The organism is Micromonospora sp. NPDC005710 (assembly GCF_040630995.1).
Classification (GTDB): Bacteria; Actinomycetota; Actinomycetes; order Mycobacteriales; family Micromonosporaceae; genus Micromonospora.
This window is the reverse complement of sequence record NZ_JBEXYP010000004.1, coordinates 57672-115342: the sequence shown is the minus strand read 5'-3', so window position 1 is coordinate 115342 and position 57671 is coordinate 57672. Positions and strand designations below refer to the sequence as shown.

Here is a 57671-nt window from a genome sequence, read left to right as displayed (position 1 = left end):
CGGGCGCAGCGTGCGGGGCGACGACCCGGACGCACTACGGCAGCGGGTCGGCATGGTGTTCCAGCAGTTCAATCTCTTCCCGCACATGAGCGTGCTGCGTAATGTCACGCTGGCGCTGCGGCGGCTGCACCGGCTCGGTGCGGACGAGGCGGAGGCCGTGGCCCGGGCGCAGTTGGAACTGGTGGGGCTGGCCGGCAAGGCGGACTCTCGGCCGGCGCAGCTCTCCGGCGGTCAACAGCAGCGGGTGGCGATCGCCCGCGCGCTGGCGCTGCGGCCCGAGGTGATGCTCTTCGACGAGGCGACCTCGGCGCTCGACCCGGAGTTGGTCAAGGGCGTCCTCGGGGTGATGGCCGACCTGTCCGCCGCGGGGATGACCATGGTGGTGGTGACCCACGAGATGGGCTTCGCCCGGCAGGTCGCCGACACCGTCGCCTTCATGGACCGGGGCGTGGTGCTGGAGGCCGGCCCACCCGAGGCGATCTTCGAGCGGGCCGAGCATCCGCGGCTGCGCCGTTTCCTCGATCAGGTGCTCTGAGCCGCGAGCCGACGGGTTGCCGCCTGTCACTCGTTGGGCCCGCGCCCCAGCAGCCGGATCTCCTCGTTGTCAAGCGCGGCCTGAAGTTCCTGAAGCACCAGGTCGTCGATCTCCCGGTTGTCACGCAACCGGGTGACCTCACGCCTCTTGTGGGCGAGGACGCCGAGACGCAGTCGGCGTTCCAGCCGGCGCTCCTCGGCGGTGTTCCCACCGCTCTCGTCGAGGTCCTCCAGGTGCCGCCGGTACTCGGCCTCCAGCCGCCGCACCGAGTCAGCCTGCGCGCCGACCTCGGTGGCGACCTGCGGAAGAGCGGCCAGGCCCACCTCGGTGGCCCGCCGACGGGCGTTGCGGGCCTCGTCGACGCGCTCCGGGTCGCCACTGAGCCCGGCCCAGCGCACGACAAAAGGCAGTGTGGTGCCCTGCAGCAGCATGATCAGCACGATCACCAGCGCGGTGACGAAGATGATCAGATCGCGTTCGACGACGGGTCGACCGTTGACCATCACCGTCGGGACGGCGAGGGCGGCGGCGAGTGAGACAGCGCCCCTGAACCCGGACCAACCCGCGACGGTACCCACCCGCCAGCCGGAGGGACCTCGACCGTCGTCGTCCGCCATCCGGCGGCGACGCAGCCGCGCCGACTGCGCGGTGAGGTAGATGAAGAGCAGCCGGGTGCCGATGACGACCACCGTGACCACGAGCACGATCAGCAGAGCCCGCTCGGGCGAGGTGCTGGTGATGCTCCGCACCGAGCGGGGAATCTGCGTGCCGAGCAGAACGAACAACCCGCCGTTGATCAGGAACGTGGAGAGATCCCAGAACGCGTACGCCAGCACCCGGGACCGGGCGCGGATCACCCGTGGGCCGGCGTAGGCGAGCACCAGCCCGGCGACCACCACCGCCAGCACACCGCTGGCGTGTACCGAGTCGGCGAGCAGGAAGGCGCCGAACGGGGTCAGCACGCTGAGCGCTCCCTCGCGCAGCGGATCGTCGAGCCGCTTGCGGATCAACACCACAGCGGCCCCCACCAGCAGGCCAGCGACCAGACCACCGACGCTGGCACCGACGAACTCCTCGCTGACGCCCAGCACGCCCGGCTTGGCGCTCTCGGTCAGCAGACCCACTGCCACCGCGAAGACCACGAGCGCCGTGCCGTCGTTGATCAGGCTCTCCGCGTGCAGTGTGGTGAGCAGCTTCCGGGGCAGCCGCTTGGCCAGGCCGGTGACCGCGGCGGCGTCGGTCGGCGCGAGCACCGCGCCGAGCACCCAGGCGGCGGCGGGGTTCACCCCGAACGCCTGCGCGGCGAACGACACGGTGACCATGGTGAGCACCACGAGCACCACGGCGAGCAGCCCGATCACCGGCAGGTTGGCCCGGATCTCCCGCAGGCTGATGGTGAGGCTCTCCCGGTACAGGATCGCCGGCAGGAAGATCAGCAGGACAAGATCGGGTTCCAGGGTGACCTCGGACAGCGGCGGCGCGAGCCCGAGCAGCACTCCCAACGCGATGAGCAGGACCGGCGGGGCGACCCGGTACCGGCCGCCGAGAGTGGTGCCGACGAGGACCGTGACGCCGAGCGCCACGATCAGGATGAGCGCCTCCACGCGTACTCCCTCGGGCCATGGCCGACGGTGGACACGCCGGTGGTTCCATCTGACCGCACCGGCCGGTGGGTTCCGGCGGAAACCGGCAAGTCGCCAGGTAGCCCGAGCAGGGGCGTGTCGTCTGGCACGAGACCGGGCACCGGCATGAGGCGTGAGCTGCGAGAGAAGAGCTACCGGCTGCTTCTCCGCATGGATAGTGGTTCCGCCATGCTCCTTGATGAGCCAACAGACACGATCAGTGGCTGCGCTAGTCGCGTGCCGTGACGTAGACCCCTCGGCCGGGCTGGCCGTAAACCAAGCCCCGAGCCTTAAGTTGGATCATGACGAAGCGGATGACTGTCTCACTCACTTCGTAGAGCGCGCAAAGCTGGGAACGAGCTGCCCTGTCGAGCCAGATACAGGATTCCGATCACCCGCGGTCACTGGCCGGGTGAGAGCCCGGGCAAAGCGCCAATCGGCTCGTACGTCATTCGCCGTCGAGATGGGGCGCCACGATCTCGCGGGTGTCGGCGCTGCTCACCACCGGAACGATCTCGAATGTGACGCCCGCGCCGCGCCACCCGAGCACCCACTGCTGAAGCAGTCGCAGGTCGTCGCATCGCATGAGCTGGAAGCAGCGGCCGAAGGTGGGCTCGACCCAACTGTCCACGTACTCCAACCCGTCCGGAAGCTGACGGCCGCGGTCGCGGACCGCCCGGTACACCGGCACCATGTCGTTGTCGCGGAACCGCTCGATCACCATGAAGAGCATCGGGCATGGTAACCGGCGCTCAGGTCGGGTCGTCGGCGCGGACGCGCGCGGTGAGCATCCGCGCGGTGCGGCGGTGCCCGGCGGCTTCCTCGTCGCGGCCCAGCGCAGCGGCCAGATCGGCGAGGTGCGCGGCCACCGGGCCGACGGTGACCACTCCGCTGCCGGCGGCCAGCTCGCCGGCGGCCGGCAGCAGCTCGGCGTGTATTCGGGTCATCGTGGCCCGGTCGTCGAGGGCGTACGCCGCCCGACCGACGAGGCAGAGGCGTACCTCGCGCAGCAGATCATGCGGCCCCTCGGGAAGAGCCCGCAGGGCGGCCGCGGCGGCCTTCCGGTCGTCGGCGGCGAGCAGCAGCAACGGTCGGACCCACGGCTCGTGCGGACCCCAGTCCAGTGCCACCCAGTCGTCCACGCCGGGGCCGGTGATCGCCTGGGGGGCAGCGCCGGGGCCGGTGGCCGACAGGTCGGCGCCGATGGAGTCGGCCAGCCGCAGACCGAGCAGTGCCAGCGGGAGCAGCCCTCGGGTCAGCCCCGGCATCCCGTCGGCGCTCAGGAGGTCGGCAGCCGAGCGGTACGCCTGCGCCGCCGCGTCCGACTCGCCGTCGAGTGCCAGCCGCAGCGCGGCGTACCAGCGGGTGAAGACGTCGACCAGCGGCAGCTCGTACCGTTCGGCGAGTCGGTCGGCGGCGCGTGCGTGCGCGTCGGCGGCGGGCCGGTCGGCCAGGGCGCAGTTGGCCTGGACCAGGACGAGGTGACCGAGCACCTCGGAGGTCACCAGGTGGTGCCGGGCGGCCAGGTCGACCAGGTCGGCGCCGACCCGGGCCCGCGCGTCGGCCAGACCGACGCGGTGGAAGGAGTGCATGAAGCGGGCGTTGAGCGCGAACGCCAGCAGCGCGGGATCGCCGACGTCGCGGGCGATCGTCTCGGCCTCGCCGGCGGCACGGCGGCCGCGATCGGTGCTGGTGCCGCGCAACTCCAGCGCGAGGGTGCTCAGCAGCCGGCTGCGCTGCGCGGTGCGGGTCGGGCCGAGCGCGGCCAGGGCGTGCTCGGCGGCTCGGACGATGTGCCCGGAGAGCAGGTCGTCGTCGTTGCGCGTCCAGATGGCCGGCACGTCGAAGCCGGCCAGCGCCTCCTGGATCAGCAGGGCGTCGCCGGTGGACTCGGCGGTGGTGATCGCCTCGGCGCGCCGACGCCGCGCCTCGACCAGCCGGCCCGTCACGGCAAGCGCCCGCCCCAGACCGAGCAGCGCTGTCACCCGTCCGCGCGGTTCGACCCCGCCGGCGCTGTCGTACGCGTCGATCGTCTGACCCCACAGCCGGGCCGCCTCGTGCGGGGTGCCGCCCCGTTCGGCCCGCTCGGCCGCCACCCGGGCGTACGTCGACGCCTCGGCGGCGGCGACCGGCCCACCGGCGTGCAGCAGGTGGTACGCGAGGGCCGCCGGCTCGACGGGTTCCCGCTGTCGCAGCACCTCGGCGACTGCCGCGTGCCAGACCGCACGGCGCGGCGCGGACAGGTCGGCGTAGAGCGTGTCGCGGACCAGGATGTGGGTGAAGCGCAGCCGCCCGTCGGACTCCCGTTCGGTGAGGAACCCGGCCGTCAGGGCACGGTCCACGGCGTCCAGCACTGCCGTCGGGTCACCTGTCAGCGCGCCCAGCACGTCCGGGTCGAGGTCCCGGCCGAGCACGGCAGCCTGCCGGAGCACGGCACGGGTGGGGGCGGGAAGCTGCGCCAACCGGTGCCGGATCACGTCGCGTACGCCGGGCGGCACGGCGGCGAGACCCACCTCCCCCGCACTGGCGTAGAGCTGCGCCAGCTCACGGACGAAGAACGGGTTGCCGCCGCTGCGCCGGTGGATCGACCGGGCGGTGGCCGGGTCCAGGTCCGCGCCGGCGACGGCGACGGCCAGTTCCCCTGTCGCGGACGCGGGCAGGCCGCCGAGGTACTCCCGGACGGGTTCCAGCCCGGCGGCGCGGCCGAGGGTGGCGGTCAGCTCCGGGCTGATCTCGGTGGCCCGGTAGGTGCCGAGGACCAGCACCGGCCCGCTGGCCGGCTGTGGGCCGGTGAGTAGTGCGGTCAGCAGGTCCAGGGTGTCGCCGTCGGCGCGGTGCAGGTCGTCGAGGACCAGCAGGACCGGCCCCCGGTCGGCGACCGCCGAGAGCAGTGACGCCACCGCACGGTGTCGACGAAAACGGACCGTGGCGGGGTCGGCGGAGCCGTCGGCCGGGTCGGCGAGTGCGACGGGGGCCACCGGGTCGGCGAGCGCGTCGGTGATCTGGGTCCACGGCCAGGCTGGTGGCGCGCCCTCGTACTCCGGGCTGCGCCCCCACGCGGTGGCCCACCCCTCGGCGGCGAGTTGCCGGGTCAGGGTCTCGGCCAACGCTGTCTTGCCGGCACCGGGGTCGCCGCTGAGCAGGGCGAGCGTCGGCTGTCGGCGTCGGGCGGCGGCCTCGGCGGCGTGCCGCAGCCGGGCCAGCTCCGCGTCGCGGCCGACGAACGGTCGCTGCGCCTCCTCGGCCTGCCGCACGGGCTCCCCCGGAGCGGGGGCGGCGGCCGGTTCGGGGGGCGGGCTGAGGTGTGGTGCCTGGGCCAGGATGTCGGCTTCCAGCCGCCGCAGCTCGGGCCCCGGGTCCACACCCAGCTCGGTCACCAGGACGTGGCGGGCCTCCCGCAGCGCGGCCAGCGCGTCACCCTGCCGGCCGGCACGGTACCGGGCCACCGCGAGCAGCCGCCAGGCGTCCTCCCGCAGCGGACGGCTGGCCAGGTGTGCCGGCAGGTCCGCGGCGGCCTCGTCGGGTCGACCCAGCGCGAGGAGCGCCTCGGCCCGGCGTTCGACGGCGAGCATCCGCAGCTCGTCCAGCCGGTTGATCTCGGCGACCGCCCATGCCTCGGTGGCGCAGTCGGCGTAAGCGGGCCCGCGCCAGAGCCCGAGCGCGGCGTCCAGGGCGGCCAGGGCCGGCGCGGGGCGTTCCGCTGTCAACAGCCGGCCCGCCTCCCCGACGGCCGACTCGAACTGTCCCGCGTCCACCGCCTCCGGGGCGGCCTTCAGCACGTACCCGGGTGGTTCGGTGACCAGGATCCGGGGCGGCTGCCGGGGTGGTCGGTCGGGTTCCAGGGCGCGGCGCAGGTCGGCGACGAAGGTCCGGATCGCGCCCACCGCGCCGTCCGGTGCGACCTCCCACAGGTCGTCGACGAGACGATCCACCGGCACCACCCGACCGTGGGCGATCAACAGCCGGCCCAGCACCAGGCGCTGCCGGTGCCCCCGCAGGGCGACCGGGCCGTGCTCGGTCGCGGCGGTCACCGGCCCGAGCACGCCGAAGGTCACCGCGACGGGTGCCGTCAGCTGCCTGGTCATGGCACCAATCTAGGCGGGTGGCCCGGCCGGCACTGATCCGATGCTGACCGGCTGCTGATCACCGCCGGGCAGGCTCGTTGAGGTACGAAGGCGGCGGGCGACCGCGCCCGCCGGCACTGCTCACCAGGAAGGTTCCCCGTGGACCCCAGGATCAACGGATTCGACTACCGACGCGTCACCGTCGCCGACGGGGTGACGCTCAACGCCGCAGTGGGTGGTTCCGGGCCTGCGGTCGTGCTGCTGCACGGCTTTCCGCAGACCCACCTCATGTGGCGGCACGTCGCGGCCGACCTGGCCGCCGACCACACTGTCATCTGCCCGGACCTGCGCGGCTACGGCGACAGCGACAAGCCCCTCGACACCGACGGCGCCCGGTACGCCAAGCGCACCATGGCCGCCGACGTGGTGGCGCTGGCCGGTGCGCTCGGTCACAACCGGTTCGCGTTGGCGGGGCACGACCGCGGGGCCCTTGTCGCGTTCCGCGCCGGCCTCGACCATCCGGCGGCGATCAGTCAACTGGCCCTGCTCGACGTGCTACCCACGCTGGACATGTGGGACGTGCTGCACGGCGTCAACGCCGCTGTGGCGTTCCACCTGTATCTGATGGCGCAGCCGCCCGGTCTGCCGGAGGAGCTGATCGCGGGCAGTCCGGACGCCTTCTTCGGTCACTTCCTGGACGTCTGGACCCGTGATCCGGAGGCCCTGCCGGCGGAGGTGCGGGCCGCGTACCTGCGCGCGTCCCGCGCCGCCGTTCCCTCGATCGTCGCGGACTACCGGGCATCGGCCGGGATCGACGTGACCCACGACGCCGTCGACCGGGCGGCCGGCAACCAGCTGCGGATGCCGGTCACGGTGCTCCAGCAGGACTGGGGCGCGGCGCTGGGCTACGACGCGGCGGCGGTGTGGCGGGCCTGGGCGCCGGATCTGGACCACCAGACGGTCAGCTGCGGGCACTTCATGGCGGAGGAGGCCCCGGCCGAGGTGGTTCGGGCGCTGCGCGCCCTGCTCACCCGTTGATCGATAGGCGACCCGGCCCACGACCGTCACCATGAGGAAGAAATCCGACACTCTTCGTCACGGACGGCAGTGCGGCCGGGGCGCCGCGTCGCATCCCCTCCAGGGCCCCGAAACCGGCCGGCAATGGGCTCTGACCTGCGGGAATGCGACGTGACACCAGGTGGACGCCAACCGGTCATCGGTGATACACAGGCAGATACCGGCAGCCAACGACGTCGAGTCGCTCCAGCTTCTCGCCCACCGACCGTCCACAGGCACCGGCCCACGGGGCGTTGCCGGACGCCGGTCCTCGACCAGGGAGTTGCCGTGGGAAACCTTCGTATCCGAGCCCGCCACCAGCCGTACGAGGTCGCTGTACTGACCGCAGCACCCCTCTGCGGCATTCTGATGATGACCCTCAACGTCCGGCCGGCGTCGGTTCAGACGTCGATGCCGGAGCCCATCCAGGTTGCCTGGGAGCTGGGTCTGGTCGCGGTGGGTGTGGGCGGACTACTGGGCATCCTGTGGCCCGGCCGGCTCTCCACAGGGCTCGGCCTCGAACTCGCGTCGGTGCTTGTGCTCGGCACGATAACCGGCATGTACGCGGTGGCCCTGGTGGTCATGTCGGGCCGAAATTCCATAGTCGCCACCTCGTTCGTGATGGCGGTGACGGTCGGGTCGCTCTGGCGGGCCGCGCAGCTCACCATCGACCTCCGTCGCCTGGCGCGAGCATGCGAGTACGTGACCTACGAACAGTTGCAGGCAGGTGTCACGTGATTACCGCACCCGCGCCAGCCGCCCCGCACTGGGTGCAGGTGGCGCTCAGCGTGCTCGGCATCCTCGGCGGAGGCACCGGCCTGGCCGCGATCGCCACAGTGGTGGTGCAGCGGGGCAAGTTCAAGGCCGATGCCGCCGACACGCTCACCGAGGCCGCCCTCACGCTCGTCCAGCCGTTGCAGACGCGAATCACCCAGTTGGAGAGTGAGGCGTTCAGCGCCCGGTCCGAGCTGGGGGTGCTCCGCGAGCAGGTCAACCAACTGCAGTTCGTGGTCCGGGTCCTCACCCGGACGCTGGACCGCTGGCGGATCGCGATCCGGGCCCCCGACGCCACGCTGCGGAAGGTCCGCGCGACGGTGGCGGAGTCCGACCGGATCCCCGAAATGGATCGTTGACAAGCGTCGCCTCCCTGCCGCCGGCACTCAACCGGCGTTTCGGAGGCGTTCGGTGAGTTCGCGCACCGCCGCCCGGAACGCGCTGTCGTTCTCGCCCGGATGGTGCCCCCGGATCGGCGGCGCGGACCGCTCCCCCGGCGCCGGCAGCAGGTGTGCCGGGTCCCGTAACCGCCTGTCGACCTGGCCGGCCGGATCGGCCGGGTCCGGGGTCGGATCGCCGGGGCGGTGCGCGGCGAAGATCCAGCCGCCGACCGGGTCGGTGTCCCGCCAGAGGTTGAGCCACCGCCACTCGACCCGCTCCCCCACCTCTCGCAGCACCTCCTCGTTGAGGTAGGCCGGGAAGAGCCGGGCATAAAGACGATCGAGCGGTGACCCGTAGGTGAGCAGCGCGACCCGTTGCCGTACGCGCGGGGGCAGCCGCAGCACCGCGAGCGCGAGCAACGCGGATCCGTGGCTGTGGCCGCAGAGCAACACCCCGACGTGCCGCTCGGTCAGTTGGCTGATCCGGTCGGCCAACTCCGGCACCGCCCGGTCGGCGTAGCTCGGCGGTGCGAACGGGTGGGCGGCTCGGGGCCAGAAGGTGCCCAGGTCCCACAGGATGCCGACGTGCCGGCGAAACCACGCGGTCCGATAGGCGAACACGCCCCCGGCGAACAGCGTGAGAAGCACCGCGGCCAGGAGGTAGCTGCCTCCGCTGAGCCCCATCCCGACGGCTACCGCCGGTAGACCGAGCAGCCGCCGCGCCACCTCCTCAGGGTCGCGCCCGGTACGCCCCACCAGGCTCGCGAGCAGTCCGATCACCACGAGCGCCGCGTACGTCGCGGCCAGCAGACCCAGCCACTCGGTGAACCGCGCCCGGGCGATGGTCCTCGTCGTCAGCCGTAGCCGACCGACGGCCTCCGGTGGCACGACCGGGAAGTCACTGGCGGTGATCGCCGCCGCCGCACGCCGTCGCCCCCGCCGCGACACGACGCTCATCGCACCGCACAGCAGGACCGCCGCGACCACGTGCAGGAAGAAGGACAGCAGTGTCCAGCGGTATGGCAACGGGGGCCCACCGTCACCGCGGTAGCCGCCGAGCCACTCCCCCGTCTGGTAGACGAGGCCGGCGGAGAGCGCGCCGGTCAGGCCGACCGCGAGGGCGGCGAGGACCGCCGCGCCCAGACCGCCCGGCAGCGCCAATCGGCCGCCCACCCGACCACGCCGCCACAGCACCACCCCGCTGAGCAGCACCAGCAACATCATCTGGCCGAACAGTGCCCCCGCCGCGATCCCGCCGTAGCCGGGGAGCCCGGTCGCCGATGACCAGTCGCGCTGGTCGCTGGCCACCGTGGCGAGAGTCGCCACGGTCAGGACTACCGCGCCCGCGCCCGCCGTGCGGGCGGCCCAGGTGGCCGTCCGCGCGGTCGCCGCCCGGTCGATCGCCCCCGGGACGGCGAGCAGACCGACGCAGGCCAGTAACACCGCCACACTGAGCGCCAGCAGCAGCGTCGTGGCGACCGTCGCGCCGCTGGCGCGACGGGCCGTGAGCAGCACGACATCGAGTACGGCGAAAGCGGCCGCCACGTGGATCGCGCGCAGCCGGTGCACCAGCGGCTCCACAGCCCACAGTGGGTTGTCCGCCGGGCCGGGTCGACGGGTGCCGAGGAGACGCAGAACCGCTACGGCGGCGATCGGCACGAACGCCAGCACGGCCAGCCGCTGCCCGACGTGCCGGCCGTCGAGCCCTGCCATGCTGTCGAAGGGCGGGCGGCAGCGGGCCTCGCCGAGACACTGCCAGGCGAGCAGGTCGAGGGCGACTCCGGCGATGGACACCACGTACAGCACTGTGAGGTTGAGCGCGAGGAGCCGACACAGCACGCTCACCCAGGCGGCGCGGCGGCGGCCTGTCGGACGCATCCACACCGCCACGTTGCTGAGCATGAACGGCAGCAGGAAGACCATGGCGAGGGTCCGGCCGACGGTGCCGGTGGGCAGGTCACCCCAGCGGTACGCCTCCAGTGTCACCCCGTCCGGGCCGACGTCCTCCGGCCGGGCAAGCCGGTGGAAACCCCCGCTGGCGTCGCCGGCAACCTGCCGGACCTGCGGCTGGTCGAGGATGACGAAGGGATCCCCCCCGGACACGCCGTGCACCCGCAACTCCACCACGTCGAGTCGTCGCGGTTCGTCACAGTGCTGCGATGTTCCCTCAGGCATCGGGCTGCTGTCCGGGTCGCCGCGGGTCGGGTGGGTCGTTCTCCCCGGACCTGCGAAAGAACCGCCGCAGTCCGGGCATGCCGTCGACCAGGACGACCAGCAGCAGCACCCCGACGACGACGGCGCTGTTGGCGAGTTGCGGAAGCCGCAGCGTGGCCACCCCGAGCACGACGATGGCGGGCACGCCGATCAGGCGCGCCCAGGGCAGGCTGCCACCGACCACCGCCGCGAGCAGGACCCGGGCGGTCAGGAACAGCGCCGGTCCGATGACGCCGACGGCCAACTGCCCGACGTGGTGGTCTCCCGGATCCTCGATCGTCATCTCCAGGGCGACGGAGGTGCACAGCACCCCGGCGATCATGACGAGATGCAGGTAGCCGGCCCGGAGCGCCAACCTGCTGCCGGGCGGGCCCTCCGCCACGATGCTCGCGCCCAGCCGCGAGCCGGCGGGCACCAGGTAGAGCCGGGCCAGGGCCACCGCGGTCGCGAACGACAGCGCGAACGCCATGGTGCTCCCCCGGTCGAGCCCGGAGCCGCTGTAGGCGACGCCGGAGATCAGGATCAGCTCACCCAACGCGATGATGAAGATCTGTTGGTAGCGCTCGGAGAGGTGTTCACCGTTCACCTGTAGCTCCGGCCAGGAGCTGCGCCCCAGCCGGGGAAACGGCCAGCGCAGCTGGGCGAGGAGATACTCCAACAGCAGTGCCAGCGCCCAGAGCACCTCCCGGGCCGGGGCGACGAACGCACCGACCACCCACAACACGCCGGAGATCGCGAACCAGACCGCCACCCGCAGGCTCCGCACCTGTAGCGGGTGCCCCCGCAGGGCGGGGATCAGGATCGCCCCTCGACCGAGGTGGATGGCCACGTAGGCGATGGCGAACACCTCGGCGTGTTCGTCGAACGCGGTGGGCACGGCGGCCGCCATCAGCAGGCCGCCGAACATCACCCAGAGCAGCAACACGACGATGAGCGGGGCGCGCGGGTCGAACCAGTCCGCCGACCAGGCGGTAACGAACCACACCCACCAGAGCGCCGCCAACATCAGCAACACCTGGAAGCCGCCGTTGAGGCTGGCATCGTCGAGCAGCGCCCGGGACAGCCGGGTCAGCGCGAAGATGAACGCCAGGTCGAAGAACAGCTCCAGGAACGACGCCCTGCGGGGGTGCTCCCGCCGTTGCAGCAGCCGTACCGGAAGCCCGCTCGCCATCGCCATCCTTCCGCGGCCGCAACTGCCACCGCCGTCCCAGTCGTACCACCCGGGCCTCCGGGTCGGGTGGGTTCCGCCGAGCCCGCCCGTCGTGGTCGGCCAGTGGTGACGCCGGGCTAGGCGATCAGGTTGGACGCCACAGCCCAGAGCCGCTCGGCGTTGCCCGGGTCGACCGCGTACGCGGCCACGCCCCGGTAGTCGGCGGGCCGTTCGGTGACGACCGGAGCTTCGGCGCAGTCCTCGAAGTAGCGACCACCGACGCCGTCGAGCAACGGGGACGCCGCGAGCAACACCGAGGTGGCGGCCCCCTGCTGCGGGGTCTTGTGCACCTCCTTGGGCGACTTGAGCCCACCGGTGTGCTTCTGCAGGCCGGTCGCGATGGCGCCCGGGTTCAGCGCGTTGGAGTAGATGCCCTCGCCGGCCCAGCGGCGGGTGGCCTCCACGGCGAGCAGTGCCTCGGCGCTCTTGGACTGCCCATAGGCCAGCAGCGGGTCGTACGGCCGGAACGCGAAGTGCAGGTCGTCGAAGATCACCGGAGAGAAGAGGTTGCCGCTGGAGCTGACCGACACCACCCGGGCGCCGCCGGCGGCGGCGAGGGCGTCGTGCAGGCCGACTGTCAGGGCGAAGTGGCCCATGAAGTTGGTGGCAAACTGCATCTCCCAGCCTTCGGCGGTGCGCTCCAACTCGGGCAGCGCCATGATTCCCGCGTTGTTGACCAGGATGTGCAGCGGCTGGTCCCAGCCGGCGACGAACTGGCGTACCGAATCCTGGTCGGCGAGGTCCAGCGCGCGGACGGTGACCCGCTGCGCGCCGATGCTCGCCGTGATGTCGGCGGCGGCCTGCTCACCGGCCGCGACCCGGCGGACCCCGAGCACTACCTCGGCGCCGGCGGCGGCGAGCGACCGGGCGGTCTCCACGCCGATACCGGCGGCGCCGCCGGTGATGACGGCCCGCTTGCCGGTCAGGTCCACACCGGCGACTACCTCGTCGGCGGTCGAGGCGAAACCGAAGGGGGTGGTGATGCGCTCTGTCATTGCTGTCCCGTCTCTCGAAGACGCTTACCCCTGACACTGTCACCCCGGCGGCAGGGGTTAGCCGGTTCCCTGTTTCTCCTGGTAGTGGCAGGGCCAGGCTGGAGGGGCGGCGAGGGCTCCTACGATGGGCGGGTGAGCACTGCCGGCCCACTCGGCGAATACCTGCGTGCCCGGCGCGAGCTGATCGGGCCGGGTGACGTCGGGTTGCCCGCGCACGGCCGGCGGCGGGTGCCCGGCCTGCGCCGCGAGGAGGCCGCCCTTCTCGCCGGCATCAGCGCCGACTACTACCTGCGGTTGGAGCAGGGGCGCGACCGGCACCCGTCGACGCAGGTGGTCGAGGCCCTGGCCCGCGCACTGATGCTGGACGAGGACGCGGCGACCCACCTGCACGGCCTGGCCCGGCCGGTGCCGACCCGACGCGCGCCGCGACCGTCGGAGCGGGTGCCGGTGGGCATCCGGCAGTTGGTCGGCTCGTGGGCCGAAACGCCTGCCTTCGTGCACGGTCGACACCTCGACGTGCTCTTCGCCAACCCCGCCGCGACAGCGCTGGCACCGATCTTCACCGCCGGGGTGAACCTGCTGCGCGCCGTCTTCCTGGACCCGAGCGTGCCGGCCCTCTACCCGGGTCTGACGGCGGTCGCCGCCAACGCGGTGGCCGGGTTACGTGCGCAGGTCGGCCGCGAGGTGGACGACCCCCGCCTCGTCGAGCTGGTGGAGGAGCTGACGGCCGGCAGCGAGCGGTTCCGGCGCCTGTGGGCCCGGCACGACGTCACCGTACGCGCGGGCGGTGGGGTGCGGGTGTTCCATCACCCCGAGGTGGGCGAGTTGGCGCTGCGCTACGAGAAGCTCGGAGTCAGCGGCACCACCCAGTCGCTCGTCGTCTACCACGCCGAGCCGGGCAGCCCGTCCGCGCGCTCGCTGGCCCGGCTGGCCCGACGGGCAGCGCCGCGCTAGCCCGTCGCCGGCTGTCGGCTGGCCGCCCGCTCGGCGACCACCACCGAGATCCCGTCGAGGACGCGTTGCAGGCCGAACTCGAAGGCGTACTCCGGGCCGTACGCGGCGCCGTGCTGCTGGCCGGCCGCGGAGCCGACCCGCGAGGCGATCGGGTAGGCGCCGGACGTCATGAACGTCTCCAGCCAGGGGGCGTGCGACTGCCACCACTGGCCGTCGGTCAGGCCGGTCTCGCGCTCCAGGTCGACCACTTCGGAGGCGGCCCGGGCGGCGCTCTTCACGTGACCCAGCACGAGGGTGAGCACCGCGTCGACCTCGACGTCGGTGAGACCGATGTCGACGATCACGCCGAGCTCGTGGTCGTACTTGGCCATCAGGTGTGGGCCGAGCACCGGTCGGGTGGTCTCGGCCCGCAGCATCCAGGGATGCCGCTGGTAGAGCGCCAGATTGTCGCGGGCGACCCGTTCCAGCCGGGTGCGCCAGTCACCCTCGACGGCGGGGCGCGGCATCTCGCCGTACGCGGTGTCGATCATGACGGCGACGAGTTCGGCCTTGCCCGGCACGTAGGTGTAGACCGACATCGTGCCGACCCCCAGCGCCTCGGCGACCCGGCGCATGGTCAGCGCGTCCAGCCCCTCGGCGTCGGCGATGTCGATCGCGGCCCGGACGATCCGGTCGACGGTGAGCGCCGGACCGGAGCTGCGGCTGGTCGGCTCCCGGGTGCGCCAGAGCAGGGCCAGGCTGCGGGCCGGGTCCGCTGTCGCCTTGCGCTCACTCGCCATGGTGCGGCAATCCTAACAACGCGGCCGTACGCGGTACGCCCGCCTCGGGCCGGGCCGGGGGTCAGAGCGCCTCGCTCTCGTCCGACAGCGCCGGGCCGGCGGCGGCGGGCACCAGATGCCTGACCTCCGGCTCCCCGTCGGTCAGCTCCCGCGCCCGTTGCTCGGCCGCGCGATCCTCCCCGGTCAACCGGCCACCGTGCTGGCGCAGGTGCTCGTCCCAGGACGGCACCAGATACACCTCGACGAACCGGTCCACCGTCTCGGCTGGGCGGAACAGCCCCCAGCGCATCGCACCGGTTCGCTGCCGCGCGCCCCGCACCAGGTCCATCGCCTCCAGGAACCGTCGGGCCCGCTCCGGCCGGACGATGTACTGCACGGTCACCAGCACCGGCCCCACCCCCGGGTCCGGTTCGCGCGCCAGGTGCAGTTGCGGCCAGTAGGCCGCCGGTTCCCGGTTCACCGACCGTAGGTCCGGCAACGGCCAGATCCGACTCGTCAGGGTGCCGACGAGCATCAGCACCGCCGCCGCCAGGTACGCGGCGACCAGCCCGGCCATCTCGGCCACCAACCCCCAGAGCAGCGCGCCGGCCGCCTGCCCACCGGCGAAGCACACCTGGTAGACGGCCAGGCCCCGGGCCCGTACCCAACTGGGCAGGAAGAGCTGCATCTCGGCGTTGACGTTGGCCAGCACCGTCACCCAGGCCATCCCGGCCGGCAGCAGGGCGAGCAGCACCAACGGCACCACCCGGACCGTGCCGACCACAGTCAGCGCCACTGTGAACAACGCACCGGCGATGAGGAGAAGCTGATTGGCCGACAGTCGGGTGCGGATCACGGCCAGCAGCACGCCACCGGCGATCGCGCCCACACCGAGGGCGGCCAGCAGCACCCCGTACCCGCCGGAACCCAGGCCCAGCCGCCGGTTCGCGACCAACGGCAGCAACGCCCAGAGCGCGCTGGCCGGGACCACGAACACCAACGCCCGGCGCAACAACCGACGGACGGTCGGCGAGTGGCGTACGTAGCGGCTGCCGGCGCGCAACGCGGCGGTGAACCGCTCCGGCACCTCGACCGCGCGGGCGTTGCCGGGCCGCCAGCGCCACAACGCGTACGCGAAGATCCCGAAGGCGACGGCGTTGACGCCGAAGACCGGGGCGACGCCGGTACGGGCGATGAGCACGCCGGCCACCGCGGGGCCGACAGCCCTCGCCACGTTCACGCTTATCGAACCGAGCGCGGACGCCGACCGCAGTTGGTCCTGCGGCACCAGCTCCGGGATCACCGCCGCCCAGGCCGGCAGGGTCAGCGCCTGCCCCACCCCGAACGCGAAGGTGAGGGTGAGCAGCAGCGCGGGCGGCATCCGTCCGGCCAGTGTGAGCAGCGTCAACGCCACCGCCACCGCCACCAGGAACAGCTGCACGGCGATCAGCAGGTGCCGGCGGTCGAAGCTGTCGGCCAGCACCCCGGCCGGCAGCGCCAGCAGCAGCACCGGCAGCAGACTTGCGGTCTGCACCAACGCGACGAGCGTGGACGCGTTGGAGTGGTTGATCAGCAGCCACTGCGCGCCGACGGTCTGCATCCAGGTGCCGACGTTGGCGGCGAGCAGGGCCAGCCACAGGTTGCGGTAGACCGCCGTACGCAGTGGCGCCCACGCCGAGGTCGGGCGGTCGGCGGGTCCGGCTGCGGCAGTCACCACCGCCCGTCCGCGCGCAGCACGCGCTCACCGGAGACGTAGAGGTCGTCGGGTTCGAGCAGCAGCAGCCGGACGACCTCGGTGGCGACCTGTTCGGGCATGGCGTACACCTCGTCCAGGAACTCGGCGCCCACCCGTTCCTGTAGCCGCGTCGGCATCGGCCCGGGATGAAGCTGCATCACCTTGACCCGGTTGCTGTGCTGGGCCTCGGCCAGCGAGTCGACAAGGCTGTTGCCGTAGCTTTTGGTGGCCCGGTAGACGGGGATGCCCGGCCGGGGGGCCGCCAGCGCCAGCGCGCCGACGTACACGACGTTCCCGTGGCCCTGCCGGTGCAGGTGCCCCACCGCCTCCCGCAGCAGGTAGGTGACGCCCAGGACGTTGATCTCCACCGCCCGCCGGATGTGCTCCACCGACAGGTCCCCCAGCTCGCCGCCCGCCCACATCGAGGCGCAGGCCGCCACCCCGTCGATGGTGCCGTACCGCTCGACCACCTCGGCGAAGGAGTCACGGACCTGCTCGTAGGAGGAGATGTCGCAGACCGCGCCGTCGCACCCCAGCTCGTCGGTCGCGGCGGCGACCTCGGCCGGCACGTCGCCGCACACCACGACCCGATGCTCGTCGACGAGCAGTCGGGCCACCGCGAGGCCGAGGCCGCTGGTCCCGCCGACCACCACGAAGGTTCTGGCACCCATGTCTCTCCAGCCGCCGCCAGCACAGGTCACGCGGACCGCGCGACGGCCCGTTCTTCCCGTTTCCCGACCCCGCACACCCGATCGCCGGTAGTGCTGGGCATACCCCGAAGAGTGGATCTGGACGGCTGGGGCACCCGGCCGCTCCCGATTAGCGTCTGCCGCATGACCACGGAACACCCTGCACACCTGGCCGAGGCGCTGCGCCGCCGCCGCTGGCTGCTGACCGCGTGGCCCTGGCGGGCGCTCGCGTACCTGGCGACCACGGTGCCGATCGCCGGCGTGCTCGCCGTCGGGCTGCTCATCATCGGCGGCCCCCTGCTGCCCGTCCTCAACACACTGCGGCAGGACGGCCGACCGCCGGGCGTCGCGCTGATGCTGTTCCTGATCACCGGAAGCACAGTCCTGGTCGTGTTGGCACCGCTGCTCAGCTTCGCGGTGGCCGCCCTCGAGCGGTGGCGGGTCCGGCTCGTCGACAACCGTCCGCTGGCGCCGTCGCCGTGGCCGGGCCTGGTCGCCCGCTACCGCAACGCCGCGACCTGGCGGGAGGTGGCGTACCTGTTCTGGCTGGGCGGGTTCACACCTGTCGCGTACTGGGTTTTCCTGGTGCTGGTGCTGCTCGACATCGGGATGATCACCAGTCCCTGGCTGGCCGGTGACCCCGATCAGCCGGTGGTGATCTGGCAGCCGATCGACAGCACCGGCGAAGCCATTCCGTACGCGATAGTGGGGGTGCTGCTCATTCCGGTGTTCGTGTACGCCGTCGGTGTGCTCGCCGCGCTCCAGGCGACGGTGGCCCGGTGGGTGCTGGCCCGCCCGGTGGAGGCGGCGGCGCTGCGCGAGGTCGCCCGCTCCCGCACCCGACTCGTCGGCGCGTACGAGGCCGAACGCCGTCGCATCGAGCGCGACCTGCACGACGGCGCACAGCCCCGGCTGACCAGCCTCACCCTCCAGTTGGGGCTGGCCCAACTGGACGTACCCGAGGACTCCCCCGCGTCCCGACCCCTCGCCGTGGCACACGAACAGGCCCGGGGCCTGATGGTGATGTTGCGGCAGTTGGTGCACGGCATCCGCCCGCAGAGCCTCACCGACCTGGGCCTGGCCGGGGCCGTACGCGAGCTGGCGGACGCCGCCACCATCCCGGTCACCGTGCACGCCGACCCGCACGACGAGTTGCCGGAGATCGTGGAGACCACCGCCTACTTCGTGGTCTCCGAGGCGCTGGGCAACGTGGCCCGGCACGCTCACGCGACCCGCGCCGACGTCCGCCTCACCCGGGCCGGCGGTGATCTCGTCGTCGAGGTGACCGACGACGGCCACGGCGGCGCCGAGCCATCCCGGGGCACCGGCCTGACGGGGCTCGCCGACCGGGTCGCCGCAGTGGACGGCCGGCTGCTGCTGTCCAGCCCGCCCGGCGGGCCTACAGTGGTCCGGGTGGAGTTGCCATGTCGTCGGTGACCCGGGTGGTGCTCGCCGACGACGAGGTGCTGCTGCGAGAGGGCCTTGTCGCCCTGTTGACCCGCTTCGACTTCACCGTCTGCGCGGCCGTCGGCTCCGCGCCGGACCTGCTGACGGCGGCCCGCGAACACCGACCGGACCTGGTGCTCACCGACATCCGGATGCCGCCGGGCCGCCGCGACGACGGGCTGCGCGCGGCAGTCGCGCTGCGCGCCGAGCGACCGGACCTCCCGGTCGTGGTGCTCAGCCAGTACGTGCAGACCGGGTACGCGGCGGCGCTGCTGGACAGCGGTGACGGCCAGCGGGTGGGCTACCTGCTCAAGGACCGGGTCGCCGAGGTCACCGAGTTCGTCGACACGCTGCGCCGGGTCGCCGACGGTGGCACCGCCATCGACCCGGACGTGGTCCGGCAGCTTCTGCACCGCCCCCGCGACCCGCTCGCCGCGCTGTCCGCCCGGGAACGCGAGGTGCTGGCGTTGCTCGCCGAGGGGCGGTCCAACGCGTCGATCGCCGGGCGGCTGCACGTCAGTGAGGCGGCGGTCGGCAAGCACGTCGGCAACATCCTGCTGAAGCTCGACCTGCCGCCGAGCGACGACACCAACCGTCGGGTGCTCGCGGTCCTCACCTTCCTGCGCGCCGACCCGGTGGGCTGACGGGCCAAGGTGGGGCCCGACCGCCCCGGGCGTAGATTCTTCTCAGCGGTACGGCGCCAGCTCAGGGCGCCGACCAGGGAGACGGGGGCACGACATGGCGGAGGCGCTGCGGGTTGGTCTGCTGGGGTACGGGCTGGCGGGCCGGGTGTTCCACGCGCCGCTGATCGCCGCGACTCCCGGGCTGCGGCTCGACGCCATCGTGACCCGCGATCCGCAGCGGCGCGAGCAGGCCCGACAGCACTTCCCGGACGCCCGCCTGGTCGACGACGCCGACGAGCTGTGGCGTTCCCCGGACGCCCTGGACCTGGTCGTGGTGGCGACGCCGAACCGGCAGCACGTGCCGATGGCGCGCGCGGCGCTCGCCGCCGGCCTGCCGGTCGTGGTGGACAAGCCCCTCTCCCCGACCGCCGCCGAAGGCCGCGTGCTGATCGACGAGGCGACCGAGCGGGGGGTGCCGCTGACGGTGTTCCAGAACCGGCGCTGGGACGGCGACTTCCTGACCGTCCGCCGCCTGGTCGAGCAGGGCGAGTTGGGGCGGGTGCTGCGTTTCGAGTCCCGGTTCGAGCGGTTCCGTCCGACGATCAAGCCGGGCTGGCGGGAGCTGGCCGGCCCGGAGGAGGCCGGCGGTGCTCTCTTCGACCTCGGCGCCCACCTCGTCGACCAGGCGGTGCAGCTGTTCGGCAGTGTCGACCGGGTCTACGCGGAGGTGGACCGTCGCCGCGCGGGCGCGGCAGTCGACGACGACGCCTTCGTGGCGTTGACCCACGCCAACGGGGTCCACTCGCACCTGTGGATGGGCGCGGTGACCGCCCAACTCGGGCCGCGCCTGCGGGTGCTGGGCGACCGGGCCGGCTACACCAGCTACGGGCTCGACGTGCAGGAGGCGGCACTGCACGACGGCGGCCGCCCGGGCCAGGCGGGTTGGGGCGAGGTCCCACCGGATCGCTACGGCCTGCTCGGCGTCGACGGTGACCTGCGGCCGGTGCCGACCGAGCCCGGCGCGTACCAGAGCTTCTACGGGCAGGTGGCTGCTGCGCTGCGCGACGGCACCCCGATGCCGGTGGACCCACGGGACTCGGTGCACACCGTCGAGTTGATCGAGCTGGCGCACCGGTCGGCGGCCGAGGGCGTGACGCTATCGGTCCCGACAGCCTGAGCGGGGCCTGAACCCCGACCGGTAGGCACCTCCCGCCTCCCGGACTGTCGGCGCATGTCCCGTCGTGCGGGCTGTCGGCGCACGTCCACGCCGTGAGGGCTGCGGGGTCGCGGCGTGCGCGAAAACCAGTGGAGCGGCGCCCTGGTGCGCCGCTAGCGTGCTGGGCAACGTGGTCGCCTAGGCAAGGACGTGCCGTTGTACACCCTGTGAGACCTCCCGAGAGCTGATCTGTCGCGCGTCGCGCAGCTGCGCCGCGCTCCTTTTTGCTGCGGACTTCTCACTGAAACCGGTGTACCTCTGTGCTCATCAATTGGGCCGTCGTGCCCACCTGCCTGCCGATAGTCACCCGCCGCTGCCACGCGTGCGCGTCCCGATGCCTCCGGGCGAGCGGCAAGTTCCGCGTCAACGCCAACCACAAGCTCATCGACACCTGGCTTCTCGCGCTCTGCACCGAGTGTGGAGAGACGGTGAAGCTGACCGTCCTGGAACGGATGACAGTTCGCACCATCCCACCCGAACTGCTGGACCGCCTCCATGCCAACGATCCCGGCCTGATCGCCGAACTGCTCCAGGATCCGGGCGTCCAGCACCGCAACCGATTCACACTGGACTGGACCGACGCCTGGCGTCTCGACACCAGCGGATCGAACCACCTGGACGCGGACCGGGACGTGATCGACGTCGCGGTCCGTTTCGCGGCCCGGATCCCGGTCCGGCCGGCCCGACTGATCGCTGACGGTTTCGGTCTGTCGCGGGGCGAGGTCCATCGACTGATCTCGGAGGGGAGGGTCGTCTCGGGGGTGCGGTTGGGGGGCAAGCTCTCCGGCGACTTCACGTTCACCCTGAAACGCTGACCGCGGCTCGGGCCTGTCCGGCGTACGCGCCGGGCAGGCCCGGGTCGGCAGCTGTTCGAGAGTTGATCGACTCGGTTCCCGGAAAGTCGCTGTGTCAGACCGCCTTCAACACCGCGATGTCACGGAAGTCGAGTGGATCACGCCCTGCGGTCCGACGTACCGAGCGCCGGGCCGGTCGGCGGGCGCGCCGGGCTGGAGGAGCCCGGGCGCGTTGCCGACCCGGCCCGGTGCCGGATCAGCGCTGCTTCAGCTCGCGCCAGGATGGGTGCGTGCCGCGCCACGCATCGGCGAGGATGGCCGCCGAGGCCCGGCTTGGGCACTGCTGCACCCGCTCACGACCCGACGCCCCACCGATCTGGGCGCGGACCTCCCAACCCTGCCCGTCAGTACGGATGTACACGTCCCGCCGTCCGCGCGGGGTCGTGTCTCCGTTCCACCAATGCTCCTCGACCTTCATTCGCCGACCGTATAGCAATTTTTGCGTCGAGGGTACGGCGCACCAGGGTCGATAGTAGGGCGATAGTCGTAAATCCGGCGCACCTCAACCTGACCGTTACCGGGGAGGAACCGCAAAGGCGGTTCCTCCCCGGCCTGAGTGATGAATCAGGGGACGAATCACATGCCGTTGAGCACTCCGGCCAGGGTGTTGGCCAAGGCGTCCTGGCCCGAGGGACTGGGGTGCGGCGAGCCGCCCTCGGCGGTGATCTGAATGTCTCCGGGAGTGAACGGCGGCGGCATCGCCACCCGGACGGCGGGGTCGAACGGGACGCCGAGTTGGATGGCCCAGTTGAGATCGCTGATCACGCCTCGCACGCTGCCCACCCAGAGGGGGTCGATGAGCGGTTGCAGTGTCGACACCGGCGCCGCCGGCAGGTACGAGTGCGTCGCGGTCGGCAGGAGCGACCTGAGCTTCGCCCAGGCGTACTGGCCGACGTCGACGTTGGCCGGGGTGATGTCGTAGTACAGCATCCACACCACCTTGTCCGCGCCGGCACCGAGCAGGGAGTTGACGATCGTGGTGGCGTCGGCGGTGATACCGGCGTACTGGGCCGGGCCGTCGTAGCGCGGCACCCCGATGTTGATGTAGTAGTCCTCACCGACCGGCAGGTCCAGCCAGAAGTTGCAGCCGCCGCCGTTGGTGACGATGCCGGCCTTCCCGCCCACCGCCGCCCATTCGAACCGGAAGACGCCGTACGGGTCGAGGGTCTCCGCCGCGAACTCGAGACCGCGGCACATGGCCAGCCGGGTCAGGACCGTGGTCCAGTTGGTGTTGTTCACGCCGCCGGTGGTGGCGTGGTACGCGTTGTGCCCGTCCGCCTTGGCCTTGGCGATCCGCGCGGTGGCGAGGCCGAGCGGGCTGGCCACCCGTCCCCAGGCGTTGCCGCAGGCGTCGGGGCCGGCGCGGCCGGCGATGATGTCACCGGTGCCGTAGCCGGTCCGGGCGTAGTTGTCGTAGTCGACGATGCTGTTGTCCATGTCGAAGTAGCGCCGGCCGTAGCTGTAGACGCCGTTGTTGCCGGGCATGCCGCGGCCGTCGAACGAGGTCGACGGGCATCCGGGGCCGATGCCGAAGCCGAACTGGTGGTGCGACGAGCTGATCGAGTCGCCGGTGAGGGTGAGGACTGTGTCGTCGGAGACGGTCTGCACCTCGCGGCACCGGATCCGGTCCTTGTTCGCGTCCACCAGGGTGGGGTTGCCGCTCACGTTCGGGCAGCCGGTCGGCGGCGGGGGTGGCGGCGGAGGCGGGCCCCCGGTGGGCCCCGTGGGCGGGTCGGTCGGGTCGGTCGGCTCGGTGGGTGAGGCCGATTCGCTGGGGGACGCGGAGTCGGAGGGCGAGGCACTGCCGGACGGCGACGTGCTCTCCGACGGTGAGGCGCTGCCGGACGGCGACGCGCTGTCCGACGGGGACGCACTGTCCGAGGGAGACGCACTGTCCGACGGGGAGGCGCTGTCCGACGGCGACGCGCTGTCGGACGGCGAGGCACTGTCCGAGGGAGACGCGCTGTCGGACGGCGACGCACTGTCGGACGGCGAGGCGCTGTCCGAGGGCGAGGCGGTCCCGGACGGTGACGCCGTACCCGAGGGAGAGCTGGAACCCGACGGCGAGGCACTGTCGGAGGGGCAGGGTGACCCCGTGGCGGTGGGCGACGCCGTCGTCGTGGGCGACGCCGTCGTCGTGGGGGCCGTAGCGGTCGCGCCAGGTGCCCGCTGCCCGACCGGCTCGGCTGTCACCGGCGGTCGGGTCTCCCGGGTCGGCGAGGTCGAGGGCGACGGCGAGTCGGTCGGGTCGGGGCAGTCGTCGGCGACGGCGGCGTCGTGGGTACGGATCTGCGCGAGCCGAGCCTCGACGGCGGCCGGCAGTTTTCCGCCCGGCTTGACGCACGGGTCGAGGAGCCAGGTGGTGCCCTCCAGTTGGCGGGTGCACGGCGGCGCCTCGTACGACACGAGTTCCGACTTGGCCTCGACGGGTGCGGCCGGGGCACCGTCGGCGGCCGGGGCGACCACCGCACCGACCACGGCGACCACCACCGCCACCCCGGCGGCGAAGAAAGCATTGTGGATATGGGCTGACCTGGTGGGTCGCGGTCCTGGTGGATCCAGTTGGCTCATGCCGTCCTCCTGGGACTGAGAGGCACCGGTAGGTGTTACCGCACGGTAGGCAGGCGTGCGGTAACCCGATAGATCAGTCGCCCTTACCTAATGTGGAGGATGGATCGCAGCCGGTTATCTGTCCCGTGCCGCCGGCTGGCCGTGACCGAGCACCACCGCCAGCTCCTGACGGTTGCGGACACCCAGCTTGGTGAAGACGCGAGCCAGGTTGTTGTTGACGGTGTTGACCGACAACCCCAACCGGTCGGCGATGCTGCGGCTGGGCAGCGTCACCGCGAGCATCGCCACGTCCCGCTCCCGGCGGGTGAGCGTCGCCTGCTCCGCACCCGCAGCCGTCGCGGCGAGCAGCGGCGTGCGGACCGACCGGCAGCCCCGGGTCAGCGTCGCGGCCCGTTGTGCCACCGCCAACCGGGGTCGGCCACGCCGGGCGTACGCGCGGGCGGCGGCGCCGAGCACCTCGGCCGCGAGCAGGGTGTGGCCCCGGGTGACAAGGTCGTCCGCGGCCGTCTCCAGCGTCGGCCCGTCGTCACGGGCCAGACCCTCGGCAGCGGTGGCGAGCGTGACAGCGACTCCGCCGAGCTGATCGGCGAGGTCGGTCAACCGGTCCCGGACCGGCTCCGGTGCGCCGAGCCGAGCGCACTCGTAGAGGGCCACCGCCTCGATCGTGGGCTGCTCGCTGCCCCGGGCCAGGCCGGCGGCGTGCCGGGCGGTACGGATCGCGGCGGTGAGATCACCCTCGGCCGCCTCCACCCAGGCGCGGTTCAGCTCGACCCAGGGGTGGAACAGCCGGTTGGCGGCCCGCTCCCGGGCGTCGGCGGCGGCCAACCAGCGACGGGCACCGGGGACGTCACCGGCCAGGGCACACACACCCGCCAGCTCGGCCCAGTACGTGCGCACCAGGTGGTACTGGTCGTTCTCCTCCACCAGCGCGATGGCCTCGCGCAGGTCGGCCTCGGCGGCGTCGAGCCGGCCCTGGGTCCTGCCGATGATCCCCCGGAACCCCGCCCAGACGGCGACCATCCCCCGCGCGTCGCTGGCCACCGCGTCGCGGTAGCCCTGGTCGGCCAGTTCGAGCGCGCCCGTCAGCTCCCCGGCGGCGTAGCGCGCGTAGCACAGCCCGAGGCCGACCTGGGCCTCGTTCCACGGCAGGCGCTCCGGTTCCGCGGCGAGCACCGCCCGGCCCCGCTCGGCCAGTTCGGCAGCGAGCCCGAGTCGGCCGAGCATTCCGGCTGCCGAGGCGGCACCCATCGTCGCCCAACTGGCGGCGCGTACGCCGATGTCGGGCCGGTTCAAGACGGCCTGACCGACCTCCAGCGCCGCCTCGCACCGCCCGTCGTAGAACAGCACCCACGACCGGGTGGCCTCGGTCAGGTCGTGGCCCGGCGCACCAGCCGGCACCATCCGCAGGGTGTCGTGCGCCTCGTCGATCCGATCCAGGCCCCAGTACAGCAGCCCGGCCCGGGTGATCGCCCAGATCGCCAGGCGCTTGCTGCCCGCCGGCGGGGCGGGCGGAAGCATGTCGAACGCCTCCTGGCTGCGCGCCTGATACTGCAACACCCGGGCCAGCAGCCACTGCGCCTCCCACCCCTGCCCGGCGTCGTACGCGGTGCGGGCCAACCGCTCGGCCAGGTCGATGTCGAACCGGTCGATCGCCTGCCGGGCGGCTGCGAGCGCGATGCCCGGGTGTCGAACGCTGCCCGAGCGTAGTTGCCACACCCCGGCCACCAGCGCGTCGTCGCGGCGGCGCAGCGGCATGCTGGCCAACACGTCGGCGAGCTGCCCGAAGACGGTCCGGGATCGACTGGCCGGCATGCTGGCTCGCAGCGCCTCGCCGTAGAGCGGGTGGGCCATCCGCAGGGCCGTTCGGGCACCGGACCGTTCCGCGACGGCCATCCCGCTGCGTTCGGCTGCTTCGATGGCGGCCGGGTCGATGAATCGTTCCAGCAGCGCCAGGGACAGGGGTTCGCCGCAGGCCACCACTTCGAGGACCTGGCGCGCGGCGGGTTCCATGGCCCGCAGCCGGGCACTGACCAGTTCGGCGAGCCGAGGGCTGCCCGAGGCCGTGCCACGCCAGCGCCAGACCCCCCGCGACTCGCGCAGCCCACCGGTGTCCATCGCGTCGGCCAACAACTCCCGCAGCAGCAGTGGGTTGCCGTCGGCGAGGTGGGTCAGCCGGCGACGGCTGATCGCGTCGAGTGGGCCCGGAGCCGCCTCGTCGAGCAGGTGGTCGACGGCGGTGGCCGGCAGTGGGCGGACGTCCAGCCTCCGACCCGACCCGGCCCACAGGGAGGTGAGGGCGTCGGACCGGGGTTCACCGGCCCGAACCGTCGCCACCGCCACCACCAGCCCGTGCACGGCGAGCTGGTGCAGCAACCCGGCCGACGGCTCGTCCAGCAGGTGCGCGTCGTCGATGCCGATCACCACGGCCCGGTCGCCGGCCCGGCTGGCGAAGGCCCGCTCCACGCTCACCACGAGGCCCACCGGGTCGGCGCGGGATCGGGTCGGCGCGGGGATCAGGTGGGAGACGGCACCGAACGGAATGGACCGCGCCGCGCCGGTGGCCGAGACCCAGTGGCACTCCGCGCCGTCCTCGGTGGCGCGGGCCAACGCCTCGCGCAGTAGTCGCGTCTTGCCCACCCCGGCGTCGCCGACCAGCACCAGCCCGGGCAGCCGCGCCGACACCACGTCCTCGATGGTCTTCAGCTCGTCGTCGCGGCCGACGAGTGTCCATTCGCCACGTAGTGACATGCCGACCCTCACCTCGCCCTCGGGACAGCCCTACCGCCCACCCTATGGGCAGCGTCGGCACTCCCGCTCGGTCACGGACGACGGTGGGTGCGGGCTACCGGGGTACGGCGGTCACCCGTTGGTGGTGAGCAGGTAGTCGTCGGCCTCCGGGCTCCACCGCAGGTCCAGTACGCCGGCGGTGGCGGCGGCCTTGCAGAACTGCAGGAAGCTGCGGTAGCCGAGCTTCTTCTCGCTGAAGTCCGGGCGGGCCCGGCGTACCTGGTTCTTCAAGCCGGACAACGCCACCGGGTTGCCGCCGCTGCCCAGGTCCGCCACGACGCCGCGGAGCAGGCCGAACGCCACCTCCCGGTCGCCGTGCTCGGGGAGGGAGACCTCCGGGTCGCCCTTCGCCGGGCCCTCGGCCAACTCGATCACGTTGCGCTCGGCGAGGTGGCGCAGCAGTTCGCCGAAGGTGCGGAAGCCGTAGTCGGACTCGCTGAAGGTCGGGTCCTTGCGCAGCAGGGTGCGCTTGAGCCGGGAGGCGGTGACCTCACCGTTCGCGCTGCCCTGCAACCCGGCGACCGACTGGGCCACGAGCACGGCGAGGGCGTCCACGTCGCGGCCGGGCTCCTCCCCCGCCGGCCGGCGGTCCACCTCCGGCTCCTGCTCCCGTTCCGGCTCGGGTGCGCGCTGCTCGGCACCGGTCTGCCGGGTGGCGGAACGGGCCCGCCGACCCCGGGCCGGCGGGATGTCCACGCCCTCCAGCCGGTCGTAGTAGAGAAACTCGTCGCACGCCGGGGGGAGCAGCCCCGAGGTGGATCCCTCGACCCCGACGCCGATGACCCGCTTGTTCAGCTCGCGCAGTTTGTGCACCAACGGGGTGAAGTCGCTGTCACCGCTACAGATGACGAAGGTGGAGATGTAGTCGCGTTCGAACGCCAACTCGATCGCGTCGACTGCCATCTTGATGTCTGCGGCGTTCTTCCGCGACGCGCCCATCCGCTGCGGGATCTCGATCAGCTCGACGTGGGAACGGGTGAGCATCCGACGGTCCTCGTCGAAGTAGGACCAGTCGGCGTACGCCCGGCGGACGACCACCCGACCGCGTTCGGCGAGCGCGTCGGCGATGGGTCGGAAGTCGAAGGCCGCGCCGCCGCGGTGGTCGCGCGCGCCCAACGCGAGGTTCTCGTAGTCGAGGAAGAGGGCGATCCGGTCTTCTTGATCCACGAGATTCAGCCTACGCCCGGTGTGAGCTGCTCGGGTGCGGCGACGCGCGACACCTCAACTCGACAACCGTCCATTTCTTGCGGCCCGATAGTCGTTTATTTTCGTTGTTCGATAGGCGTCTTGCAGTGCCATGTCTGGTGCTGCATCATGGCGATCAATGTCGGGCGTCGGGGGAACGCCGGGCGGACCTCCACCACCACCCACCCAGGAGGGTCACCGATGTTTCGCAGCCTCACGCCGGCGCGGGGACGCCCCGGTCGGACCGGCGGCGCCACCGTCGCGCTCGCGGCCGGTCTCGCCGTGCTCGTCGCCGGGCCCACCGTCGCCGCCGCCAGTCCACCGACGTCCGCCGGCGCGCAGCCGGTGGTCACCCGGGCCGCCCTCGATCCGGCGCTCGTCGCCGGGCGCGGCGCCGACGTCGACTTCCTCGAGCAGGAAGCCGAGAACGCCCACACCAACGGGGAGATCATCGGACCCGACCGTTCCGCCTACACCCTGCCCGCGGAGGCCTCCGGCCGCCGGGCGGTCCGGCTCACCCCCGGGGAGTACGTGGAGTTCGTCCTGCCCAAGGCTGCCAACGGGATCACCGTGCGGTACAGCATCCCGGACGCGCCGCAGGGTGGTGGGATCACCGCGCCGCTGCGGGTCGCCGTCAACGGCAAGCACCTGCGGACCATGACGCTCACCTCGCAGTACTCGTGGCTCTACAACCAGTACCCGTTCACCAACGACCCGCAGGCCGGGCTGCTGCACCCGGACTGGTGGATCACCGAGTGCCAGTGCGTGCCGTCGGCCACCACGCCGTTCCCGAGCATCGACAAGCCGTTCCGGCCCACCCACTTCTACGACGAGCAGCGGCTGTTGCTCGGGCGCACCTACCGGGCCGGCGACACGGTCCGGCTCACCGCCCCGCCCGGCAGCGCCGCCGCCTGGACCGTCATCGACCTGCTCGACTCCGAGTTGGTGGCACCGCCGCACGTCCGGCTGCTCGCCGCGAACGTGCTCGCCTTCGGCGCCGACCCCACCGGGCGGCGGGACTCCGCCGACTCGATCGACCGGGCCATCGCCTTCGCCCGGCGCGCCCACCTGAAGGTGTACGTCCCGCCGGGCACCTACCAGGTCAACAGGCACATCATCGTCGACGACGTGACGATCGAGGGCGCCGGCAACTGGTACACCACCATCAAGGGCCGTGAGGTCGCCCTGCCGACCCCCGCGCCGGACGGCTCGGTGCACACCGGCGTCGGGTTCTACGGTCGGGACGCCGCCGACGGCGGCAGCCGCAACGTGCACCTCTCCGGCTTCGCCATCGAGGGTGACGTGCGCGAGCGCATCGACACCGACCAGGTGAACGCGATCGGTGGGGCGATGAGCGACTCCACCATCGACGGGCTCTACCTGCACCACACCAAGGCGGGGCTGTGGTTCGACGGGCCGATGCGCAACGTCCGCGTCACCAACAACATCATCGTCGACCAGATCGCCGACGCGCTCAACTTCCACACCGGCGTGACCGACTCCCTCGTGTCGCACAACTTCGTCCGCAACACCGGCGACGACGGTCTGGCCATGTGGTCGGAGAAGACGGCGAACGCGCGGAACACGTTCGACCACAACACCGTGCAGTCACCCACGCTGGCCAACGGCATCGCCATCTACGGCGGCACCGACACCACCGTCTCGCACAACCTGGTCGCCGACCCGGTACGCGAGGGCAGTGGCCTGCACGCCGGGGCCCGTTTCGGCGCGGAGCCGTTCACCGGGTACCTGCGGTTCACCAACAACACCACCGCCCGAGCCGGCACCTACGAACTGAACTGGAACATCGGGCTGGGCGCGATCTGGGTCTTCGCCCTGGACCGCAGCATCGAGGCACCCATCGAGGTGACCGGCGACGCGTACCTGGACAACACGTACAACGCGATCATGCTGGTCAGCGACTGGCCGGTGAAGGATCTCTACTCGATCTCCGACGTGCGGGTCTCCGACGTCCGGGTCGACGGCACCGGCACCTCGGTGGTCAGCGCCCGCGCCGCCGGGTCCGCCTCGTTCACCAACGTGGACGCCCGCAACGTGGGGGCCGTCGGCGTCAACAACTGCGGGTCGTTCCACTTCACGCCGGCCGGTTCGGAGTTCACACTGACCGACCTCGGCGGTAACGACGGCGGGTGGCTCGCGCCGTGGCTGCTGCCCAACACCATCACCTGTGACGACCGGCCCGCCGTGTCGCCGCCTCCGCCTCCGGCGCAGTGGTGAGAGCGGTGGGCGGCCCGACGTTCTCGGGCCGCCCACCGCACACACAGGTCAGCGCGTACTGACGTACGCCAGCGGCACTGTCGCCTGCTGACCGTCCCACCGGCCGCTCAGCGTGGCACCGGCGGCCACCGCGGACCCGGCCCCCGGTCGGCGCACGACGACCAGTTCGACGGTGTCGGTGGCGATGAGGGTGCGGTCCTCGTCGACCACCCGTCGGACCGCGCCGACGATCGGCACCTGGGCGTCGGCGGTCCCGTCGCCCACGACGGTCACCGACGGCTCGCGCACCTCCCGCCGGCCGTCGACCTCGAAGTACTCCTCGGCCTGGCCGCTGCCGGTGAGGATGGCGTGGGCCAGCGCGGCGGCGTACACCGGGTCGACGCACCCGTCGTACACCCAGCGCGTGCCGAGCACCGAGTGCTCGGTGGTGCCGACCAGCCAGCCGTCCGCCCCGTCGAGGGGCGCGGCGCGGTAGGTGAGCGGAACGTGGTGGACCGGCCCGTCGGCGGTGCCGACGAGCATCGTCTCGATGCCGACCTCGCCGGCCGGGTCGTCGAAGCGGTAGGAGCCTCGGCTCACCACCTCGACGCCGGCCGGCCCGGCGAACCACTGCCGGTCCGGCAGCCAGGTTGTCAGCAGGTCCAGCTTCGTGGGGTGCAGGGTCGCCCTGTGCAGCAGTGCCATGACGGCAGCCTAGTCAGAGGCCCGCGCACTGTTGCCCGCCGATCGTGCAGCTCTCCGGTTCCCGGGCCTTCGGCCGGCTGTCGCGCACGTCGAAGCTGATCGTCCGGGATCCCCCGGCCACGACGGCGTCGCCGGTGAAGGTGATCGTCAGCCCGTCCTGTCGCCAGTTCGCGCCGTCGACGTCGTCGACGGTGGTGCCTTCGGCCAGGGTGACCACCACCGCCCAGTCCGCCACCGGCGCGCTGCCGGGGTTGCCGACCACGATCTCACCGGTGTAGCCGAACAGCCGGCTGGAGTCGGTCTCGTAGCGGGCCGCCACGGGCGTCGGTGGTGAGGGGGGTGCGACCGACGCGGCTGTCCGCGAGGGCTTCGCCGACGGGGTCCGGGTCGGGCGGGTGGTCGCCGACGCGGTGGTGGTCCGCGACGGGCGCGCCGAGGAGGTCGCCGTGGAGGCGACGGCGGGCCGGCCGGTCGTCACTGTCGGTGTCGCGGTGGCTTCCGGTGCGGGCGCGGCGACGGGCGTCGTGTCGGGTGGCAACGTCACCCACGCCGCGGTGCCGGCCACCAGCACGGCACCGGCTGCGGCGGCGACGATCGTGCGACGCCGACGGGGGTTGCGGCCGGCTCTGCCGCGTACGCCGACCAGCGGCAGTTCCGCTGTCATCCCACCGTCGGCGCGGCGCAGGTCGACCTGCTGGAAGGCGAGCCAGTCGAGGATGGCCGGCAGCCGCACCGTCAACGCCTGCCGGAACTGTTGCTCACGGGGGTCGTGCTGCTCGGCGGACCACGCGCCGTGCGTGCTGACCTCCCGTAGCTCCAGCCGGCAGCCCTGCTTCGTGGCGGTGACCGCGCAGGTCAGCTCGCTGAGCCGGCCGGCCTCGTCGCAGGCCAGGACGAGCAGGTGCGGCTCCTGCCGCTCGGTCACCTCGACCTCGACGTCGGCCTCGAAGCCGGGCAGGTCGGCGGTGTGCAGCAGCAGCCGGTCCGCCACGCCCTCGACCGTCTCGGCCTCGGCGAACCACCGGCCGAGCAACTCCCGATCGGTCAGGGCACGCCAGACCCGCTCCGCCGGGTGGGACAGGTCGACCTGCGCACCGATCTCGATCACGGCGGAACTCTAACGGGTTGCCGGCCTCCTATTGTCCCGCCCGCCCGAGGCGGTCACCGGCGTCCTGGTCAACCCCAGCGGCGGGACCGCTCGACCACTGTGGCCAGTGCGGCCCGGGCGTCGGCGCTCACCCCGGCCACCACCTGCGCCGCCGGCAGGTCCCGGGCCAGCGGGTGCGCCTGCCCGGCCCACAGGTTGGCCACCGACGCGTCCCCGTCGCGCCGGGCGGCGGCGAGCAGCGGACGGGTCAGGTGCAGCACCTGGGGGTAGCCGCGCGGTGCCACCGCGTCATGCTGGCGGAGGAAGTCGTTGGCCACACCACGGGCCCGCTTACCGGTGTACGACCGGGTCAACCCGGTCGGCGTGGCACTGGCCACCGCCGCCCGGTGCATCGGCGAACTACCGGCCTCCGGGCAGCGCAGAAACGCCGTGCCGAGTTGCGCGGCGGCGGCACCGGCGGCCAGCACGGCGGCCACCGAGGGGCCGTCGACGAGGCCACCCGCGGCGACCAGCGGCCGGTCACAGCGGGCGGCGGTCAGCCGGAGCAGCGGCAGCAACCCGTAGTCGTCGTCGTCCGGCAGGCCGCCACGGTGTCCGCCGGCCTCGGTGCCCTGCACCACCACCGCGTCCACACCCAGGTCGGCGGCGGCAGCAGCGGCGTCCGGGCGGGTCACGGTGGCCCACACCTCGGTGCCCCGTTCGCGCAGGGCGGTCACCGCCGCCCGGTCGGGCAGCCCGAACACGAAGGACACGACCGGGACCGGGTCCGCGAGAAGCACTGCCAGCTTTTCCGGGTACGCGTCGTCGCCGCCCACCGGATCGCCCAGGCTCACCCCGCGCTGCGCGGCCAGCGGAGCGAGCCGTTCGGCGTAGGCCCGGACGGCGGCCTCGTCGACGCCACCGGGGTCGGGCAGGAAGACGTTGACGCCGAACGGCCGATTGGTGCGCGCGCGGACCTCCGCGACGTCGGCGACCAGCCGGCCGGTGTCGATCATCCCGGCGGCGAGGAACCCCAGCCCACCCGCTGCGGAGACGGCGGCCACCAGCGCGGGCGTGGACGGGCCGCCGGCCATCGGAGCGGCGACGATCGGGTGGCGCAACGTGGACAGGACAGACATTCCCCCATCCTGCCGCAGGCCCGGTCCGCTCACCGGCGGGCGGTGTGCCGCCATCGCAGGAGGCCGGCCAGCCCGAGCAGGACCAGCAGCGTTCCCGCGCCGACCGCCAACGGCCAGGCCCGCCCACCCCCGCCGCTCACCTCTCCGGCGGCCGGACGCGCCGCGGTGGGCGCCACCGGGTCGACGGACTCCGTGGGCGGCGCGGCGGTGGCCGGGCCGGCGGTGGCCGGGTAGCGCAGGACCGTCGAGCGGGTGCCTGCTGGTTGACCTGCGGACTCGGAGACGGTGAGCAACGACCGGCCGTCCCGGCTGTAGGTGATCGACTCGCCCTGGGGCTCGTCCGGCAACGGGGTGATCCGCGGTGTGCCGGTGGTCAGCGCCTTGACCACGTCGCCGTCGGGCACGTCGTACTCGAAGGCGTCGGCGTAGGTGCGCAGCACCACCCGCCGCCCGCCCGGCGCGGTCGCCGCGCCGGTGACGACACCCCGCCCGAGGAACGAGAACGGGTTGCTGGTGGTCGTCGTCGGGAGGGTCACCTGGCCGGCCGAGGCCAGCGGCGTCGTCGCTCCCGGTCGTAGCGGGGTGCTCGGGCGGTACAGGAAGACGGTGCCGCTGCCCCCCTTGGTGATGATCATCGGTTGGCCGTCGGCGTCGAGCACCAACGCCTCGGCGTCGTGCGGGCGGTCCGGGTAGGTCATCCGGTGCAGCACGGGCTTTTTAGCCCCCGGTGCGAGCCGCCACACGCCGACGGTCGTCCGCGAACGGTCGTTGTCACCGATGTCAGCGACCCAGACGGTGCCGTCCCGGCCGACGGCCAGGTCCTCGGTGTCCCTGGGCCGGGACGGGTAGGCGACCGCCCGGACCACGGCACACCGCTGGTCGAGGAAGAAGATCCGACGACGGGCCTCGTCGTCGGAGCCGTCGTTGACGACCACGTACCCGTCGTCGGTGGCGACCATCCCGGAGAGTTCGGGGAGCCGGTCGTCGCGGATCTGGCACACCGGCTTGCCGACCGCCACCGCGACCGCCGCCTTCGGCGTCAGCACAGTCGGTACGACAACGCCAGCGAGCAGGGCCGCCAGCGCCACCCCCACCCGGGCCCGCCGTTCGCCGCTCACCCGCCCGCGTACCCGCATCGCTCTCCTCCTCGTCGCGGCCATGCCCCGGCCACCCGCCTATCTTGTCCGATGCCGACCACCGACGGCGGCAGTCACGGGTACGCGTCCACACCCCTGGTCGGCTGACCAGTTCCACGGGTCGGAGACCGCCGGCCCTGCCGCGGACCGCCACCGGATCTGTCGTACCCGTGGTCCATGATCGTGTCGTCGCAGCGCCGCCGGCCACCGGCGGGCGTGCGCATCACTCTGGGTTTGTCGATGGTGGGAGGGCGTGACGTGACGGACGCCGACGGAGCCGGATGGCGACGGCGCAGCGTGCTGGCGGTGGTGCCGCCGGCACGACCCCGCAAACTGGCCAAGGTGCCCTTCGTCGAGCTGGCTGACGGGCGGTTGCAGGGCGTCGTCTCCAGCGGCTCGGACATCGAGCGGGTCTACGTCTCGTCGGTCTCCGCCGGCACCCACGCCTACCACTGCAGCACCAACAACAACCGGCCGTGCGGGGGCCTGCGCGGCGCCCCGTGCAAGCACCTGCACGCGCTCGCCGACGAGGCGATCCTCCAGTACGGCGCTGCCCGCGTCGCCCGCTACCTGAGGGTCGACGTCGGTGACGGGGTGTCCGACGGTGCGGCGCTGTTGGCGCGGATGGACGCCCGGCACGAGCCGACATCGGCGGCGATGGTGTTCAGCCGCTTCCTGCGCCACCTGTCCTACCTGGAGCAGCCGGGCAGCACTGTCGCGCTGCCCGAGCTGCAGTGGTTCCCGGCGACCCGGGCGGCCCGCTGATGCGCGGCGCCCAGGTCACGCAGCTTCGCGAGGCTCCGGTCGGGCTGACCGACGCGCTCGACGTGGTCGCCGGTTTCGACGACGCCCTCGCCAACGGCTTCGGCCGGGTCGGCGAGCGGGACGCGGCGGCGCTGGCCGCGTTCGCCGACGCCTTCGCCGGCACTCCACTGGCCGACCCGGTCGCCACAGCGGTCCGCGCGGCCACCGCCGGGTCGGTCGGCCCCGAGCACCTCGCCGCACTGGCCGGGGCACGCTCGGCGCTGCTGGGCGCGGCGCACGACGCTCTCCTCGGGCAGTGCGACGCCGTGCTGGGGCGGCAGCGCTCGCCGTGGGCGACTGCCGTCTGCGGGCCCGCCGAGGCGCTGCCAGCCCTCGCGGGTGCCCGGGCGTGGTGGCACGAGGTGGCCGTCACCGGCTGGCGCGGTGTCGACCACGAGCGGCTCTCCGCCGGGGCGACGGTGGTGGAGGCGGCAATGGCAGTGCCGGGGCTACGCCGACTCGCGGTGCTGCTCGACGGTCTCACCGCCGAACTGCGGGCCTGCGTCCCGATCGCCACAGTGGTGGAGGTGCCCGCCCGACGCTGGGCCGATCTCTGGGCCCGGGGCGTGCTGCTCAGCGAGGGCATCCAGCCGACCGACGAGGCGTCACAGGTCTCCGGACGACTGCTGCCGCTCGGTGTGGATGTGCACACCCACGACACGGCCGTGCAGGTTCAGGTGCACGCCGTCCTGGAGCCGGTCGACGGCGGGCCGGCGCGGCTGGTCCGCACGGCGGTTGCCGCCGCGAAAGTGGACACCATCGTCGGGCCGGCGGTCTGGCGGCTACTCTCGGCACACCCGATGCTGCTCACCGCGCTGGCCGAGCAGCGGGCGTTGACAGTCACCGATCTGCCACTGCACGGTGGCGACCTGGGGTGGGTCGACGAGCGGGCCCGCCTCGACGAGCCCGCCGACCCGTTCGCCACCGCTCGGGTGCTGCTGCCGCCGGCAGTCGCGGCCTCGACCGCCCCACTGGACCGACACCCGACGCTCATCGGTGAACCGGTGCTCGTCGAGGGCAACCCGGTCCACGAGGAGGACGGCGCCCTCGCCGTCGAGGTGGACGGCGAACGGGTGGTGCTGGCCGTCGACCGACTGCCGGCCGTCGGCCCCCTCACCACCGAGCTGGTCGCCGCCGCGTCGGCCTTTCTGGGCCTGCTGCGCTGGGACGACGGTCGGTGGCAGCTCCAGCCCCTGGCCGTACACGCCACAGTGAAACGACGTGCGGTGCAGGCTCACAACGGCGACTGGGCGTGCGGTGTCACCGACCCGAAGATCGCCAAGGAGGAGGCCCGGGCAGGCGATGCCGTGGCCGTGCTGCGCGAGCGAGCGGGACGGTTGCTGCGCCGATGACCGAACCCAACCCCAACGGCGGGTCCGCCGACGCCAACCGCCGTCAGGTCCTCTACTGGAGGCTGCTGTCGCGCCTGTTCGACCGCGACGAGCAGCCCAGCCTGGAGTCCGCGAGCGTCGCCGTGGTCGACGACCTCGGGCTGCCCACCGCCCTGTTGGACCCGGCGGTCTCGGTGGACACCGTCGTGCAGCGCTTTCCGGCGCTCGCGGCAGAGCTGCGCGGTCTGCTCAGCCCCGGTGACGACGACCCCGGTGACAGCGACGCCGAAGCCCACCGGCCCGGCGAGGCCGAGGTCCGCCGCGCCGCGCTGGTGTCGAAGGTGCTGCTCAACGTCTTCGCCACCGGCTCCGGTCCGGTCAGCGCCAACCAACTGGCCCGCTGGCAGTCGGACGCCGGCTGGTTCGAGCAGGCGCTCGGGGGCGAGCCCGGCGACCTGCGCCGGCAGGGCACCGGGCTGGGGGCCACCCTCGCCGGCCTGGAGGGTGACCTGGTCCGGCGCATGCACCTGCGGGAGGTGCTCGCCGACCCGGCGCTGGCCAGGGCGTTGACCCCCAGCATGTCCCTCATCGAGCAGTTGCTGCGGGACAAGGCCAACCTGTCCGGGGTGGCACTGGCCAACGCCAAGGCGTTGATCCGGCGCTTCGTCGACGAGGTCGCCGAGGTGCTGCGTACGCAGGTGCAACAGACCAGCGCCGGGGCACTGGACCGGTCGGTGCCACCCAAGCGGGTGTTCCGCAACCTGGACCTCGACCGGACCATCTGGCAGAACCTGACCAACTGGAGCCCGGAGGACGAGCGGCTCTACGTCGACCGGCTCTACTACCGGCAGACCGCCCGGCGCACCACCCCGGCCCGTCTCATCGTCGTGGTGGACCAGTCCGGTTCCATGGTCGACTCGATGGTCAACTGCACCATCCTCGCGTCGATCTTCGCCGGCCTGCCGAAGGTCGACGTGCACCTGATCGCTTACGACACGCGAGCCCTGGACCTCACCCCGTGGGTGCACGACCCGTTCGAGGTGCTGCTCCGCACCCAGCTCGGTGGTGGCAACGACGGGCCGGTGGCCCTGGCGCTGGCCCGGCCGAAGATCGTCGAGCCGAAGAACACGGTGCTGGTGTGGATCTCGGACTTCTACGAGTTCGACAGGTCCCAGCCGCTCTTCGACGGCCTCGTCGCGGTGCACCGCTCCGGCGTACGGGTCATCCCGGTCGGCTCGGTCAGCAGTTCCGGCCAGCAGAGCGTCAACCCCTGGTTCCGTCAACGTTTCAAGGACCTCGGCACCCCGGTCGTCTCGGGGCACATCCGCAAACTCGTCGTCGAGCTCAAGAACTTCCTCACCTAGGAGAACAACCCCTCATGTCCGAGATGCTGCGCGCCCCCGCCGAGGTCACGTACGCCGACGAGCTCGACTTCCTCGAATCGGTCGACACCGGCCCGAAGCCGTTCTCCTGGCGGCTGAGCCCTCGTGTGGTCCGTCTGTTCATCCTCGGCTCGGAGCGGGCCGACGGCCTGTCCCGGGAGATCCCGCAGAAGTGGTTCGGCGACCGCAGCTTCGTCGAGCGGGCCATCGTCACCCTCGCCTCGGATCGCGGCCTGCTGCTGATCGGTGACCCCGGCACCGGCAAGAGCTGGTTGGCCGAGCTGCTGGCCGCGGCGATCTGCCGCAACTCGACGCTGGTCGTCCAGGGCACCGCCGGCACCACCGAGGACCACATCAAGTACTCGTGGAACGTGTCGATGGTCATCGCCAAGGGGCAGTCCCGGGCGTCGATGATCCCGTCTCCGATCATGACGGCGATGGAGCAGGGCGTGGTCGGTCGCTTCGAGGAGTTGACCCGCTCCACGAGCGACGTACAGGACGCGTTGATCTCGATTCTGTCCGAGAAGTACGTCGCCATCCCCGAACTGGACCACGACAACATCGTCTTCGCCCAGCCCGGCTTCTCGATCATCGCCACCGCGAACAGCCGCGACCGGGGCGTCAACGACCTCTCCTCGGCGCTCAAGCGGCGGTTCAACTTCGTCCGGATCCCGGTGGTGACCAACAGGCGCAGCGAGGCCGAGATCGTCCGCTTCCGCACCGAGGAGTTGCTGCGCCGGCACCGCATCGAGCTGGACGTGCCACCCACGCTGCTGGACATCCTGCTGCAGAGCTTCGCCGACCTGCGGGCTGGTGCCGCCGCCGCGACCAGCGACGACGAGAAGCTGGAGTCGGCGCTGTCCACCGCCGAGCAGATCGGCGTCCTCGAGGACGCCATCCTGCACAGCCAGTTCTTCGGCGACCGCACACTGCGGGCGGCCACGATCGCCGGGTCGCTGGTCGGGTCGCTGGCCCGACGCAGTCCGGAGGACCTGGCGATCCTCAACAAGTACCTGCACGGCGTGGTGGAGCCGCGCGCGCGTAAGGACGACGACGGGTGGGCCGGCTTCCTCGACGGCGGTCGCCAGGCGATCGCGTCCCTGTCGTGACCGCGCCCACCGTCACCGGCCCCTTCGACGCGCTGCGCGAGCAGCTCACTGACGCGGCCTCCACGTTCGCCGGGTCCCCCGACGTGCTCGGTGCGATCCTCGCCGGCATCGTCGACGACGTCGACCGCGCGCTCTCCGAGCGGCTGGAGATCTTTCCGGTCTGCCATCACTCGCCGGCCTCCGCCTTGGCGATGGTGCGCCGGCTACGGGCCAAGCAGCCCAGGGTGATCTACCTGGAGCTGTGTGAGGATCTTCAGCCGCTGCTCGGGGAGCTTCGCAACTGCCGCCTGCCGGTCGCGGTGCAGGCGTTCGCGTCGGAGTTGTCAGGCTTCCCCGCCGCCTGGGGCCCGCTCAGCGTCGTCGCGCCGGTCACTGAGGCGTCGGCGGAATACCAGGCCATCGCGTACGCGCTGGAGACCCCCGGGGTCGAACTGGTGCTGGTGGACCGCTCCACCGACCACGTCTTCCAATGGTCACCCCGCGAGGATCCGACCGCCCCGGGCGGCGACGCCGGGCCGCCCACCGACCCGACCGACGAGTCCGGGCTGCACGGCGACGCCGTCGGGTTGGAGATCGGTGACCTGCGGCCCCGGTTCGCGGAGCTGGAGGCCTATCTGCTGCACCACGGCAAGGTCCGGCACTGGTCGGAGTGGTGGGACCAGTACGTCGAACGCCCGCTGACCGACGCCGACCACGACACCTACCGACAGGTGATGGTGCTCATCGGCAGCTTGTTCCGACGGCTGCGCCCGGCCGACTCCGACCGACTGGACCGTGACGAGGACCGCGAACGGTACATGTGGACGCGGATGCGTCAGCACCTCGCCACCTCCGGCGTCGATCCCGCCGAATGCCTCTACGTCTGCGGCGCGTTCCACGCTGCCAGCCGGGTGGAACAGTTCGGCCTCAGCTCCACCGCCGCCGACTTCGACATCACGCCGCGCACCGACACCCGGTGGCGGTACGGGCTGATCCCGTCGAGTCACTCGGCCATCGAGGCGCAGTTCCACCTGGCGCCCGGCTCGGTGTCGATCGCCGCCGCGACCTGGACGAAGGCGGTGAGCCGCCACCGGCTGTCCCCGTACCGGCTGGACAGTCAACGCAGCGCGGCGACCCGGGGACGGCGGGGCCGTGCCACGGCGGCGCCACCCCCCGCCGCCGGCCCGGTCGTCGACGACGCACTCACCGGGTTCCTCGCCGCACCGCCCGAGCTGGACGGCCTCGACGAGGCGGAGCTGCGCGGCTGGTGCGTCGACATCGTCCGGCTGGCCCGCCGCAACGGTTACCTGGCGAGCACTGCCGACGCGATCGCCGTCTACGAGACCTCGGTCCTGCTGGCCGCCCTCCGCAATCGGGTGCGACCAACTCCGTACGACTTCGCCGACGCGGCGGTCACCTGCATCGAGAAGGACGTGGTGCCCGGCCGGCGGGACGTACGGCGGCTCTGCGAGATCCTGCTCGGCGGCGACCGGATCGGTCAGGTCGGTTACGACTCCCTTCCACCGCTGGCCCGCGACGTCCTCGACCGGCTCCAGCCGCTCGGTCTCGCCCTGGAGAAGCGGCAGGTCCAGCGGGCGCTGCTGGATCTGGGCGGCCATCCCGAGCTGGCCCCCTGCTCCGACCTGCTGTGGATCCTGCGGCACCTGCTGCCACCGGACGCGGCACGTCCGATCATGGGTGAGCGCCGGCTCGGGCACCGTTCGATCCAGGAGAGCTGGGACCTGGCGCTCGGCCGCAACCAACGCGCGCTGATCGAGCTGGGCTACGAAGGGGTGACCGTCGAGCAGGTCCTGGAGCAACGACTGCGCCGGTCCGTCCGCGGCCCCGACGCCACCGCCTCCAGCGCGCTCGCCGCGGTGGAGGACGCCATTCGACTGCTCGACAGTCCGCGCCTGGTGGAGGATCTGGGCGCGCGGGCGGTGGACCTGCTCGCCGCCGAGCGCACCGTCGACGACGCCCCGGACGTGCTGCGCCGCATCCGGGGCCTGCTGGGCCACTACCGGACCACCGCGCCGAGCCTGCCGGCCTGGTGCGAGGCGTTCGTGACGACCGGGTACGCGCACTACTGCACCCTGCTGCCGACCGCCGTCAGCGCGGAGGAGACGGAGGTCCGGCAGGTCGCCGCGATGCTCGGCTTCCTGTTCTCCGTGGAGGGCCTGGCGCTGTCGCTGGGCTGCGACCGGACCCAGTTGGAGCTGGCCGTCGCGCAGTCGCACCCGACAGCGCCGGCGAAGGTCGCCCTGCTCTGGGCGGGCCGACACCAGCTCGGCCTGTTACCGCTGGCCGAGCTGCGGGCCCGGTGCGCCGAGTTGCTGGCCAATCCGTTGGTGGTGCCCGCCTTCCCGCAGTATCTCGCCGGCCTCGTGCATGCGCTGGAGCCGGTGCCCGGGTTGGCGCCGTTCGTGGTCGAGACGATGTCCACCGCCTTCGCGCGGCTGCCCGACCCGGTGCTGCTGCCCTGGCTGCCCACCCTCATCACGACACTGCGGGACCAGGGGCCGGAGTTGGTTCCGTTGCTGGTCCGCGAGGCGGGGCGCACCTTCCCGGGGGCGCTGCCCGAGCTGGATTCCTGGGTGCCGCCATGGCTGACGCCCCCGTCCGCACCGCAGGCGGTCGCCGTCCCCGCGCCGCAGCGGCGGGTGGGCGTGCTGCTCGCCGCCCACCCGGAGGCAGTCGATGCCGTCGCCAGCCTGCTCGGTCACGACTGCGGGTGGCCGTCGTCGGCCGACTCACCTGACGACCGGGGTGGCGTGAACGCACTGCTGGCCGCCCATCCGGAGACCACTGACGCAGTGGTGCGGTACCTCGGTGCGTGACGGCGGTGGTGGCGGGTAGGCAGCGGCCCGGCGGCATGTCGAGACACGCCGGACAGGAGGCTCCGATGAGCACGTACCGGGATGATCAGGGCGAAACGTTCCCTCCTCCGGAGGCGGATGCCCAGGAGCAACGGCAGAGCGCCGTGGACTACGGGCCGCCGGACCGGGTGTCGGGTGACGTCGACGCCGAGGCGTCCGAGGCGGACCTGGCCGAGCAGGGCGCCCTGCCGGCGGGCGCGCTCGAAGACGTGACGTCGCTGCCGGCCGACGCCAACCCGGCCGACGCCCTCGAACAGCGCCAGGAGATCCCGACCCGCGACGAGGGCCGTCGGACGTAGCGCGTGAGGGTCGCGGAACTGGCGCTCAGCGGGCCCGAATTCCGTTCAGTACGACGTCGAGGTAGTGGCGGCCGGCTGCGGCTTGCTGTTCCCTGTCGGCGGCCGGGTGCATCCTGGCCGCGAAGGCGACTCCACACATCAGTGGTGTCATGTCGGCGAGCGTGATGCCGGGCGCCAGCAGCCCTGCGGCCCGGACCCGTACGAACAGGTTCTCGAACAACGAGGACAACTGGTCGAGCAGGTGTGCCGTGCCCGGCAGGGTGGCCGTGGGCGTGGACAACACCGAGGACAGAGCCGCGTCGAGTAGTTGCGCGTCCACGACCCGGACCAGGAGATCACGGAAAGCCGTCCAGGAATCGTCCTGCTGCACGGCCCGTTCGGCGGCCTGGATCAGCGTCTCGAGCCCGTCCACCGACACCGCCTCGACCAGCGCCTGGGGCGTCGGGAAGTGCCGGTAGACAGTGGCGACGCCGACGCCTGCGGAGCGGGCCACCTCGTTCAGCTGAATCGGGGTGCCGTCCGCTACCAGCGTCCGGCCGATCTCGATGATTCGCTGGCGGTTGCGTGCGGCGTCCCTACGGAGCGGCGAGGCGGTCACTTCCCCAGCATAAGCGGATAACAGCTCCATTTGCCTCCGCCTGGATTCCGCAGCCCCCGCACGGGCGGGCCAGGACGACGAAGCGGATGACCCATCCGTTTCGTGCTACGGTTTGGCAAGCGGATGACCCATCCGTTTTATCGTCAGCTCAGCTCGGGAGAGACCATGCAGATCCTCATCACCGGCGGCACCGGCTACCTGGGCTCGGTGCTCGTCGAACACCTCGTCGCGGCGGGCCACGAGGTGGTAGCGCTGACCCGGTCCCCGCAATCAGCAGCCAAGGCGACCGAGGCGGGTGCGATTCCGCTGCTCGGTGACCTGACCGACACCGCGCTCCTGGAGAAGGCGGCGGCGGAAGCCGACGCGGTGGTGCACACCGCTGTCGACTATTTCGGTGGCGAGGACGCGATCAGGGCAGAGGCCGCTGCCGTGGAGGCGCTGACCCGTGGGGCGGGTAGCGCGGGCACCGGCAAGCCGTTCCTCTACACCAGCACGAACCTGGTCTACGGGCTCGACCCCACCCATTCCCGAGACGAGGACGCAGAGCTGCCGGAGCCCGGCCTGCAGCCATTCAAGCTCGTCGGCGAGCGACTGGTGCGTGAGGCGGCGGGCCTGACCAGCATCGTCATCCGCGCTGGCCTGGTCTACGGTCGAGGCGGTTCCCTGCTGCTGACCAGTCTGATCAGCGCCGCGACCAGCTCGGGCGCGGCCACCTACGTCGACGCCGGCGACAACGAGTGGACCCCGGTCCACGTGGACGATCTCGCCCAGCTGTACCTGACGGCCCTGGAGCGCCCGGTGGCGGGCACCTACAACGCGGCCGGACCGCAACAGTTCACCTTCCGCGAACTCGCCGAGGCGATCGCGGACCTGACCGGAACCACAGCGACCTCGATCACCGCCGAACAGGCCGAGAGCGCCATGGGGCCGATGGCCGCGCTGCTCCGATCCTCGGCGCGCATCACCTCCCGGAAGGCGCGCGACACGTTCGGCTGGAGCACCAGCGGCCCCGCCCTGCCGGACGACGTGCGCTCCGGCTCCTACCGGGTCGTGAACCTGTGAGCCCCAGCCTGACCAGCCGAGCCGTTGTCGGTCTGCTGCGCGTGGCGGGAGTGAAGAAGCGACAGTTCAAGCCCGACCGGTTCCTCGCCGAGTTGCCCAACCCGACCCCGCCGCGCCTGCCGGGTGTCACGGTCCTGCGGGAAGAGTTCGAAGGCTGGACCGTCTATCGACTGACGCCCGCCAACCCCACACGGCACTACGCCGTCTACATCCACGGCGGCGCCTGGGCCGCCCCCATCACCAGGCAGCACTGGAGACTGGCCGCCCGGATCGCCGGTGAAACCGGCCGCGAGGTCGTCCTGCCCCTGTATCCGCGCCTGCCCACCGCCACCCACGCCGACGTCCTTCCGGTCATGCTGCGCCTGTCCCAGCACGTCCAGGAACAGGGACCGACCGCCCTGATCGGTGATTCGGCCGGCGGGACCATCGCCTTGTCAGTGCTCCAGGCACTGACCCCGCAGCACCGGCGGCCGGATGTCACGATTCTGATCTCACCGGCGCTCGACCTGACCTTCACCAACCCGGAGATCGCCGACATCGCGGCTCACGACCCGTTGCTGAATCTCGAGCACATCCGGGTCCTCGCGGCCCGCTGGGCGGCGCCAGCCGATCCGTCACACCCGCGGACCAGTCCGCTGGGTGGCCACCTGGACGATCTCGGACCCGTCCACGTGTACGCCGGCACCCGCGATGCCCTCTTCCCCGATGCCGTCCTGCTCCGGGACCGGGCCGAGAACGTGGCCGGGACCGATCTCCACCTGCACGTGGGCGACGGGATGATCCATGACTGGCCGATCATGCCGACCCCTGAGGGCCGTCGGACGGCCGGAGAGATCATCACCCTTCTGCGAGGCGCAGGCGACCACCTGACCTGAACCGCGCGGTCGACGGGTGGGCTCGGTCCGGTCGGGTGGTCCGATCTGGTGGACCGGTTGGGCACGCGATCGGCCGACTCACCCGGCGACGACCTGCCAGAGCAGGAAGGCGTTCAGCGCGACCACCAGGATCGCCACCAGGGACGCGGCGGCAGTGGTGAGCGGATGGTTGACCAGGTTGCCCATCAGGTCGCGTCGGCGGGTGAAGGCGACCACCGGAATAAGCGCGAACGGAATGCCGAAGCTGAGGATGACCTGGGACAGCACGAGTGCCCTGGTGGGGTCGAGGCCGATGGCGAGCACGGCCAGCGCGGGCAGCAGGGTGATCAGCCGACGCAGCAGCAGTGGCACCCGCCGCCGCAGGAAGCCCTGCATGATCACCTCTCCGGCGTAGGTGCCCACGCTCGTGGAGGCGAGCCCGGAGACCAGCAACGCGACGGCGAAACCGAACGCCGCGGCGGTGCCGATGGTCTGGCCGAGCCCGGCGTGCACACCCTCCAGGCTGTCCGCGCCACCCGGGCCGCCTCCCCGGAAGCTGGCCGCGGCGATGAGCAGCATGGCGAGGTTGACCGCTCCGGCCGCGCTCAGGGCGAGCAGTACGTCGGTGCGCTGGCCACGGAACAGGATCCGGCGCTCGGTGTCGTCGGTGGCGGGGATGCGGTCCCGGGTCAGCGCGGAGTGCACGTAGATGACGTGCGGCATGACTGTCGCGCCGAGGATGCCGGCGGCCAACAGCACGCTGTCAGTGCCCTGCAGACGCGGCACGAGACCGGCCATGGCCGAGGCGGGGTCGGAGCCGGCGGCGAGCAGATTCGCCGCGAAGGCCAGGACGATGACGCCGAGCCCCACGGCGATGGCGATCTCGAAGGCGCGGAAGCCCCGCGAGCGCAGCGCGAGCACCGCGAACGCGGTGGTGCCGATGATGATCCCGCCAGGCAGCAGGGGAATGCCGAAGAGCAGGTACAGGGCGACCGCCCCACCGATCACCTCGGCCAGGTCGGTGGCCATGGCGACCAGCTCGGCCTGCGCCCACATCACCCGGTTCACCGGCCGCGGTAGGCGTTCCCGGCACAACTCGGGCAGGCTGCGCCCGGTGGCCAGACCCAACTTCGCGGTGAGGGTCTGCACCAGCATCGCCATCAGGTTGGCGACCACCACGACCCAGACCAGCAGGTAGCCGTAGCGGGCACCGGCGGCGGAGTTGGTGGCGAAGTTGCCGGGGTCGACGTAGGCGACGGCGGCGACGAACGCCGGGCCGAGCAGGATCAGACGCCCGCGTACGCGGCCCCGGGCGCGGGCGGCCTGTAGTGGGGTAGCCCTCGACGTCGTCAGTTCGTTGGTGACCATCGAACACCTCCCCGTCCCCGCGGATCGCTGCCGGTCCCTTCCCCTGGGGTTGGCCCGTGGGTGCCAACCGCTGGCCCGGCGGTGCCACCGTCCCGCCGCGCCCCGAGGGCTCGGTCGCTCCCGACTCCCCCGCGTTGAGTCGCCGCGTCCGGGCGAACCTGCCGCGCCGGACTTGACAGCCAACGGGCCACCGATGAAGCTGTCTATTAGTCCTACTGTCGTAGGACAACAGGAAGGATCATCGGGAGTGATCGAGTTCGTACTGGACAGCCGGTCGAAGGTGAACACCTACATGCAGCTCGTGCAGCAGGTGAAGCAGGCGCTACGGGTCGGCCTGCTGACACCGGGCGACCAGTTGCCGAAGGTCCGGGACGTCGCGCAGTCACTGGCGATCAACCCGAACACGGTGCTGAAGGCGTACCGGGAGTTGGAGATCGAGGGTCTGGTCGGCGGCCGGCCCGGGGTGGGCACCTTCGTGCAGCGCACCCTGGCCGGCGCGTCCCTGCCCAACCAGGCCGAGCTGCGCGACGACCTGGTCGCCTGGCTGCACCGGGCGCAAACGGCCGGCCTCACGGCCGAGGACGTCATCGCCCTGGTGGAGACGACGCTGCGCGCCACCCTCGCCGACGACGCCCCGCAGCCGGAGCGCGCGTGAGCGAGCAGAGCGAACGAACCATCAGACACCACGAGCGCCGCCGCGACCGCGAAGCGGTGGCGGGGTGAACGGAACGAGAGGACACGGAATGGACATGGTCTTGGAGGCAGACCGACTCGGCAAGCGGTACGGCAGCACCTGGGCTTTGCGGGACTGCTCGCTGCAACTGCCGGCCGGTCGGATCGCCGCGTTGGTCGGGCCGAACGGCGCGGGTAAGAGCACGCTGCTGCACCTCGCCGTCGGGCTGCTCAAGCCCGACGCCGGCACGGTCCGGGTGTTCGGCCGGTCCACGTACGGCGACACCGAGGGCCTGGCCGACATCGGCTTCGTCGCCCAGGACACCCCGCTGTACCGGGATTTCACGGCGGCCGAGTTGGTCGTCGCCGGCGCCAAGCTGAACAAGCGGTGGGACGCGGCGTTGGCCCGAACCCGGCTGGCGCAGCTCGGCATCCCGCCGGACAAGCCGGTCGGCAAGCTCTCCGGCGGTCAACGGGCCCAGGTCGCGCTGGCCCTCGCACTGGCGAAGCAGCCGCGACTGTTGCTGCTCGACGAACCGGTCGCCAGCCTCGACCCGCTGGCGCGGCGGGAGTTCCTCCAGTCGCTGATGGGCAGCGTCGCGGAGTCTGGCACCACGGTCCTGCTCTCCTCGCACCTGCTGGCCGACCTGGAACGCGTCTGCGACTACCTGATCGTGCTCAACGCCTCCCAGGTGCAGCTCACCGGCCCGGTCGACGACCTGGTCAGCGAGCACCGACAGCTCGTCGGGCCACGGCACGACGGCGGCGCTGTCGGGGGCGTCGCCGCAGTGGTCCGGGCCAGCCACACCGACCGGCAGTCCACGTTGCTCGTCCGCACCCACGGGCCGGTCACCGATCCGGCCTGGACGGTCCGCGAGGTGAGCCTGGAGGACGTCGTGCTGGCCTACCTGGCCGACGGCAGCACGCAGACCAGTCACAGCGAGTGGGGGGTGGCAGCATGATCTGGCTGACCTGGCGACAACACCGCAAGCAGGCGTTCTACACGCTGCTGGCGCTCGCGGCGCTCGCCGCCCTGCTGGTGCCGATCGGCATCGCGATGCGGCACACCTTCGCCGACCTCGGGCTGACCGACTGCGCCCGCCAGATCGCGGACACCACAGTGGCGGTGGAGACCAGGGAGACCTGCGACGCGGGATTCCACCGCTTCAGCAACAAGTACGGCAGCCTGAACCTGGTGGCCGTACTGCTGATCACCCTGCCGGCGCTCGTCGGCCTGTTCTGGGGTGCTCCGCTCGTCGCCCGCGAGGTGGAGCAGGGCACGCACCGGTTCGTCTGGACCCAGGGCGTCGGGCGAACCCGCTGGGCCCTGGTCAAGTTCGGGCTGGTGGGCACGGCGGTCGTGCTCCTCGCGGCGGTCTACGGGCTGGGCATGTCGTGGTGGGTCGATCCCCTCACCCAGGCCGCGTTCGAGGGTCGGTTCGGCGTGATCGTCTTCGACCTGCAGGGCGTCGTTCCGATCGGCTACACCCTCTTCGCCGTCGCGCTCGGCGTCTTCGTCGGCACCATCTGGAAGCGGATGCTGCCCGCCATGGGCATCACCCTCGCCGGGTTCATCGGGGTACGGGCGGCAGTGGCGATCCTGGCGCGACCGCACTACCAGCCGGCCCGCACCCAGACCTTCCCCATCGAGGGGGAAGGGCCGCCGGAGATCAGCCGGGGAGACTGGGTACTCGCCCAGGGCGTCCGTAACCCCGACGGAGAGTTGATCTCGGACGGCCGGATCCAGTGCCCGCCGGGCGGGAAGGGACCGGACGGTCGGGTCTGCGGGGCCGAGTTGGGCCTCGAACCGGGCGCGTACAACTGGCAGCTCTACCAGCCGGCGGACCGGTTCTGGCTGTTCCAGGGCATCGAGACGGGCATCTTCCTCGCTCTGGCCGGCCTGCTGCTCTACCTCGCCATTCGCCGGGTGCGTCGGATCGCGTAGCTCGACGACGGGTGATCGCCGGGGCCACGGGGCTCAGCGATCACCCGTCAGGGCAGACCCTCGACGGTGAGCGACAGCCAGGACGCCAGGTCGCGCACCTCGTCGTGCACGGCCCGGGTCACCTCCGGGGTGAACGTCACGTCCTCGTGGATGGCGTGCACTGTGAACGTGCCACGCCGGCGCTCGGCGGTGGCGTCCACCTTTCCGACGAGCCGGTCGCCGTGCAGGATCGGCAGCGCGAAGTAACCCCACCGTCGACTCGCCCTGGGCTTGTACATCTCCAGCACGTACTCGTACTCGAAGAGGTCGGCGAGGCGGACCCGGTCGTGCACCAGCCGGTCGAACGGCGACAACAACGCCGTACGCCCGGTGAAGGGCTGCCCGAGCGCGGCCGGGTCCACCCTCCACTCCCCCGCGACGCCCTCGACGACAGCCGGCTCGCCGGCGTCGCCGACCTCGGCCGGCTCGCCCGGCACCACCACCGTCTTCGCCCGAGCGATGCCCAGTGCCCGCAGCCGTCGCTCGTCGCGGAGCCGGCGTGCCTGCTCCAGCTCGACGACGGGCACGCCGGCCGGATAGACCCGCTCGGCCACGTCCCAGAGCCGCTGTCGGCCCTGGCGCCCGGCGATGGCGACCTCGCCGCGCAGGACCAGCAACTCCAGCATCTGGGTGACGTTGCGGTTGTTGGTCCAGCCTGACGACGGCCAGGGCACCACGCTCGTGTCGGGGATGTCGCGGGAGAGCAGCGGACCGGCACGGCCGAGCAGGTCGAGCACGTCGCGGCGGAACGAGTCGTTGACGCGCAGCCACTCGCGGTGGCGCTCATGACCCGGCGAGGCCGCCATCGCCGCGAGGAAGAGCCCCAGGTCGTCCATCGGACGCACCATCGCCCCGTGCTCGAAGAGCGTCCGGTCCCGTTCGAGCGCCTCCCGCATCTGCGCCGGCCGGTACGACGAGCCGAGCCGGCTCCAGCAGACGAGGTCGGCGCTGGGCGCGACAGCGGCGGTCGGGTCGATCTGCACGAGGGTCAACTGGCTGACCACCGTGAGCAGGTCGGCCGGACGCGGGGCGGCCAACAGCTGGGCCCGGACGGCGATCCGCCGCGCCTGGGCCCGATCGAGTCGGTGCACGTCCACGCCGGCGAGCCTAACGGCGACCACCGACAACGACCGGGCCCAGAGAGTCGGATTCAGCCGGTCAACCGCCGGTACCTGACGACCGAGAGCGGCAGGAAGACCGCGACGAGGACGAGCGGCCAGAGCACCGCCAGCCACGGGTAGTGCTGCGCCGCCCAGGAGTCGCCGCCCCAGCCGGGGTTGCCGAACAGTTCGCGGGTGGCGCCGACGGTCGCCGAGAGCGGGTTCCACGCGGCCACCGCACCGAGCCAGGCGGGCATCGTGGACGGTGCCACGAACGCGTTGGAGAGAAAGCCGAGGGGAAACTCCAGGGTCTGCACGGCCACCACTGCCGTCTGCCCACGGGTGACCAGCCCGAGGAAGATGCCGACCCAGATCAGCGCGAAGCGCAGGAGCAGGATCAACCCCACCGCCGCCAGCGTGGCACCCACCCCGCCGTGCGCCCGCCACCCGATCGCCAGACCCGTCAGCAGCAGGACCCCGAGGGTGACGAGCGCGAACAGCAGGTCAGCCACCGCCCGGGCCGCCAGCGGCGCCAGCGGCGAGACGGGCATCGAGCGGAGCCGGTCGGTCACCCCTCGCTCCAGGTCCTCGGCGACTGCCATCGTGGTGAGGCTGATGCCGAAGACCATTGTCATCACGAACATGCCGGGCATCAGGAACTCCCGGTAGCTGCCCCCGCCGGGCACCTGCAACGCGCCACCGAACAGGTAGGCGAACACGAGCACGATCAGGATGTTGAAGCCGAGCGAGGCGACCAGCGGGCCCGGGTCGCGTCGCCAGCGGGCCAGCCCGCGCCAGACCAGCGTGGCGCTGTCGGCCAGGAGGGCGGGCCGGCCGGGCGTCAGGTCCACCGCCGGGGGCGGCATGCTCACCGCGCTCATGCTGCCACCTCGGCGGTCGGTGCCCCATGGCCGGTGAGGTGCAGGAACACGTCGTCCAGGGTCGGTCGGCGCAGCGCGACGTCCGCCACCGGGACGTTCCCGGCGTCGAGTGCCCGCAACACCTCGACGAGCGCACCGGCCTGGTGACCGACCCGGACGCTCACCATCCGCCGGTCCACGTCGACTGTTGGTTCGTCGCCGGTCGTCCGGCGTACCTGGGCGACGGCCGCGGCCAGGTCGGTCGGTGCCGCGACGACCACCTCGATCCGGTCGCCGCCGAGCCGGGTCTTGAGGTCGTCCGGCGTTCCCTCGGCGATCACCCGGCCGGCCTCCATCACCGAGATCCGGTCGGCGAGTTGGTCGGCCTCGTCCAGTTGCTGGGTGGTGAGCAGCACCGTGGTGCCGGTGCGCACCAACTCCCGGACCGACTCCCACACCTCGTTGCGCCCACGCGGGTCGAGCCCGGTGGTGGGCTCGTCGAGGAAGAGGACCGACGGGGCAAGGATCATGCCGGCCGCCAGGTCGAGCCGTCGGCGCATCCCTCCGGAGTAGGTGCTGACCGGCTGATCCGCGTCGTCGGCGAGACCGAAGCGTTCCAGCAGCTCGACCGCCCGTTGCCCGGCCCGGCGGCGACCGAGGTGGAACAGTCGACCGAAGAGCACCAGATTCTGTCGGCCGCTGAGCGCCTCGTCCAGCGCGGCATGCTGCCCCACCAGCCCGATTCGATAGCGCACCTGGTCGGGCTGGCGGGTCACGTCGAACCCGGCGACAGCGGCACGACCCTGGTCCAGCCGCAGCAGGGTGGACAGGATCCGTACCGAGGTGGTCTTGCCGGCCCCGTTCGGCCCGAGCAGCCCGCAGACCGTGCCCTGCGGCACCCGCAGGTCGAAGCCGTCCAGCGCGTACCGGTCCCGATACCGCTTGCGCAGCCCTTCCGCCACTATCGCGTCGCCTCTTGTCGTCACAGCGCTTCCTCCCCGAAACCGTCCCGTCAACCGCTCCCGTACAAGATACGGTAGTTCGTACGCCCGGCTATCGGGTTGCCCGTCCGGACGTGGGATCGACCGCTCGGATCGGTAGCCAGAGCAACGGGACCAGCGCCACGAAGAAGACCAGACCAAGCGGGGGAACCATGGCGCCCACCAGGACACCGACAGCGTTCAGCGTGGGAGCCAGCAGGAAACGCACCGTGGAGGACCGCACCTGTCTCGCGGTCAGATCGGACCTGATCCTGCGCCGCCCGCGGCGGACGTACCACCAGATCGCGTTGAACAGCAGCGAGCCGACGCCGAACGAGAGTCCGTAGAAGATCACCGCCGCGCGCTCACCCTGGCTGTCCCGGAAGGCCGTCGCCAGGACGGAGGTGGTGAACGGGAGGAAGGCCACGCTCATCAGGAACAACGTGTTGAGAAAGAGCAGAACTCGGTCGTGCACGACGATCTGGCTGTACATGAGGTGGTGGTCCGCCCAGATCTCGCCGATGAGCAGGAAGCTGACCGCGTACGCGACAAGTGAGGGCCACAGCTCGGCAAGACCACGGGCCAGGTGGGCGGTGTCCGTCGGCGGGCGGAGTTCGAGCACCAACAGGGTGATCGAGATCGCGAACACCGCGTCACTGAGCGCGATGAGCCGCGAGGACGGCGGTCCGGCTCCGCTCGCCGACTCGACGGATCCAGTCACTGTCGGTCGCGGGCACCCGGCGGCGAGAGCTTGTCGCGGCCCCGCCAGTCGTCTGCTGTCACGAGGCAGAAGCGTAGGACTGCGGTGCGGCTCGCGCCGCCGTTACGACACACACCACCCGTTCCGGAGCGGACCGGCACGCGGCGGTCACGACTACCGTGGTTCGGTCGTCCCGACCTGGCCCGCGACGCCGACGTTGAGCGGGTCGGCCAGGAGTTTGTCGAACGCCAACTCGGCGGCACCGATCAGGACGGCGTCGCGGCCGAGCGCCGCCGCGCGCAACCGCAGGTGCTCGCGGGAGCCGGGCAGTGGCATGGTGTCCAGTCGGTCCTGGACCACGTCCGCCCCGGCGGTGTAGATGTCGCGCAACGAGCCGCCGAACACCACGGCGTCCGGGTTGACCACGTTCACCAGGTTCGCCACGCCGAAACCGAGCCAGTCCGCCACCTGCTCGACCGCCGCGCGGGCGGTCGGGTCACCGGCCGCCGCCGCGCGCAGGACCTCGGCCACCGCCGCGCGGTCGCTCGGGTCACGGCCGGCGTGCCGCAACAGCGCGGCTTCGGAGATCTCGGTCTCCCAGCAACCGCGTGAACCACAGCCGCAGGGCAGGCCGTTGGGGTTGACGACCATGTGGCCGACCTTGCCGCTGTGACCCCGGTGGCCGACCACCAGTCGTCCACCGACGATGATGCCGGCGCTGATGCCCAGATCACCGTGCAGGTAGATGACGTCGTCGATGCCGACGGCCACGCCCCTGACGTGTTCGGCCAGGCCGGCGATGTCGGCCAGGTCACCGGCCACGAAACCGGGGCCGGAGCTGAACTCGGTCTCCAGCGCCGCGCCGAGCGTCTCGTCGAGGCTGGCGATCCGGATCCTGCCGTCCGGGTCGCGGGTGGTGTCGGTGACCGCGGCGGCGCCACCGACCAGCAGCGCGTCGCCGGCCACCGAGCGTTCCATCTCGCGGACCAGGTCGGCGAGGGGCCCGACGGCGTCGATCGCCGACATGCCGCTCGGTCGGGGGATCTCCCGCAGGTCGAGGATCTGCCCGCCGAGGCCGACCCGGGCGGCACGCAGCCGGTCCGCGTCGATGCTCAACGCGTGCGCGTAGACCCGGTCGGAGCGGGGACTGACCACCAGCGAGGGGCGGCCGGCGCGGCGTGCGGTTGTCGGCGCCTCCTCGGTGACCAGGCCGCTGGTGACCAGGTCGGCGGCGAGGGCGCCGATGGTGCTTCGATTGAGGCCGAGCCGGCTGGTCAGCTCAGCGCGGGATGTCGGTCCGTGCAGGTGGACGTAGCGCAACACAGCGCCGAGGTTCTGCCGCCTGATCTCCTCCTGGCTGGCGCCGGGAAGCGACGGCAGCGGGGACTCGACGTTACGGCCGACGCCGGCTGGCCTGGCCCGTACTGGTATCGCCACGGTCAGACCTCCTTCCGGGTCGATGCCGGTTGGTGCGGGGGTGCAGGGACGACGATGGGTCCCGGTAGAGGAGACCCGGGACCCATCGGCGTTACTGCCTACCGTGCGGTGACTACTTGGTGAGCGGCGCGAGCTTCGGGTCGTTGGCGTACGCCTCAGCCGCGTTCGCCTTGGTGACGGCGACCGGCGGGAGCAGGAACGTGTCGACGACCTTGCTGCCGTTGTTGTAGGACTTGGTGTCGTTCACCTGCGGGGCGTTACCGGCCTGGAGAGCCTTGACCATGTTGATGGTCTCCTTCACCAGGTTGCGGGTGTCCTTGTTGATCGTCATGTACTGCTCGCCCTTGACGATCGACTTGACCGACTCGACCTCGGAGTCCTGGCCGGTGACGATCGGGGTCGGCTTGCCAGCGCCCTTGACCGAGGTCAGGATCGCGCGGGCCAGGGTGTCGTTCGGGGAGAGGACGCCGTCCAGCTCCTTGTTGCCGTAGGTCGAGGTCAGCAGCTGGTCCATGCGGGCCTGCGCACCCTCGGCCTTCCAGCCCTGGATGGCGGTCTGCTTGACGTCCTTCTGGCCCGAGGCGACAACGACGTTGCCCTTGTCGATCTCCGGCTTGAGCACGTCCATCGCGCCGTTGAAGAAGACACCGGCGTTGTTGTCGTCCGGCGAGCCGGAGAACAGCTCGATGTTGTACGGGCCGTTCGGCTTCTTGGCCTTCATGCCGTCCAGCAGGGCCTGGCCCTGGAGCTGGCCGACCTTGAAGTTGTCGAACGCGACGTAGTAGTCGAGGTCCGGCGTGTTGGTGATGAGCCGGTCGTACGCGATCACCTTGGCGCCGGCGGCGTGAGCCGCCGCGACCTGGGTCGCCAGCTGCGCGGCGTCGGTCGCGCCGATGACGATGACCTTGGCGCCCTTGGTGGTCATGGCGGTGATCTGGGCCTGCTGGTCGGCGACGGTGGTCGACGCGCCGGCGTACTGCACGTCAGCCTGGAAACCGGCCTCCTTGAGACCGTTGGTGAACAGGTCACCGGCGAGGACCCAGTTCTCCGAGGTCTTGGCCGGAAGGGCCACGCCGATGAGGGAGTTGGCCGCGAAGCCCTTGGCGGCGTCGCCGCTGGAGCTGCTGTCGCCGTCGCGGCCGGAACCGCAGCCGGCGAGGGCCAGCATGGCGGCGGCGCTGACCGCGACCACCGACGTGCCGAAGAATTTACGCATGGTGAGGACTTGCCTTTCTGAAGGTGTAACAGGGTGGTGAGGTCGGTGACCGTCAGCCGGACACCGCTGCCTTGGCGGGCTCGCGCTCCGCGTCCGGCGGTGAGGCAGGTGGGGCGGAGTCGTCGCGGCGGAAGGGCCGCATCAGGCTCCCGATGATGGAGAACCGCCCCTGGCTCTTGTTGTAGACGTCGATCGCTACGGCCAGCAGCAGGACCAGGCCCTTGATGATCTGGACCTTGTCGGTGCCGACGCCCTGCAGCTGGAGGCCGTTGTTGAGCACGGCCATGACGAGACCACCGACGATGGAGCCGCTGATGGTGCCGATGCCGCCGGCGACGGCCGCGCCGCCGATGAAGACCGCGGCGATGGCGTCCAACTCCCAGCCGTTGCCGTCCTGCGGGCCGGATGCCTGCGAACGGGCCACGAAGATCATGCCGGCCAGCGCGGCCAGGACGGACATGTTCATCATGACGAAGAAGTTGACCCGCTTGAGCTTCACGCCGGACAGCTCGGCCGCCCGGGAGTTGCCGCCCACCGCGTAGATGTGCCGGCCGCCGGCCGTGTTGCGGGTGTAGAAGGAGTACGCGATGACCAGCGCCAACAGGATGATGCCCGAGATCGGGAAGCTGGTCCCGACACGACCGCTGGCGAAACGCAGCGCCGCGAAGGCGATGACCCCGACCATGACGGCCATCCGGAGGATCGAGATCCACATGGGTGCCGGGTTGGCGTCCATGGCCCGACGGGTGTTACGGGCCCGGATCTCGCGCCACACCACCGCCACCGCCGCCGCCAGACCGAGCAGCAGCGTCGCGTTGTTGTAGCCGGTGTCCGGGCCGAACTCGGGCAGGAAGCCCGAGCCGATCTCCCGGAAGCCCTCCGGCACCGGAATGCTCTGCGCGTTGCCGATGAACTGGTTGCCACCGCGGAAGAGCAGCATGCCGGCCAGGGTGACGATGAACGCCGGCACCCCGATGTACGCCACCCAGAAGCCCTGCCAGGCGCCGATCACCGCGCCGATGGCGAGGCCGAACACGATGGCAGCGGGCCAGGGCAGGTTCCACTCGGTCATCGACTTGGCGACCAGGATGCCGGTGAAGGCCGCGACCGAGCCGACCGAGAGGTCGATGTGCCCGGCGACGATCACCATCAGCATGCCGATGGCCAGAATCAGGATGTACGAGTTCTGCTGGAACAGCGCGATCAGGTTGTCCGACCGCAGCGTCAGCCCGTTGGTCCAGATCTGGAAGATCAAGACGATCGCCACCAGGGTGAAGATCATCCCGAACTGGCGGGCGTTGGAGGTCGTGCCTCCAAACAGGTTCTTCTGAAGGTCCTTGATACGGCTCATCGGGTGGCCAACTTCTTCGTCGAGGTCATCTGCTTCATGAGGGTCTCCGGGTCCGCGTCCGCCCGAGCGATCTCGCCTGTGATCGCGCCTTCGAACACTGTGTAGATGCGGTCGCAGAGCCCGATCAGTTCAGGCAGCTCCGAGGAGATGACGACGACGCCCTTCCCCTGGTCGGCGAGCCGCTGGATGATGCCGTAGATCTCGTACTTGGCGCCCACGTCGATACCGCGGGTCGGCTCGTCGAGGATCAGCAGGTCCGGGTCGCTGAACATCCACTTGGCCAGGACGACCTTCTGCTGGTTGCCGCCGGAGAGCTTCGAGACGCCCTCGTCGACGGTCGGAGCCTTGGTCCGCAACTCCTTGCGGTACGCCTCGGCCGCCTGGTACTCCTCGACCTCGTTCAGCACGCCGTGGTGCGAGATCTTGGACAGCTTGGCGGCCACCGTCGACGTCTTGATGTCGTCGAGCAGGTTGAGGCCGAGCGCCTTACGGTCCTCGCTGACGTACGCGAGCCCGTTGTCGATGGCGTCCGCCACCGACTTCAGCACGATCTCCTTGCCGTCCTTGATGATCGTGCCCGACTCGTACACCCCGTAGGAGCGGCCGAAGACACTCATCGCGAGTTCCGTGCGGCCCGCGCCCATCAGACCGGCGAAGCCGACGATCTCGCCGCGGCGCACCACGAAGCTCTCGTTCTTGCAGACCTGGCGGTCGGCGGAGATCGGGTGCCGGACGTTCCAGTCGCGGACCTCGAAGAAGACCTCACCGATCTTCGGCGTGTGGCCCGGGAACCGGCTGCTCAGCTCACGACCGACCATGCCCCGCACGATCCGGTCCTCGTCGACCCCGTCCGCCTTGACGTCGAGGGTCTCCACGGTCCGGCCGTCGCGCAGGATGGTGATCTGGTCGGCGATCGCCTCGATCTCGTTCAGCTTGTGCGAGATCATGATCGAGGTGATGCCCCGGGAGCGGAAACCGCGCAGCAGGTCCAGCAGGTGCCGCGAGTCGGCCTCGTTGAGCGCCGCGGTGGGCTCGTCGAGGATGAGCAGCTTCACGTCCTTGGCGAACGCCTTGGCGATCTCGACGAGCTGCTGCTTGCCGACGCCGATGTCCTTGATCAGGGTGTCCGGGTCCTCTTGCAGACCGACCCGGGCCATCAGGTCCAGGGCCATCCGGTTCGCGGCCTTCCAGTCGATCGCGCCCCGCTTGCGCGGTTCGTTGCCGAGGAAGATGTTCTCGGCGATCGACATTCCCGGAATGAGCGCCAACTCCTGGTGGATGATCACGATGCCGGCGTTCTCGCTGGCCCGGATGTCGGAGAACTTGCTCTCCGAACCCTGGTAAACGATCGTGCCGTCGTAGGTGCCGTGCGGGTAGACCCCGCTGAGCACCTTCATCAGGGTGGACTTGCCCGCGCCGTTCTCGCCGCAGATGGCATGGATCTCGCCGGCGCGAACCACCAGGTTGACGTCGGAGAGGGCCTTGACTCCAGGGAACTCCTTGGTGATGGAGCGCATCTCAAGGAGGATGGGCACGTCGCTCATCGCTCGTACCACCTCGCCAACGTCATCGGTTGCCTCCGGAAGGTTGAACCTTCACTTGGTTTTGTTGTTGACGGCAACGTATTGCGGCCGGAGGGCCATCCGCAAGGCGAGGGACTGTTGAAAAAGTAACAATCCGGCAATATAGATGTGGCACAGTGTTCGCCTGTCACAGCGGCCACCGCAGCCCCTCCCGGCCAGCCGGCTCAGCCCGGC

At 71.7% G+C, this 57671-nt stretch carries 50 protein-coding genes (1 of these 50 only partly in view); 22 read left to right on the top strand and 28 right to left on the bottom strand.

Annotation, left to right across the window (positions count from 1 at the left end):
- Positions 1–535, top strand: the 3' portion of a protein-coding gene (locus tag ABZ406_RS06985; protein WP_357756571.1) for an amino acid ABC transporter ATP-binding protein. It extends 212 nt beyond the left edge of the window; the window shows 535 of its 747 coding nt (coding positions 213–747); its start codon lies off the left edge, out of view; its stop codon occupies positions 533–535.
- Positions 536–561: 26 nt separating this feature from the next.
- Here the strand turns inward: ABZ406_RS06985 and ABZ406_RS06980 are convergent, their stop codons facing one another.
- From ABZ406_RS06980 to ABZ406_RS06965, 4 genes are all read right to left on the bottom strand, one after another.
- Positions 562–2139: a Na+/H+ antiporter gene (locus ABZ406_RS06980; RefSeq protein ID WP_357756569.1), complete on the bottom strand. Its 1578-nt coding sequence runs from the start codon at positions 2137–2139 to the stop codon at positions 562–564.
- A gap of 247 nt (positions 2140–2386) precedes the next feature.
- Positions 2387–2461: a hypothetical protein gene (locus ABZ406_RS06975; RefSeq protein ID WP_357757255.1), complete on the bottom strand. Its 75-nt coding sequence runs from the start codon at positions 2459–2461 to the stop codon at positions 2387–2389.
- 144 nt (positions 2462–2605) lie between these two features.
- Complete coding sequence (locus ABZ406_RS06970) at positions 2606–2890, bottom strand: DUF3303 family protein (protein ID WP_357756567.1); 285 nt, start codon at positions 2888–2890, stop codon at positions 2606–2608.
- Positions 2891–2909: 19 nt separating this feature from the next.
- Positions 2910–6242: a BTAD domain-containing putative transcriptional regulator gene (locus ABZ406_RS06965; protein ID WP_357756564.1), complete on the bottom strand. Its 3333-nt coding sequence runs from the start codon at positions 6240–6242 to the stop codon at positions 2910–2912.
- A 138-nt stretch (positions 6243–6380) separates the two neighbouring features.
- Between ABZ406_RS06965 and ABZ406_RS06960 the strand changes: the two genes are divergently transcribed.
- From ABZ406_RS06960 to ABZ406_RS06950, 3 genes are all read left to right on the top strand, one after another.
- Positions 6381–7259, top strand: a complete 879-nt coding sequence (locus ABZ406_RS06960) for an alpha/beta hydrolase (protein ID WP_357756561.1) — start codon at positions 6381–6383, stop codon at positions 7257–7259.
- Positions 7260–7565: 306 nt separating this feature from the next.
- A complete protein-coding gene (locus ABZ406_RS06955; RefSeq protein ID WP_357756558.1) occupies positions 7566–8015 on the top strand; it encodes a hypothetical protein in 450 nt (149 codons plus the stop codon).
- Positions 8012–8410 (top strand): hypothetical protein, encoded by a 399-nt coding sequence (locus ABZ406_RS06950; protein WP_357756555.1) that lies wholly within the window; start codon positions 8012–8014, stop codon positions 8408–8410. Before ABZ406_RS06955 ends, ABZ406_RS06950 begins: the two co-directional genes overlap by 4 nt.
- Before the next feature lie 27 nt (positions 8411–8437).
- Here ABZ406_RS06950 and ABZ406_RS06945 read toward each other — a convergent pair whose 3' ends face one another.
- From ABZ406_RS06945 to ABZ406_RS06935, 3 genes are all read right to left on the bottom strand, one after another.
- Positions 8438–10606 (bottom strand): hypothetical protein, encoded by a 2169-nt coding sequence (locus ABZ406_RS06945; protein WP_357756553.1) that lies wholly within the window; start codon positions 10604–10606, stop codon positions 8438–8440.
- The gene (locus tag ABZ406_RS06940; protein WP_357756550.1) at positions 10599–11816 is read right to left on the bottom strand and encodes a low temperature requirement protein A; all 1218 of its coding nucleotides are present in this window, start codon (positions 11814–11816) and stop codon (positions 10599–10601) included. Before ABZ406_RS06940 ends, ABZ406_RS06945 begins: the two co-directional genes overlap by 8 nt.
- 116 nt (positions 11817–11932) lie before the next feature.
- Positions 11933–12850 (bottom strand): SDR family NAD(P)-dependent oxidoreductase, encoded by a 918-nt coding sequence (locus ABZ406_RS06935; RefSeq protein WP_357756547.1) that lies wholly within the window; start codon positions 12848–12850, stop codon positions 11933–11935.
- 132 nt (positions 12851–12982) lie between these two features.
- Between ABZ406_RS06935 and ABZ406_RS06930 the strand changes: the two genes are divergently transcribed.
- Positions 12983–13804, top strand: coding sequence for a helix-turn-helix transcriptional regulator (locus ABZ406_RS06930; RefSeq protein WP_357756544.1), 822 nt, complete (start codon positions 12983–12985; stop codon positions 13802–13804).
- Here the strand turns inward: ABZ406_RS06930 and ABZ406_RS06925 are convergent.
- The 3 genes from ABZ406_RS06925 to ABZ406_RS06915 form a co-directional block, all read right to left on the bottom strand.
- Entirely contained in the window at positions 13801–14583 is a 783-nt protein-coding gene (locus ABZ406_RS06925) for a TetR/AcrR family transcriptional regulator (protein ID WP_357756541.1), read from the bottom strand. The two genes, ABZ406_RS06930 and ABZ406_RS06925, sit on opposite strands and share 4 nt — an antisense overlap.
- Before the next feature lie 61 nt (positions 14584–14644).
- Entirely contained in the window at positions 14645–16279 is a 1635-nt protein-coding gene (locus ABZ406_RS06920) for an MFS transporter (RefSeq protein WP_357756538.1), read from the bottom strand.
- Positions 16273–16968, bottom strand: coding sequence for an SDR family oxidoreductase (locus tag ABZ406_RS06915; protein WP_357756535.1), 696 nt, complete (start codon positions 16966–16968; stop codon positions 16273–16275). The genes ABZ406_RS06920 and ABZ406_RS06915 overlap by 7 nt, the downstream gene beginning before the upstream one ends.
- A gap of 162 nt (positions 16969–17130) precedes the next feature.
- On the opposite strand from ABZ406_RS06915, the gene ABZ406_RS06910 reads away from it, so the two are divergent.
- The 4 genes from ABZ406_RS06910 (at position 17131) to ABZ406_RS06895 (ending at position 21086) form a co-directional block, all read left to right on the top strand.
- Positions 17131–18423, top strand: coding sequence for a sensor histidine kinase (locus ABZ406_RS06910; RefSeq protein WP_357756532.1), 1293 nt, complete (start codon positions 17131–17133; stop codon positions 18421–18423).
- Positions 18411–19076, top strand: coding sequence for a response regulator transcription factor (locus ABZ406_RS06905; RefSeq protein WP_357756529.1), 666 nt, complete (start codon positions 18411–18413; stop codon positions 19074–19076). Before ABZ406_RS06910 ends, ABZ406_RS06905 begins: the two co-directional genes overlap by 13 nt.
- Positions 19077–19170: 94 nt before the next feature.
- Positions 19171–20232 (top strand): Gfo/Idh/MocA family oxidoreductase, encoded by a 1062-nt coding sequence (locus ABZ406_RS06900; protein WP_357756526.1) that lies wholly within the window; start codon positions 19171–19173, stop codon positions 20230–20232.
- 299 nt (positions 20233–20531) lie between these two features.
- Complete coding sequence (locus tag ABZ406_RS06895; RefSeq protein ID WP_357756523.1) at positions 20532–21086, top strand: DUF1062 domain-containing protein; 555 nt, start codon at positions 20532–20534, stop codon at positions 21084–21086.
- 235 nt (positions 21087–21321) lie between these two features.
- Here the strand turns inward: ABZ406_RS06895 and ABZ406_RS06890 are convergent, their stop codons facing one another.
- Together ABZ406_RS06890 and ABZ406_RS06885 are read right to left on the bottom strand one after the other, a co-directional pair.
- Entirely contained in the window at positions 21322–21543 is a 222-nt protein-coding gene (locus tag ABZ406_RS06890) for a hypothetical protein (RefSeq protein ID WP_030335934.1), read from the bottom strand.
- Between the two features lie 158 nt (positions 21544–21701).
- Positions 21702–22790 carry a hypothetical protein gene (locus tag ABZ406_RS06885; RefSeq protein ID WP_357756521.1) on the bottom strand — a complete coding sequence of 363 codons (1089 nt, stop codon included), beginning with the start codon at positions 22788–22790 and terminating at the stop codon, positions 21702–21704.
- 58 nt (positions 22791–22848) lie between these two features.
- Here ABZ406_RS06885 and ABZ406_RS06880 point away from each other — a divergent pair, with 58 nt between their 5' ends.
- Positions 22849–23715 (top strand): hypothetical protein, encoded by an 867-nt coding sequence (locus ABZ406_RS06880; RefSeq protein ID WP_357756518.1) that lies wholly within the window; start codon positions 22849–22851, stop codon positions 23713–23715.
- Between the two features lie 95 nt (positions 23716–23810).
- On the opposite strand, the gene ABZ406_RS06875 is transcribed toward ABZ406_RS06880, so the two are convergent.
- Together ABZ406_RS06875 and ABZ406_RS06870 are read right to left on the bottom strand one after the other, a co-directional pair.
- Positions 23811–26444, bottom strand: coding sequence for an AAA family ATPase (locus ABZ406_RS06875; protein WP_357756515.1), 2634 nt, complete (start codon positions 26442–26444; stop codon positions 23811–23813).
- 111 nt (positions 26445–26555) lie between these two features.
- On the bottom strand, positions 26556–27650 hold the full coding sequence (locus ABZ406_RS06870; protein WP_357756512.1) for a PIN domain-containing protein: 1095 nt from the start codon (positions 27648–27650) through the stop codon (positions 26556–26558).
- 219 nt (positions 27651–27869) lie between these two features.
- Between ABZ406_RS06870 and ABZ406_RS06865 the strand changes: the two genes are divergently transcribed.
- Positions 27870–29906 (top strand): glycosyl hydrolase family 28-related protein, encoded by a 2037-nt coding sequence (locus ABZ406_RS06865; RefSeq protein WP_357756509.1) that lies wholly within the window; start codon positions 27870–27872, stop codon positions 29904–29906.
- 48 nt (positions 29907–29954) lie between these two features.
- On the opposite strand, the gene ABZ406_RS06860 is transcribed toward ABZ406_RS06865, so the two are convergent.
- The 4 genes from ABZ406_RS06860 to ABZ406_RS06845 form a co-directional block, all read right to left on the bottom strand.
- A complete protein-coding gene (locus ABZ406_RS06860) occupies positions 29955–30590 on the bottom strand; it encodes a hypothetical protein (protein ID WP_357756506.1) in 636 nt (211 codons plus the stop codon).
- Positions 30591–30603: 13 nt separating this feature from the next.
- The gene (locus tag ABZ406_RS06855; RefSeq protein ID WP_357756504.1) at positions 30604–31698 is read right to left on the bottom strand and encodes an SRPBCC domain-containing protein; all 1095 of its coding nucleotides are present in this window, start codon (positions 31696–31698) and stop codon (positions 30604–30606) included.
- Positions 31699–31766: 68 nt separating this feature from the next.
- The gene (locus ABZ406_RS06850) at positions 31767–32816 is read right to left on the bottom strand and encodes a nitronate monooxygenase (protein WP_357756501.1); all 1050 of its coding nucleotides are present in this window, start codon (positions 32814–32816) and stop codon (positions 31767–31769) included.
- 29 nt (positions 32817–32845) lie between these two features.
- Positions 32846–33952 (bottom strand): hypothetical protein, encoded by a 1107-nt coding sequence (locus ABZ406_RS06845; RefSeq protein WP_357756498.1) that lies wholly within the window; start codon positions 33950–33952, stop codon positions 32846–32848.
- 297 nt (positions 33953–34249) lie between these two features.
- On the opposite strand from ABZ406_RS06845, the gene ABZ406_RS06840 reads away from it, so the two are divergent.
- The 6 genes from ABZ406_RS06840 (at position 34250) to ABZ406_RS06815 (ending at position 41732) form a co-directional block, all read left to right on the top strand.
- Positions 34250–34717, top strand: coding sequence for a hypothetical protein (locus tag ABZ406_RS06840; RefSeq protein WP_357757252.1), 468 nt, complete (start codon positions 34250–34252; stop codon positions 34715–34717).
- Positions 34717–36108 (top strand): hypothetical protein, encoded by a 1392-nt coding sequence (locus ABZ406_RS06835; protein ID WP_357757249.1) that lies wholly within the window; start codon positions 34717–34719, stop codon positions 36106–36108. Before ABZ406_RS06840 ends, ABZ406_RS06835 begins: the two co-directional genes overlap by 1 nt.
- Positions 36105–37451, top strand: a complete 1347-nt coding sequence (locus tag ABZ406_RS06830; RefSeq protein WP_357756495.1) for a VWA domain-containing protein — start codon at positions 36105–36107, stop codon at positions 37449–37451. The genes ABZ406_RS06835 and ABZ406_RS06830 overlap by 4 nt, the downstream gene beginning before the upstream one ends.
- A 14-nt stretch (positions 37452–37465) precedes the next feature.
- Positions 37466–38578, top strand: a complete 1113-nt coding sequence (locus tag ABZ406_RS06825; RefSeq protein ID WP_357756493.1) for an AAA family ATPase — start codon at positions 37466–37468, stop codon at positions 38576–38578.
- Positions 38575–41394 (top strand): DUF5682 family protein, encoded by a 2820-nt coding sequence (locus ABZ406_RS06820; RefSeq protein WP_357756490.1) that lies wholly within the window; start codon positions 38575–38577, stop codon positions 41392–41394. The genes ABZ406_RS06825 and ABZ406_RS06820 overlap by 4 nt, the downstream gene beginning before the upstream one ends.
- A gap of 65 nt (positions 41395–41459) precedes the next feature.
- A complete protein-coding gene (locus ABZ406_RS06815) occupies positions 41460–41732 on the top strand; it encodes a hypothetical protein (protein WP_357756487.1) in 273 nt (90 codons plus the stop codon).
- 25 nt (positions 41733–41757) lie between these two features.
- Here ABZ406_RS06815 and ABZ406_RS06810 read toward each other — a convergent pair whose 3' ends face one another.
- Positions 41758–42330, bottom strand: a complete 573-nt coding sequence (locus ABZ406_RS06810) for a TetR/AcrR family transcriptional regulator (RefSeq protein WP_357756485.1) — start codon at positions 42328–42330, stop codon at positions 41758–41760.
- A 165-nt stretch (positions 42331–42495) separates the two neighbouring features.
- On the opposite strand from ABZ406_RS06810, the gene ABZ406_RS06805 reads away from it, so the two are divergent.
- Positions 42496–43392, top strand: a complete 897-nt coding sequence (locus ABZ406_RS06805) for an NAD-dependent epimerase/dehydratase family protein (RefSeq protein WP_357756483.1) — start codon at positions 42496–42498, stop codon at positions 43390–43392.
- Positions 43389–44267, top strand: a complete 879-nt coding sequence (locus tag ABZ406_RS06800; RefSeq protein WP_357756480.1) for an alpha/beta hydrolase fold domain-containing protein — start codon at positions 43389–43391, stop codon at positions 44265–44267. The genes ABZ406_RS06805 and ABZ406_RS06800 overlap by 4 nt, the downstream gene beginning before the upstream one ends.
- 78 nt (positions 44268–44345) lie before the next feature.
- Here the strand turns inward: ABZ406_RS06800 and ABZ406_RS06795 are convergent, their stop codons facing one another.
- Complete coding sequence (locus ABZ406_RS06795) at positions 44346–45614, bottom strand: Nramp family divalent metal transporter (protein ID WP_357756477.1); 1269 nt, start codon at positions 45612–45614, stop codon at positions 44346–44348.
- Positions 45615–45861: 247 nt separating this feature from the next.
- Here ABZ406_RS06795 and ABZ406_RS06790 point away from each other — a divergent pair, with 247 nt between their 5' ends.
- The 3 genes from ABZ406_RS06790 (at position 45862) to ABZ406_RS06780 (ending at position 48231) form a co-directional block, all read left to right on the top strand.
- The gene (locus tag ABZ406_RS06790; protein WP_357349854.1) at positions 45862–46269 is read left to right on the top strand and encodes a GntR family transcriptional regulator; all 408 of its coding nucleotides are present in this window, start codon (positions 45862–45864) and stop codon (positions 46267–46269) included.
- 88 nt (positions 46270–46357) lie between these two features.
- Complete coding sequence (locus ABZ406_RS06785) at positions 46358–47248, top strand: ABC transporter ATP-binding protein (protein WP_357756474.1); 891 nt, start codon at positions 46358–46360, stop codon at positions 47246–47248.
- Positions 47245–48231, top strand: coding sequence for a transporter (locus ABZ406_RS06780; RefSeq protein WP_357756471.1), 987 nt, complete (start codon positions 47245–47247; stop codon positions 48229–48231). The genes ABZ406_RS06785 and ABZ406_RS06780 overlap by 4 nt, the downstream gene beginning before the upstream one ends.
- Positions 48232–48278: 47 nt before the next feature.
- Here the strand turns inward: ABZ406_RS06780 and ABZ406_RS06775 are convergent, their stop codons facing one another.
- From ABZ406_RS06775 to mmsA, 8 genes are all read right to left on the bottom strand, one after another.
- Positions 48279–49367 (bottom strand): crosslink repair DNA glycosylase YcaQ family protein, encoded by a 1089-nt coding sequence (locus ABZ406_RS06775; RefSeq protein ID WP_357756469.1) that lies wholly within the window; start codon positions 49365–49367, stop codon positions 48279–48281.
- A gap of 53 nt (positions 49368–49420) precedes the next feature.
- Positions 49421–50251: an ABC transporter permease gene (locus tag ABZ406_RS06770; RefSeq protein ID WP_357756466.1), complete on the bottom strand. Its 831-nt coding sequence runs from the start codon at positions 50249–50251 to the stop codon at positions 49421–49423.
- Positions 50248–51216, bottom strand: a complete 969-nt coding sequence (locus ABZ406_RS06765) for an ATP-binding cassette domain-containing protein (protein WP_357756463.1) — start codon at positions 51214–51216, stop codon at positions 50248–50250. Before ABZ406_RS06765 ends, ABZ406_RS06770 begins: the two co-directional genes overlap by 4 nt.
- Before the next feature lie 67 nt (positions 51217–51283).
- A complete protein-coding gene (locus tag ABZ406_RS06760) occupies positions 51284–51931 on the bottom strand; it encodes a TMEM175 family protein (RefSeq protein ID WP_357756460.1) in 648 nt (215 codons plus the stop codon).
- 153 nt (positions 51932–52084) lie between these two features.
- Positions 52085–53347 carry an ROK family transcriptional regulator gene (locus tag ABZ406_RS06755; RefSeq protein WP_357756457.1) on the bottom strand — a complete coding sequence of 421 codons (1263 nt, stop codon included), beginning with the start codon at positions 53345–53347 and terminating at the stop codon, positions 52085–52087.
- A 112-nt stretch (positions 53348–53459) separates the two neighbouring features.
- On the bottom strand, positions 53460–54563 hold the full coding sequence (locus tag ABZ406_RS06750) for a sugar-binding protein (protein ID WP_357756454.1): 1104 nt from the start codon (positions 54561–54563) through the stop codon (positions 53460–53462).
- Between the two features lie 52 nt (positions 54564–54615).
- Positions 54616–55914 (bottom strand): multiple monosaccharide ABC transporter permease, encoded by a 1299-nt coding sequence (mmsB, locus tag ABZ406_RS06745; RefSeq protein ID WP_357756451.1) that lies wholly within the window; start codon positions 55912–55914, stop codon positions 54616–54618.
- Entirely contained in the window at positions 55911–57458 is a 1548-nt protein-coding gene (mmsA, locus tag ABZ406_RS06740) for a multiple monosaccharide ABC transporter ATP-binding protein (protein ID WP_357756448.1), read from the bottom strand. The genes mmsB and mmsA overlap by 4 nt, the downstream gene beginning before the upstream one ends.
- Positions 57459–57671 lie beyond the last annotated feature (213 nt).

Bases quoted from the DNA above. Each gene is read 5' to 3' on its own strand.
- ABZ406_RS06970 (WP_357756567.1), bottom strand. From the start codon at position 2,890: ATGCTCTTCATGGTGATCGAGCGGTTCCGCGACAACGACATGGTGCCG.
- ABZ406_RS06965 (WP_357756564.1), bottom strand. From the start codon at position 6,242: ATGACCAGGCAGCTGACGGCACCCGTCGCGGTGACCTTCGGCGTGCTC.
- ABZ406_RS06945 (WP_357756553.1), bottom strand. From the start codon at position 10,606: ATGCCTGAGGGAACATCGCAGCACTGTGACGAACCGCGACGACTCGAC.
- ABZ406_RS06940 (WP_357756550.1), bottom strand. From the start codon at position 11,816: ATGGCGAGCGGGCTTCCGGTACGGCTGCTGCAACGGCGGGAGCACCCC.
- ABZ406_RS06935 (WP_357756547.1), bottom strand. From the start codon at position 12,850: ATGACAGAGCGCATCACCACCCCCTTCGGTTTCGCCTCGACCGCCGAC.
- ABZ406_RS06925 (WP_357756541.1), bottom strand. From the start codon at position 14,583: ATGGCGAGTGAGCGCAAGGCGACAGCGGACCCGGCCCGCAGCCTGGCC.
- ABZ406_RS06915 (WP_357756535.1), bottom strand. From the start codon at position 16,968: ATGGGTGCCAGAACCTTCGTGGTGGTCGGCGGGACCAGCGGCCTCGGC.
- ABZ406_RS06910 (WP_357756532.1), top strand. From the start codon at position 17,131: ATGACCACGGAACACCCTGCACACCTGGCCGAGGCGCTGCGCCGCCGC.
- ABZ406_RS06905 (WP_357756529.1), top strand. From the start codon at position 18,411: ATGTCGTCGGTGACCCGGGTGGTGCTCGCCGACGACGAGGTGCTGCTG.
- ABZ406_RS06900 (WP_357756526.1), top strand. From the start codon at position 19,171: ATGGCGGAGGCGCTGCGGGTTGGTCTGCTGGGGTACGGGCTGGCGGGC.
- ABZ406_RS06890 (WP_030335934.1), bottom strand. From the start codon at position 21,543: ATGAAGGTCGAGGAGCATTGGTGGAACGGAGACACGACCCCGCGCGGA.
- ABZ406_RS06875 (WP_357756515.1), bottom strand. From the start codon at position 26,444: ATGTCACTACGTGGCGAATGGACACTCGTCGGCCGCGACGACGAGCTG.
- ABZ406_RS06865 (WP_357756509.1), top strand. From the start codon at position 27,870: ATGTTTCGCAGCCTCACGCCGGCGCGGGGACGCCCCGGTCGGACCGGC.
- ABZ406_RS06860 (WP_357756506.1), bottom strand. From the start codon at position 30,590: ATGGCACTGCTGCACAGGGCGACCCTGCACCCCACGAAGCTGGACCTG.
- ABZ406_RS06850 (WP_357756501.1), bottom strand. From the start codon at position 32,816: ATGTCTGTCCTGTCCACGTTGCGCCACCCGATCGTCGCCGCTCCGATG.
- ABZ406_RS06845 (WP_357756498.1), bottom strand. From the start codon at position 33,952: ATGCGGGTACGCGGGCGGGTGAGCGGCGAACGGCGGGCCCGGGTGGGG.
- ABZ406_RS06835 (WP_357757249.1), top strand. From the start codon at position 34,717: ATGCGCGGCGCCCAGGTCACGCAGCTTCGCGAGGCTCCGGTCGGGCTG.
- ABZ406_RS06830 (WP_357756495.1), top strand. From the start codon at position 36,105: ATGACCGAACCCAACCCCAACGGCGGGTCCGCCGACGCCAACCGCCGT.
- ABZ406_RS06825 (WP_357756493.1), top strand. From the start codon at position 37,466: ATGTCCGAGATGCTGCGCGCCCCCGCCGAGGTCACGTACGCCGACGAG.
- ABZ406_RS06815 (WP_357756487.1), top strand. From the start codon at position 41,460: ATGAGCACGTACCGGGATGATCAGGGCGAAACGTTCCCTCCTCCGGAG.
- ABZ406_RS06805 (WP_357756483.1), top strand. From the start codon at position 42,496: ATGCAGATCCTCATCACCGGCGGCACCGGCTACCTGGGCTCGGTGCTC.
- ABZ406_RS06795 (WP_357756477.1), bottom strand. From the start codon at position 45,614: ATGGTCACCAACGAACTGACGACGTCGAGGGCTACCCCACTACAGGCC.
- ABZ406_RS06785 (WP_357756474.1), top strand. From the start codon at position 46,358: ATGGACATGGTCTTGGAGGCAGACCGACTCGGCAAGCGGTACGGCAGC.
- ABZ406_RS06780 (WP_357756471.1), top strand. From the start codon at position 47,245: ATGATCTGGCTGACCTGGCGACAACACCGCAAGCAGGCGTTCTACACG.
- ABZ406_RS06770 (WP_357756466.1), bottom strand. From the start codon at position 50,251: ATGAGCGCGGTGAGCATGCCGCCCCCGGCGGTGGACCTGACGCCCGGC.
- ABZ406_RS06750 (WP_357756454.1), bottom strand. From the start codon at position 54,563: ATGCGTAAATTCTTCGGCACGTCGGTGGTCGCGGTCAGCGCCGCCGCC.
- mmsB (WP_357756451.1), bottom strand. From the start codon at position 55,914: ATGAGCCGTATCAAGGACCTTCAGAAGAACCTGTTTGGAGGCACGACC.
- mmsA (WP_357756448.1), bottom strand. From the start codon at position 57,458: ATGAGCGACGTGCCCATCCTCCTTGAGATGCGCTCCATCACCAAGGAG.